A 57,671-nucleotide genomic window follows, 5' to 3' on the forward strand; every position below is an offset into this window, starting at 1 on the left:
CGAATTTTGGTTGCACTGATATTAACGAATTCACGATTAGCATCAATAACAACTACAGGGCAACCAAAATAGCGCTCATGCTCCGTTACATCTTGTGGTTCACTAGTAAACACAACAGATGGTTCAATTTTATTTTCTGATAATATATGTTTAATACTATCACTCCACTCTTTCCAACCATTAGGATAATAGTTAATTCCAGTTTCATCAGAAATATAAATATGAATATTATGTCTATCTTTGAAGGTATCTTTTAACCATGAAAAACGATCACTAACTTGTGGCTGTCTAGCTAAACGACTTTTCTCAAATAGTTGTTTATCGCGAGTTGCTTCACAACCAAGCATTACATGTAATTCATCAACTTGCGTTAACGCTTTTTCAATAAGATAAATGTGGCCACTGTGTAATGGATAGAACTTACCAAAAATTAAACCAACTCGATGTTTAGATGACATAATAATTACCAATACATTAAAAAACTCGATACCAATGTACAGAAAAAACAACCATTTTCTAACCAATTGATGCTATTTAATATAATGAGAAGATAAAAGTGTTAACTTCATCAAAATATTCAAAAATAACTAGAGCAATATCAATTAAGATTGATATTTAATAGTAGATAAAACAATCCCTGCTGCAACAGAAATATTTAATGCCGACATATTATCATTACCACTCAAATGCACAACATTATCAGCACAATTAATTAACTTTGTGTTAATTTGTTGAAATATAATTAATACAACTTTCTTTTTAAATTGAAGTTGTGATAATTCGGTTGATTTAATGGATTTTGACTGACATGGTAATAAGGCAATTATTTGATAACCATTCTTTTTTAATATATCTATGGATACAATAAAATCATCACTTTTAATTGGTTCAATCGCTTCAATACCACCTTCAGCGACTCGCATTGCTGATCCACTATCAAGCAAATTAGTTTGACGCAAAATGATACCATTAACGCCAAAAAAAGCAGCGCTACGAATTAATCCACCTAAATTATGAGGGTTATTAACATCATCAATCGCAAGAATACAATCACGAACTTTATCATCATGTTCATGTAAATAATCAAGTAAAGAGAGTGGTATCCGTTTTTTAACAATTAAACAGACTCCACCATGATGTAGGTTTTGAGTTATTTTAGTAATTTGTTCTGTTGATACAACGTCATAACCTAGTCGTTGTTTGACTAACCAATTAATTAAATCTTTAAACTGGTAAGTCATTTCTTGAGTAATAAATAATTTCACTATAGCAGAGCGTCGATGCTTAAATACAGCTCTACAACTATTTTCACTATAAACTAAAGTCTCTTCTTTTTTTTGTCGATACTCATCGTAACCAAATGTTGGAGTTTGATCGTTATCTTTAACTTTTTTTTGCCAGGGAGAATCATGTTCATCTGATAAATATAAGTTTACTTTAGATGACTTTATAGTTTTATTTAATGATTTTACTTTAAATGTTTCAATTCGATCATGTTTTGCTTTTGAATTAGAGTGAAGACTATCATTTTTACGCTTACTTCGATGATCATTGCCTTTGTTTTTTACAGATTTCACACTTGATTGACTATTTTTGGCATAAAAAATTGAAGGCCTGCTTTTTTCGATCGTGTCGTTCATAAGATTCCCAATTTAAGACAGTTATCGTGTACGAATAGTTGGAGCAACTTTATCCAATACACCATTTATAAATTTGTGGCTTTCTTCTGCGCCAAAAGTTTTCGCCAGATCAATTGCTTCATTGATAACCACTTTATAAGGGACATCATGTCTCTTCATTAATTCATAATTTGCAATTCGTAGTACCGCTAATTCAATTTGTCCTAACTCATCAACAGTTCTTTCTGTTAGGTAAGGTGCCATTTTTTCATCTAATTCTGCTGTGTTTTTGGCAACACCATGAAGTAATTCTCTAAAATATTTACTATCAACACCTTTCATATCTTGTTCAGCTATAAAACTGCTCTCAACATCAGCAAGATCATTTTTAGAAATTTGCCAAGAGTAAATGGCTTGAACGGCACACTCTCTTGCTCGACGACGAGGATTAACTAACGCCACTAAATTACCCCTTAATTGTTCTGATAACATTTAACATTTCAAGTGCGGTTAATGCGGCTTCAGCACCTTTATTACCCGCTTTAGTTCCAGCTCGTTCGATCGCCTGCTCAATACTTTCAGTGGTTAAAATTCCAAAACCAACTGGTATTGAATACTCTAAACTAGCATTCAATAAACCTGAACTTGATTCTCCAGCAACGAAATCAAAATGAGCCGTACTGCCACGAATTACCGTACCTAATGCTACAATGGCATCATATTTTTTTGATTGTGCAGCAACTTTTGCTGCTAAAGGAATTTCGTAAGCGCCTGGTACCCAAATAACTGAAATGTTTTTATCTTCAACTTGACCAATACGAGTTAATGCATCTACTGCTCCATTAACTAAACTTTCGTTAATAAATTGGTTAAAACGTGCCACGATAATGGCTACTTTAGCTTTTGGTGCAGCAACTTTACCTTTAACTATTTGCATATTTATTCCTTATCGATAGATTCTAGATGCAATTTTATAATCACTTTTAGTGAAAAATTTATAAGCCAATTATAGCACAGATTAAAGGGTTATCCTATTAGCAAAAATGGGGAATTAACATGTTTATAACAAGCATAAGTAAGTATGATTATTTGAAAGTTATTGTTTGTAAATTTACTGTTTATAAAGTGTAATTTTTACATTTATAAATTATCATTCCTTCAACAAAGATTTATAAATTTTTAATAATTGCATCAAAGTTTCTTCTTACTATAAGAAATTTAATTTTTATTACTTGCAAGCTATTATTAACGAATTACAATAATAAGAAAAAATTTCTACAAAAAAGGGGAAAATTGATGTACATTAACACTATTCGAGATGAGCTAAATCAAGCAATTGAAGTTTTAGCCAATTTCATTTCAAATGATGAAAATCTTAAACAAATCCAGCAGGCGGCCATTTTAATCGCAAACACATTTAAACAAGGTGGTAAAGTACTTTCATGTGGTAATGGAGGTTCTCATTGTGACGCTATGCATTTTGCTGAAGAGTTAACTGGCCGTTTTCGCGATAATCGACCATCCTATCCTGCCATTGCAATTTCAGATGTAAGTCATATATCTTGCGTTGGTAATGATTATGGTTTCGATTCTATTTTTTCTCGCTATGTAGAAGGTGTTGGTCAAAAAGGTGATGTTCTACTAGGTATTTCAACTTCAGGAAACTCAACTAATGTCATTAAAGCGATTGAAGCAGCAAAACAAAAAGGTATGAAAATTATCACTCTTACAGGTAAAGATGGTGGAAAAATGAATGGTTTGGCTGATGTAGACATTCGTGTACCTCATTTTGGTTATGCTGATAGAGTGCAAGAAATCCATATAAAAGTGATTCATATTTTGATTTTACTCATTGAAAAAGAGATGGCTTAATATGTGCGAATTATTGGGTATGAGTGCCAATGTGCCGACTGATATCTGTTTTAGTTTTACCAGTTTAATCAAACGTGGCGGTGATAAAGGTCCACATAAAGATGGCTGGGGAATAACATTTTATGAAGGTAAAGGATGTCGTACATTCAAAGATCCTGAACCTTGTAGTTTTTCACCTATAGCTAAATTAGTTCAACAATACCCAATAAAATCAACGGCAGTAATTGCTCATATTCGTCAAGCTAATCGAGGAGGAGTAGCTCTAGAAAATACCCATCCTTTTACTCGCGAATTATGGGGAAAAAATTGGACTTTTGCTCACAATGGGCAATTGACTGATTATCAAACATTAGATATAGGAATTTTTGAGCCTGTTGGGTTAACTGATAGTGAATATGCTTTTTGTTATTTAATTAACGAATTACATAAAAAATATCCCAAAAAACCAGATAATTACATTGAACTTTTTAATTATATTCGACAACATGCGATTAAATTAACCGAATTCGGTATTTTTAATATGTTACTTTCAGATGGTGAATATGTATTTGCCTATTGCTCGACTAATCTTCATTGGATCACCCGAAAAGCGCCATTTGGTAAAGCAAAATTAATTGATGAAGATGTTGAAATCGATTTTCAAAAGCATACTACACCAAATGATATTGTCACTATTATTTCAACTATGCCGTTAACCTCAAATGAAACTTGGCATAAATTAAACACTGGTGAAGCAATTTTATTTAAATATGGTGAAATTAATCAATTTTTTTCATCTTGACTAAATTAAAAGGTGGTTCATCCTTAAATAAATATTGTAAATAACCTAACGTTAATAAACCAACTAAAGTTAAAATAATCCACGGTAAATGCGGAAAACCCATCTTGATTGCAATTTCATAAAGCCAACCGGCACCGGTATAACCAACAAACCCACCTAAAGCAAGCCCTAATCGACTAAATCCCATATAACTACCTTTGGCTTTTGGATTAGTTAACACGGTTGCTAAAGTTTCTCTAGCCGGCTCAGCAATAATTGCACCAAGGTAAAAAAGCGCAATCAAGGATAGCAAAATAGATAATTGGGATGTAAATCCGATTATTATAAAGGCAAACGACATCAAAAGTAATCCAAATTTAAGGCGTTGATCTAATCTAAAATATTTTTCACTAAACCGAGCAATAGGATAAAGCAGAGTTAGTGAGATAGTTGCTTCAATCACGTACATCCATTTCACATAGCTTGAACTTCCTGAAATATTGGTAATAGTTAGAGGTAGCATCAACATGACTTGCACCCCAAGCACATAATAACCAGTTAAAGTAAGCACATAATGAGTAAACTTTTTATCTTTCAAAACCATTTTCATACCATTAATAATTGAAGCTTTACCAATTGCAATATGATAAGAGGGTAAAAAAAACAGATTAAAAATACCACATAAGAAAAAGATAAAAGCACCACACCAACAAACTAATTGGAAATCATAATCTATTAAGATACCACCAATAAGAGCACCAATAACTGCACCGGCATTATCTTGTATCATTAATAATGATATAAATTTGCCTCGTTCGTGAGGTCTAGTAAATTTTATGGTTAATCCCATTCGAGGTGGATCAAATAACAGTCCACCCAATGCAGACAATAAGCAAGATACAAGTAATAACCAGTGTTCAGTTGCTAAAGCCATTGAAATAAAGCCAATCGACCGCAAAAACATACCTGTTATGATCATAGGTTTTGCACCAAATCGATCAGCTATAGCACCACCAATTAAGCCAAATCCTTGTTGAACAAATTGACGAAATCCTAAAGCAAAACCAACAAATAGTGCACTCCAACCTACTTGGCTAACAAAGTGCGTAGAAACGAGCGGAAATACGACATAAAATCCCAATACAATAAACAGATTATCAAATAATAATATGTATCTACCTGTTTTGCGAACTTGTGAAGGAATTGGCATCTATTTTACTCTTTCATTTAAATAGCCTTGATAATCAGGGATCTCTATCTCCACTTCTTGAGTAAATATTGAGGACTGTATTAATGCGTTAGCTGTTGCTTGATTAGTTGCAACAGGAATGTTCCAAACCGTTGATAAGCGTAATAGTGCTTTTACATCTGGATCATGAGGAACGGCATTTAGAGGATCCCAGAAAAATATAAGAATATCAATTTTACCTTCTGCGATTAAAGCGCCGATTTGCTGATCGCCCCCCATTGGACCACTAAGCATTGGCGTAATATTTAATCCGGTTTCTTTCTTAATTAATGTACCTGTTGTACCTGTCCCACATAAATTATGATGAGAGAGTTCTTCGCGATTTGTTTTGCACCAATTTAATAATGCTTCTTTCAAATGATCATGTGCAACCAATGCAATGCTTTTCTTTGCAGGTAGCTTTCGAGTAATATAAAGCATCAAATAATCCTAATTCCTTATTATTTTGTGTATTTTTTAGCAAACTCTCTATTAAAGTGCAAGCAGTATTTGATCCAGAAAGACAAGAAAAAAGGCACCGAAGTGCCTTTCATCAAATCAAAAGATAAAATAATTAGAATTGATAAATTAATCCTAATGCAACAGTATCCTTAGCTGTTGCTTTAATTTGAGATTTACTAAATGTACCGTCTTCATATAAAGCACGACGTGCGCCAATATCATTCTTATCTAATAAATTGATTTTATAATCCACAATGGCTGATAAATTTTTATTGAAATCGTAAGTTAAGCCAACATCAACATATTTAACTAAATCATTACCTTTAAGGCCTGCATCACCACTTCTTGAGAAGCTTGAAGCATCTTGTACTTTATGTTGAATATATGCAACAGAAGGTGTTAAACGGCCAACTTCAAAGTCAATACCATATTGTGCAACTAATTCAAAACCTTTGGTTTTCAAATCATCAGTATTACTTGTACTTGACGCTTTTTCCCAACCATATTTTTGTTTACCTTGAATATAAAGTGCAGCTAAATAAAGATTGTAGTTATTATATTTAGCACCTGCTGACCATGCTTTAGCATCTTTATGTCCACCAGTTTGCGCATAACCTGCACCAATAGATAAACCACTATCAAGCACATCCCAATCAATTACAGAACCCCATGCTTCTGCACTATCATGGTCAGTACGATCATGCTTATTTAGATATTGAGTTGAACTATTATCTCCGTTATCTGCATACTGTACAGCAAAACGTAAACCGTTAACTAATCCAAAAAAGTTTGAATTACGGTAAGTCGCTACAGCTTTTGTTCTAGCCGTTAATGCATAAATATCATTATTTGAAGCATCACCACCAAATTCAGGTAAAACATCAGTATAAGAAGTTAAAGTTTTTAATACGCCGTCGTTACGACCGTAGTCAAATGAACCAAAATCACCGAAATTTAAACCAGCATATGCATAACGAGTTTCGTTATCAGCATCTGATCCAGTTTTTGCTTCATATTCCCAACGACCATAGCCACTCAAACTATCTGAAATTTGCGTTTCACCTGACATACCTAAACGGGCTGTCGTTTTGTCACCTTCGCCAGTTTGATTATTTCGATCAGTTAGATAATTTAAAGCATAGACTCGACCATAAAAGTCAACTTTATTGCCATCTTTGTTCCACACTTCAATAGAAGCGCCAGCTGTTCCTGCAATTAATAGTGCAGGAATAGCAATTGCTAATAGATTACGTTTCATTTAATTACCCTCTTAGGTATTTTATTATTGAAAAAAGATACAAAAATATTTGTTCTTGGTTTAATAAATAGTTGCTTTCAAATAGCAACTAAATTATTACTGGGATATCTACTATTGAATACTAGGTTTTTATTGAAACACTGTAGATTAACAATGTTTATCACATGTAATTCTGCGAATTAGGAACATTTTATGACTTAAAATTAATTTTTTTTAAGCATAAAATGTTTTTTTGTATGGTTTGACATTTAATAGGCGAAAAAAAAGGCACCTAAGTGCCTTTTTAAGATATTTAAGGATATTAAGAGATTAGAATTGGTAAATTAAACCAACACCTAACACGTCTTTAGTACCTGGTTTGTCCGAATGTTTACCACGTTGAACTTTGGTATTTTCTGCTGCACCAATATCTTTACGATCTAGCAAGTTAAATTTGTATTCAACAATTGCACTGAAGTTTTTATTTAGATCATAAGTTGCACCTAAAGATACATATTTCACTAAAGGTGAACTTGATGAATGATTTGCATAATGTGCATGATCATAACTTTGTTTATGTTGTACATAAGCTAAAGATGGTGTCAAGCGACCAACTTCTAAATCAATACCATATTGAGCAACTAATTCAAAACCTTTGATTTTCTCATCAGCATTATAGCTTCTACCATTATGATTAGTTACAGGTTTATTTTCTTTAATTTTGCTTTGGAAATAGTTAGCAGCTAAATATAGATTATAATTATCATATTTAATACCAGTTGTCCAAGTGCTATGACGATGTTCACTTGAAGATGATTGAGCATAACCTGCACCAGCTGTTAAACCTGTATCAAAAATACGCCATTGAGCATTTGCACCATAAGCTTCTCTTGATACATCATCATCAAAGGCTTCTGATTTGAAACGATCTTTTGTATTAGAATTATCACCATTATCAGCATATTGTAATGCAAAACTGATATCGTCAGTTAAACCGAATAAATTGTTGTTACGGTAAGTTGCAACAGCTTTAGTACGAGCTGAAAGCACGTTCCATTCATTGTTTGCTGCGTCACCACCAAATTGTGGTAATACGTCAGTATATGCAGTGATTGCTTTTAACACACCGTCATTACGACCGTAATCGAATGAACCAAAATCACCAAAGTTTAAACCAGCGAATGCATAACGAACTTCGTTAGATGAATCTTTACCTGCTTTAGCTTCATATTCCCAACGACCATAACCAGTGATGCCGTCAGTGATTTGTGTTTGACCAGACATACCTAAACGAGCTGAAGTATCATCACCTTCACCTACTTGTCCACGGTCAGTGATGTTGTTAGCAGCTTTTACTCGTCCGTAAAAGTCTACTTTGTTACCATCTTTATTCCATACTTCGATAGAAGCATTTGCACCTGCTGCTACTAAAAGAGCAGGGATAGCGATTGCTAATAGATTACGTTTCATTTCTTACCCTCATGGTTATTTTTCTTAAAAGACACGTCTTTTGGGTTGTGTCAATTTTGTTACAATGATTATTCATCCAAAAATAATGTTTTTAACTAATGTTTATAACTATTATTTTTATCTCAATTTTCACAGTACTGTAAATTATGTATAAAAATTTATTAAAATCAAGTGAACTTTTCCTAAAACTTCGTGTCTAAGCTTAAAATTGCATCCGTTTGATTAATTTTTATACGATTTTTGTATTTTATTTATATTAATTTTTATATCAACTGACAAAAAGTCAGTTGAAAATTTGAGCAAATTTTAGAAATTTGCATTACGCGGTGTTCTTGGAAATGGGATCACATCACGAACATTTTGTACACCAGTGACATACACAATCAATCGTTCAAAACCAAGTCCAAAACCTGAATGTGGAACAGTTCCATAACGACGCAAATCACGATACCACCAGTAGTCTTCTTTTTTAAGACCTAACTCATCCATACGTTTATCTAACATATCTAAGCGTTCTTCACGTTGCGAACCACCAATGATCTCGCCGATTCCTGGCGCTAATACATCCATTGCTGCAACAGTTTTACCATCATCATTCATACGCATATAGAATGCTTTGATATCCTTAGGATAATTTTTAACAACAACTGGCGCTTTAAAATGTTGTTCAGCCAAATACCGTTCATGTTCAGAGGCTAAATCAATTCCCCAACTGACAGGATTTTCAAATTTTGCATCACAGTTTTGTAAAATAGAAATGGCATCGGTGTAATCAACTTGAGCAAAATCAGCATTAATAAAGTTTTCTAAGCGATTGATTGCTTCTTTATCAATATGCTGAGCAAAAAACTGCATATCATCAGCGCGTTTCTCTAGTACCGTCTTGAAAACATATTTCAACATATCTTCGGCGAGTTTTGCATTATCGTTAAGATCGGCAAAAGCAACTTCCGGCTCCATCATCCAAAATTCGGCTAAATGGCGAGTAGTATTTGAATTTTCAGCCCTAAATGTTGGACCAAAAGTATAAACTTTAGAAAGTGCACAAGCATAAGTTTCTGCATTGAGTTGACCCGAAACAGTCAAAAAGGCTTCTTTACCAAAAAAATCTTTATCAAAGTCAATTTTACCATTATCTGTTTTAGGTAGATTTAACATATCAAGAGTTGAAACTCGAAACATTTCTCCCGCACCTTCTGTATCTGATGCGGTAATAATTGGTGTTGATAACCAGAAGAATCCACGTTCATCAAAAAATTGGTGAATAGCTTGGGCTAATGTATGTCGCACACGAGTGATTGCTCCAACAATATTGGTTCTAGCTCGTAAATGGGCAACCTCACGAAGATATTCAATTGAGTGACGTTTAGCGGCCATAGGATAAGTTTCAGGATCATCAACAAAACCATAAACTTCAACATTCGTTGCTTGCAACTCATATTTTTGACCTTGACCAGGCGATTCAACTACTTTTCCTGTTACTTTTACTGAACAGCCAGCAGTTAAACGTAAAATATCCTGTTCATAATTTGGTAGATCTTTTTCTATAACAGCTTGAATAGGATCAAAGCATGAGCCATCATAAACAGCCAGAAATGAAATACCGGCTTTCGAATCACGGCGCGTTCGTACCCAGCCTTGAACAGAAATAGTGCTACCAACAGCAATTTTGCCTTGTAACACGTCAACAATAGGAGCAACTGAATTCATTTTAATTATCCATCTCTATTTTATTATCTATATAGTTAATGTTATTAAAAGCAATATAAATTTAAAATGACTAACCATAGAAAATTTTCTTTATGATTAATAATACCGGTTAATAATATATTACTTATTAAATTTTTAGCATTAATAATCTACTTTTATTATTAATGATTGACTTTGAACGTTCTTTTCAATTCGTCAATAAAGGCCAAATCTTTCGAAATCGTTTTTCCAGGACTATCTGATAATTTAGCCACAGGTTGATTATTACATTCAGTGAGTTTTAACACAATATTCAAGGACTTGGTATTAAACTCTGTAGACGGAATGTCACAAGCTAAAAAACCGCCTATACCAAAAGATAATTTTACTCGGTTATTGAAGTATTGATAGATTTTAAGCGCTTTATCAAAGTTTAGGCTATCAGAAAAAACCAGTAATTTTGTTTTAGGATCAATTCCTAATTGCTGATAATGACGAATCGCTTTTTCGCCCCACTCTATCGGATCGCCTGAATCATGGCGTAATCCTTGATAATGAGAGGCTAAATAATAATCAAAATCCCGTAAAAATGCATCCATCGTAATACAATCAGTTAATGCAACACCCAAATCATGTGGATACTCATCTAACCAAACTTGTAGTGCCGTCTTCTGGCAGTCTTGTAAATTGGTACTTAAACGCTGATGAGCTTGAAACCATTCATGTGCTTGAGTACCAACTGGTGTCAATCCTAAACGATATGCCAATAAATAATTACTAGTACTATTAAAATTGGTAAAATGGTTTTGCAAATAACTAACAACGGCTTCTTGTACAGCAAAAGAGTAACGTCTTCGTGTGCCAAAATCCATCAAATTAAAACCAGATATATCAATATCATTAGTATCAAATATTGCTAATTTATCTTTAAGTCTTACCAGAGCTTGATCAACACCAATATTAGGAGAACGATCTTTATGAACAATCTCACTAATTACTGCAAGCAATGGTACTTCCCACAAAATCACATCGACCCATTTACCTTCAATTTGAATAACTAGCTGACCATCTTCATTTTTAATCGTTAACAATTGACTATTAAAATGCCAATTTTTTAGCCAATTTAAATAATCTGGTTTAAAAAAAGAAATATGCGACAAATAAGCGAACTCATCTTCAGTAAGAGCTAGAGACTCCATTAATTTAACTTGATGAGCAATTTGATCAGCATACTGACCAAGTAAATCATCACTACGACACCGGAACTGTGCATTCACAGTCACATCAGGATAATGATGAAAAACAGCTTGCTGCATATGCAATTTATAAGCATCAGTATCTAATATTGATGTAATTATTGCGGGTAACATGTCTATCTATTATCAGTTCTTTCAAGAAAATTCTGGAGATTATAGCAGAATAATAATTAAGATATAGATTAATTATCTAATAAGATTATTTTTAATACGCTATAATAGCCAATAAAGATATTTTGATAAATTAATCCATATCTATTCCAAAATGATTAATATTGATAATTCATTTACTTTTATCTGATTAATAAATGAAAGTGAAAGTAATTAAGACCTATTTTGATGAATTCAAATACATGATCAGCGCATCACTTTAGAAGGCAAAGAAAAATGAGTACAACTGATATCCAACCAATTGCTAAATTTCGTCATGACTATAAAACACCCGACTTCACGATTACTGATATTGACCTCGATTTTGATTTAGCTGCAGAAACAACTACAGTTATCGCTCGTAGTCATGTTATTAATAAAAATCCTCAAGCTGACGATTTAATTTTAGACGGTGAAGAACTTAAATTAGTTTCAATAAATATTGATGAGCAACCTTGGAGTGATTATCAAATCACAAAAACCGGATTAATCATTAAAAATGTCCCATCTGAATTTACTTTAACCATCGTCAACGAAATCAAACCAATTGATAATACCGCACTTGAAGGACTATATGTTTCAGGTGATGCACTTTGTACACAATGTGAAGCGGAAGGTTTTCGTCATATCACTTACTACCTTGATAGACCAGATGTATTAGCTCGTTTTTCAACTCGAATTACTGCCAATAAAAAACAATATCCTTTTCTATTATCTAATGGAAACCGCATTTCACAAGGCGAACTAGCCGACGGTAGACATTGGGTTCAATGGCAAGATCCATTTCCTAAACCAGCCTATTTATTCGCATTAGTAGCTGGTGACTTTGATATATTAAAAGATCACTTTATTACCCGCTATAATCGAAAAATTGATTTAGAAATTTATGTAGATAAAGGTAATTTAGAGCGTTCACAATGGGCAATGACCAGTTTAAAAAATGCCATGCGCTGGGATGAAAATCGTTTCGATTTAGAATATGACTTAGATATTTTCATGATTGTGGCTGTTGATTTCTTCAATATGGGCGCAATGGAAAATAAAGGACTAAATATTTTCAATTCTAAATATGTCTTAGCTAAACCTGAAACCGCGACAGATGACGATTATATTGGAATTGAATCCGTAATTGGTCACGAATATTTTCATAACTGGACAGGTAATCGCGTTACTTGTCGAGACTGGTTCCAACTCAGTTTAAAAGAAGGGCTAACTGTTTTTAGAGATCAAGAATTTACTTCTGACCAAGGACTTAGATCGGTAAAACGTATCAGTGATGTCAAACTACTACGAACCGTACAATTTGCTGAAGATGCCAGTCCTATGTCTCATCCTATTCGCCCTGAACAAGTAATTGAAATGAATAATTTCTATACTGTTACCGTATATGAAAAAGGTGCAGAAGTTATACGTATGATGCATACATTATTAGGTGAAAAAAACTTTCAAGCAGGGATGAAACTCTATTTCAAACGACATGATGGAAGTGCTGCTACCTGTGATGATTTTGTTGCTGCTATGCAAGATGCATCAGGCATTGACTTAACACAATTCAAATTATGGTACAGCCAATCGGGCACCCCAATTTTAACAGTAACTGACAGTTACGATCCTCAAAATCATCAATATACCCTAACTGTTGAGCAACATACGCCAGCAACGCAAGATCAAAGCCAAAAACAAGCACTACATATTCCATTAGATATTGAACTTTATCAACATGATGGCGAAGTGATTAGATTGCAATATCAAAACAAATCTATACATCATGTATTAAATGTAACACAAGCAAAACAACAATTTGTATTTGATAATATTAATGAAAGACCAATTATATCTTTATTGCGTGATTTTTCAGCACCGGTAAAACTCAATTACGATTACCAAGATGGTGATCTTATATTCTTGATGCAACATGCTAGTAATGCTTTTAGTCGTTACGATGCTGCGCAAATGTTATTAGCAAAATACGTGCGCTTGAATGTTAGTCATTATCAACACAATCTACCAATGACTTTCTCAGAGCGAGTATTAGACGCTTTTAGAGGTATTTTATTATCTGACTTTGCTGAACCTGCACTTATCGCACAAATATTGACATTACCTTCAGAAAATGAATTAGCAAATCTGTTTGATATTATTGATCCGATTGCGATTTATCAAGCACGCCAATTCTTATTAGGAGTGTTTGCTAATGAACTTTATGATGAGTTAACAGCGGTCTATCATCATAATCAAACAGCTCAATATCATATTGAACATTCAGATATCGGCAAACGTATGCTGAAAAATTGTTGTTTATCATTATTGGCTTATGCTAACGATAAACAGCAAGTAGATGTCTTAGTCAAAAGACAATATGAACAAGCGAATAATATGACAGATTCATTAGCTGCACTTACCACAGCGGTGAAAGCACAGCTTGATTGCCGTCATACTTTACTTGTCGATTTTGATAATAGATGGCATCAAGATGGTTTGGTTATGGATAAATGGTTAGCCTTGAATGCAACAAGCCCTGAGCAAAATGTATTATCAACAGTAAAAAAACTACTCAATCACCGCTCATTTTCACTGAATAATCCAAATCGGATTAGAAGCCTAATTGGTGCTTTTGTAAATAATAATCCTGTCGCTTTCCATGCAGAAGACGGTAGTGGTTATCATTTCTTAGTAGAAATATTAACAGAGTTAAACCAAAAAAATCCACAGGTGGCATCACGACTCATTGATCCTCTTATCCGTCTAAAACATTATGATAAAGATCGTCAGAAAAAAATGAGAGCCGCTTTAGAAAGTTTATTGAAGTTGAATAATTTATCTAAAGATCTTTACGAAAAAATTAGTAAGGCTTTAGCTGCATAATAAAATCCCATCTTGTTACTCGTTAGCAAGATGGGATTTTTAATAAAAAACACATAAAATTGCGTTCAAAAACCCCGTTCCTCAACTTTTTTTAGATAGAATGAGTTTGAATAATGTCAATAATAAAAGAAATAACACCTTTACAACTAAAACAACAGATCGATAATAACGTACCGCTTTTTTTACTTGATGTACGCGAACCTAATGAAGTAGAAATATGTGCAATAGCGGGAGCAATACATATTCCTATGAATCTCATACCACTTTATTTAGATAAAATCCCAGATGAAATTGATATTATTATTTATTGCCATCATGGTGTAAGGAGTCTTAACGTTGCAAGTTACTTGGTTGAAAATGGATTTGATTGTGATTTTCTCTACAATCTAACTGGTGGCATTGACGCTTGGGCTAGAACTGTTGATACCAGTATGCCTAAATATTAAAAAGCCCGCATTTAAACGGGCTAAATGATCACTATTCTTGTGGCATAACCCAATAACCATTTTGATTATGTGTTTGCATGTAATCTTTAAATTGTTGTGATTGGTAAATACGCTTTATATCTTTTGCCCATTGACTATTTTCATTACCTTCATTAACTACAACCATAATTTCTAAATCAGGAATAATTGTTTCAGACAAAAGTGCTTTTTTCGAGTCAATATTAGCGGAATAAACGATACTGCCTGGAATAACGGCGAAATCTAACTCATTTAAAACTCTTGGAATATTGGCTGAATCCATTTCAACAATATCAACACCCGCAATATTTTCGGCAATATCATTTTTGCCGACAATAATTGGATTACTATTTGGTTTTAACTTAATCCATCCAGCTTTTTCCAACAAGTTGTAAGAACGTGCTGCATTTGATGCATCTTGAGGAATTCCAATTTTAGCACCCGGAAAAACATTTTTTATCGACGTATACTTATTCGAAAATATTGCAGCGGGAACCGAAGGTACATGCACCACTGGTTTTAAATGAGCTTTGCGTTGACTATTAAACACATCCATATATGCAGTATGTTGAGCTACCGTTAAATCAATACTGCCTTCACTTAATGCCACATCTGATTCTAATAAATGTGGAAAATTAACTAACTTAACTTTATAGCCTTCTGATTCTAGTATTGGTTTAACCGCATCATTAAACAGATCATTGTACGGTCCTGGTGAAACGCCCATACTGATCTCTTTTTTAGTTTGATTATCGGTTTTCGATGATGAGTTATCACATGCTGTAATAAAAAAAAGAGAACTAAATAAAGCTAACACCACAACATTATTAACTAATTTTTGCTTGATGAACCTCATTTTCATTTGAACTATCCTCAGTGAAGTGTAAATTTTAAAACTACTCTAACACATAAAAAATAATTCATTTATTCCATGTAATTCTATCTTATAACTTTTTGGAATAAGTTATAAAAAACGATTATTAGAGCCAAAATATCAGCTGTGCTACTGTAAAAATATCAATATTTTTATCAATTGGACTTACCATGACAAAAGCTATTGCACCTATTATCGAGCAGCTTTTTCTCGACTTACATCAAAATCCAGAGCTTTCAAATCAGGAGTTTGAAACAACCAAAAAATTAAGGTATTACTTAGAAAAAGCGAATATTCGCATATTAGAGCTAGGCGCAAAAACTGGTGTTATTGCTGAAATTGGTTCAGGCTCACCAGTCTTAGCCTTAAGAGCCGATATTGACGCCCTACCCATTTTTGAACAATCAGATTGCCAATACCGTTCAACCCAAAAAGGAGTAATGCATGCTTGCGGTCATGATCTGCATACTTCTGTTTTAATGGGAGCAGCTTACTTATTGAAAGCCAATGAAGAGCATTTGAAAGGAACGGTTCGATTACTTTTTCAACCGGCTGAAGAAAATTTTAGTGGTGCATTACATTTCATAGAAATTGGTGCGCTTAATGGCGTTGATGTTATTTTAGGAATGCACAATAATCCTAATTTAACCATTAACCAAATGGCTTCACGAGCTGGCCCCTTTTCAGCAAACGTTGACCGAATTGAAATCACAATAAAAGGTGTTGGAGCCCATGCGGCAAGGCCTGAGTCAGGTATTGATCCAATTGTTATTGGTTCACAAATTATTAGTGCTATCCAAACAATATCAAGTCGTACAATAAGTGGGCTTGATGCTGTGGTTGTCAGCATTACAAAATTCTTAGGAGGGAACACATGGAATGTCATTCCTGAAATTGTTGAGATGGAAGGCACTGTAAGAACGCTAACTCCTGATATAAGGTTAAAAGTCAAACAACAATTAAAAAGCATTGTTGAAAATATTGCACTTAGCATGGGAGCCAAAGCAGAGTTGAGATGGTTTGATGGCCCGCCATCAATCATAAATGTTGCTAAGTGGGTCGATTTTTGTCAAAAGATTGCCAAACAACAAGGTTATGACGTTGTTGATTTTCAACCGCAACTTGGTGGTGAAGATTTTGCCCACTATTTGCATCATGTACCTGGCGCATTTATCAATCTTGGTTCACAAAGCCCTTATGCTTTACATCATCCAAAATTTTTAGTTAATACTGACATGATTATGCCAGCAGCCAACTATTTAGCCAATCTCGCTAAGCAAGGATTAATTGAAGTAGCACAACATTGATAGGTATCACATAATGATAAAATTTGAAAATGTATCGAAACAATACGAACGAAATGGAGTTACCACCCAAGCATTACAAAACATCAACTTAACTATCCAAAAAGGCGATATCTACGGCATTATTGGTTATAGTGGTGCAGGAAAAAGTACGCTAGTTCGTCTGATAAACTTTCTTGAAAAACCAACTCAAGGCAATGTTGTTATTCAAAACCAACCATTGAATCAGTTATCAAACTCTCAATTACGCCAAGTTCGCCGTAAAATAGGCATGATTTTTCAACATTTCAATTTACTTGAATCCAAAACCGTATATGAAAATGTTGCGATCCCTCTAGTTCTCATCAAAAAAGATAAACAAACGATTAAAAAGAAAGTTCATGAACTGCTCGAATTTGTTGGATTAAGCGATAAAGCTAATAGCTATCCTAAAGAGCTATCAGGTGGGCAAAAGCAACGTATTGGAATTGCTCGGGCCTTGGCGAACGATCCCGATATTTTGCTTTGTGATGAAGCCACATCGGCACTCGATCCACAAACTACTCAAGCTATTTTGGAATTAATAAAAAAAATTAATGATAAATATAAAATAACTGTCGTTCTAATTACCCATGAAATGCATGTAATACAGCAAATATGTCACAAAGTAGCAGTTATGGAAAAAGGTAAAATTATCGAACATGGCAATGTACTTGATGTTTTTGGTCATCCAACGCATAAAACCACACAAAAATTTGTTAGTTCAGTTATTAATGACCAAATCCCTGAAGGTGTTGTTGAAAATCTGTTAAAAATTGAGGGTGATAAACATAATATTAAGTTGTTTAAGCTTGAATTTTTAGGTCGTTCGGCCTCAGAGCCAGTTATGAATGCATTGATCTTACAGCAGAAAGTAGTAGTGAATATTTTATTTGCCCATATGTCTGAAATCGAAAAAACGGTATTAGGCAGTATGTTTGTTCAATTAAAAGGAAGTGATAATAATATCGAACAATCGGTGCAATTTCTTCGCGAAAATGGTGTTAACGTTACAGAAATCAAACATTTGGAGAACAACTAATGGAAATAGTCAACGATTTTATCAATTATATAAATACTAATTTTCTAACCAGAGTAACCGTTGAGCAATATGCACAAGCATCATTAGACACATTATATATGGTTGTTTTTTCATTAATATTAGGCGCATTAATCGGCGTTCCATTAGCGATCTGCTTAGTCACCACCCGACCATCTGGTTTACTCGAAAATAAACGGGTTTATCAGATTATTAACCCAATTATTAATTTTGTTCGCTCATTACCTTTTATTATTTTACTCTTTTCACTTCATTCATTTACTTACTTTATAGTTCGCACATCAATCGGTACGACAGCTGCAATTGTGCCCTTAACTTTTTATGTTGCGCCTTATATTGCTCGGCTTGTTGAAAACTCATTATTAGAGGTAAAAAGTGGTATTATTGAAGCAGCTGAATCGATGGGCGCAACGCCAGTACAAATTATTTGGCACTTTATGCTACCAGAAGCATTTAGTTCATTGATTTTAACTTTCACAACCGCCACAATTGGTTTGATTGGGGCAACAGCAATGGCAGGGGCTATTGGCGCAGGTGGTATTGGAGATGTCGCCTATTCGCAAGGTTATCAACGTTTTGATGATACCGTCATTTATATCTGTGTTATGATCTTAGTTATTGCAATACAAATTGTACAAAGCATTGGCAATTATTTGGCACGCAAGGCAAGACACGAATGATCCCAAATAATAAAACCCTATTGCAACACTTTATACTGGCGTTTATTTCAAAACGCCACTATTTACTACAAAAAATCTATAAATATAATTCAATATTCTCATATAGTTAAAATATTAAAAAAGTTTTAGCATAAAATGACGAACAAATAAATTCAGCATATTTTATGATTACCATCACTAAATCAGCTACTTGGTTAATACATTTGTTTATTTGTAATAATCAAGTAAAATAACCGACATTTAATTATGGTAGTGTAGGAACTCATTGTGACCAACACATTACAACAAAATCTGGTCGAAATACACGATATGTCTTTTTATCGTGGGACTCGTCCAATTTATAAAAATATGAACTTGACGGTTCCCAAAGGCAAAGTTACCGCAATTATGGGGCCATCGGGAATAGGTAAAACTACACTATTAAGACTGATTGGCGGGCAACTTAAGCCACAATCAGGTCAAATTCTATTTGATGGTGAAGATATACCTAGTATGACTCGTTCAAGGTTATATGAAGTCCGTAAAAGAATGAGTATGTTATTCCAATCTGGGGCTCTATTTACTGATTTATCAGTATTTGATAATGTTGCTTATCCATTAAGAGAACATTTTAATTTACCAAAACCTATTTTACATAATTTGGTATTAATGAAATTACAATCAGTAGGACTTCGTGGTGCAGCTAACATGATGCCTTCAGAACTATCTGGTGGAATGGCACGGCGGGCAGCATTAGCCAGAGCAATAGCACTCGATCCTGATCTAATCATGTTTGATGAACCTTTTGCTGGGCAAGATCCTATATCCATGGGCGTAATTGTCAAACTTATATCTGAAATTAACCAATCACTTGGATTAACCTGTATTGTTGTTAGCCATGATGTTAGTGAAGTATTAAGTATTGCCGATTATGCCTATATTGTTGCTGAACAACATATTATTGCTGGCGGTACATCTGAAGAATTACGCAATAATGATGATTTACGAGTAAAACAATTCCTTGAAGGATTAGCCGATGGCCCAGTACCATTTCATTATCCTGCGGATGATTACAAATTAGACCTAAGTAGAGGTGCAAACTAATGTTAAACTTAATTGCAAAACTTGGGCGATCAATAATCAATATTATCGCGATGCTAGGTCGCTCAGGCGTAATGCTATTTGGTGCACTTATCGGTAAACCTCAATTTGGCAAACAATTCCCATTACTTGTTAAACAATTTTACTTTGTCGGTGTACAATCGCTATCAATTATTATCGTATCCGGTCTTTTCATAGGAATGGTACTAGCACTACAAGGTTACTTCATTTTAACCACCTTTGGTGCTGAAGCCAGTTTAGGGATGCTAGTCGCACTTGCGCTGTTGAGAGAACTTGGGCCTGTAGTAGCAGGATTACTATTTGCAGGTCGTGCCGGCTCAGCGTTAACTGCTGAAATTGGTCTAATGAAGGCCACCGAGCAATTATCAAGTATGGAAATGATGGCAATCGACCCATTAAGACGAATTATTGCACCACGATTTTGGGCTGGATTTTTCTGTATGCCGTTTTTAACAGCAATTTTTGTCGCTGTTGGCATTTTAGGTGGTGTATTAGTAGGTGTTGATTGGAAAGGTATTGATGCAGGATTTTTTTGGTCATCCATTCAAAGTAATGTCGATTGGTGGCACGATTTAGGCAATTGTTTTGTTAAAAGCTTTGCATTTGCAATCGCTAGTACTTGGATTGCTCTATTTAATGGCTATGATTGTGTGCCAACATCAGAAGGAATCAGTCGGGCAACAACGAACACCGTTGTCTATTCATCATTAGTTATTTTGGGGTTAGATTTTATTTTAACCGCATTAATGTTTAGTAATTGAGGTCATTAAACATGAGTCGTAAAGTTGAAATTACAGTAGGGTTATTTATGGTGCTGGTTATCTGCTCAGTGCTATTTTTATGTTTTAGGGTTACCGATCCAACGTCTTTCGCTCGTCATAACTCCTACCGTGTTTATGCTGTATTTGATAACATTGGTGGATTAAAAGTAAGATCACCAATTAAAATTGGCGGTGTAGTGATTGGTCGTGTAAGTAATATTAGTCTTAAATCAGAAAAAGGTGCAACGTATAAACCTTATGTCACTATGGATTTAGATGCTCAATACAATAGAATTCCAAGTTCTAGCTCACTTTCAATCAAAACTTCTGGCCTATTAGGTGAACAATTTATTGATATCAATTTTGGATTAGATCAAAGCATTGAACATGAACTTGATTCATTAGATTCTGATACCACTACAACAACGAGTAATAGTAATAATAAACCAGCTTATCTTATAGATGGTTATGTCATTAACAATACAAAACCAGCCATGGTGATCGAAGACTTGATTGGACAATTTTTATATAGCACTGGCGGATCATCAGATAAAAAACAAGATACCAATGATAGTAAGGAGTAACTATGTTAACCAAATTTAAACAAGCCCTTTTTTTAGTACTTGCATTAGTAATAAGTTCTTCAGCATTTGCAAACGATCCTTATAACGATATGCAAGTTGCTGCTGACAAAATATTTAGTACGATGAAAGCTCAATCAGCATCAATTAAGTCAAATCCAAATAAACTTAAAGATATTGTAAGAGCGGATTTATTGCCTTATGTCCAAGTTAAATATGCAGGCGCATTAATTTTAGGTGATGCTTATAAATCAGCAACTGACGCACAACGAACAGCTTATTTCAAAGCTTTTGAAAACTATTTAGTTCAAGCTTTTGCTCAAGCACTTTCTATGTACAACGGTCAAACTTACCAAGTTGAAGCACCAAAAGATTTAACTAACAAATCACTTATTTCAATTCGCGTGCTTTTAAATCAGCCAGATAAAAATCAACAACCTATTCGTATCGATTTCCAATGGCGAAAAAATACAGTAACAGGTGAATGGAAAGCTTATGACTTAACAGCTGAAGGAGTAAGCATGGTTACTACTAAACAAAACGAATGGGCAGCTATTCTTCGCCAAAATGGAATAGATGCATTAACCAAACAATTAAATGATCTATCCAATCGCAAAATTGATCCAAACGCTAAACAAAAAGGTTAGTTCATTATGTCGCGAATCCAAGCAGAAAAACAACAAAATGCACTTAATTTAATCGGTGAACTTGATTTTCACTCTTTAAATGATTTATGGATTGCTCAAGATACACTATTAAGCAATGTAAGCCATATTGATGTATCTAAAGTAACACGGGTTGACTCTTCTGGACTCGCGACGCTTGTCTATTTTTGTAATCAATATAATGTAAAATTGACTGGGATCAGCCCACAATTACAAACACTAATTGAGCTTTATGATTTGCAAACAGTGATTAATCATTAAAAATGATGCAATTTGAGAGCTCAAAAACCCCGTTCCTCAACTTTTTTTATAAAATAGTTAATACTGAGTTTAAATAATGGATAAACAAGAAATTATAGCTAAATTAAAAAATTCACTTAACCTCGACGATGTGCATGTAATGACAAACGACGGCAGCCATTTTCAAGTTATTGCCGTTGGTGAAATGTTTGCTGAATTAAGCCGTGTAAAAAAACAACAAGCTATTTATGCACCATTAGCGGAATTTATTAATGATAATCGAATCCATGCATTATCAATCAAAACCTATACACCGACTGAATGGCAACGTGAGCGAAAATTAATGGGTTTATAATTACCCTCCATGAACATAAAAACTTGAATAAAGTTTTTTTAGCCACATGTTTTATAAATAAACATAATCATTGCATAAGGTATTCCAGAATGACTAACCCACTATTAAGTAATTCATCATTACCCCTATTTTCACAAATCAAACCTGAGCATGTTTTACCAGCGATTAAAGAGACATTAAACAATTGTCGTAAAACGATTGAATCTGTGCTTGAACAAAATAGTGAATACACTTGGGATAATCTAATTCAACCCATTGATGAAATGGATGAAAAATTTAGCCGAGCATGGTCACCGGTTAGTCATCTTAATTCAGTGAAAAACAGCCCAGAACTACGTGAAGCATATGAAGCTTGCTTACCTTTGCTATCTCAATACAGTACTTGGGTAGGACAACATAAACCACTATATAATGCCTATAAACAACTTAAAGATAGCAAACACTTCGAAAATTTAAGCAAAGCACAAAAAAAAGTAATCAACAATGCATTGCGGGATTTTGAATTATCGGGTATTGGATTGGCAGATGATAAGCAAAAACGTTATGGTGAAATTGTTGCCAAACTTTCAGAATTATCATCTCAATATAGTAATAATGTATTAGATGCCACTATGGGCTGGTCAAAATTAATCACGAATATTGAAGATTTATCCGGAATGCCTGAAAGTGCCTTAGCCGCAGCTAAAGAACAAGCTAAGGCAAAAGAGCAAGATGGTTGGTTATTAACGCTCGATATTCCAAGTTATTTACCGGTAATGACTTATTGCGATAATCGAGATTTACGATTTGAACTCTATCAAGCATACAATACTCGAGCGTCTGACCAAGGACCTAATGCCGGTAAGTGGGATAATACAGAAATCATTAAACAAATTATATCGCTTCGAGCTGAACTTGCTCAGTTACTTGGTTTTGACACATATGCCGATAAGTCATTAGCAACTAAAATGGCTGAAACTGTAACGCAAGTTACCGCATTTTTAACCGATTTAGCAACCAAAGCTAAACCACAAGGTGAAAAAGAATTAACCGAACTTAAAAGATATGCTTATGAGTATTTTGGTGCAAGTGATATCAAACCATGGGATATCGCTTATTACAGCGAAAAACAAAAACAACATCTTTATACCATCAATGATGAAGAACTTCGTCCATATTTTCCAGAGGATCGAGTTATTAGTGGATTATTTGAAGTCGTTCGTCGTATTTTTGGCATTACTGCAAAACAGCGTCATGATGTTGAAGTTTGGGCACCTGAGGTAAAATTTTACGATTTATATAATGCCAATGGTGAATTAAAAGGTAGCTTTTATCTTGATTTATATGCTCGTGAACATAAACGCGGTGGTGCTTGGATGGATGATTGTATTGGTAAAATGCGTTTTGCTGATGGCCATATCCAAAAACCTGTTGCCTATTTAACATGTAATTTCAATCGACCAATCGGTGATAAACCAGCATTATTTACTCATAATGAGGTAACCACATTATTCCATGAATTTGGTCATGGACTACATCATATGTTAACTGAAATTGATGTGTCATCAGTGGCTGGTATTAATGGTGTTCCATGGGATGCCGTTGAATTACCGAGTCAATTCTTAGAAAATTGGTGCTGGCAGCCTGAAGCTTTAGAATTTATTTCAGGTCATTATCAAACTGGCGAACCATTACCACAAGAAATGCTAGAAAAAATGCTTGATAGCAAAAACTTCCAAGCTGCATTATTTATTCTGCGTCAGTTAGAATTCGGTTTATTTGATTTTAAATTACATAGCGAAAAAACACCTGATATTTTAGAAACTTTAAAACAAGTCAGAGAACAAGTTGCAGTAGTACCAACCGTAGATTGGGGACGATTCCCTCACGCATTTAGTCATATTTTTGCAGGAGGTTATGCCGCGGGTTATTACAGTTACCTATGGGCTGAAGTTTTATCTGCTGATGCGTTTTCTCGCTTTGAAGAAGAAGGTATCTTCAATGCAAATACAGGTAATGCTTTCCTAGATAATATATTATCTCAAGGTGGCAGTGATGAACCAATGACATTATTCAAAAATTTCCGTGGTCGTGAACCGCAACTTGAGGCATTACTTCGTCACTATGGTATCCACTAAAGTTAACACTGCTCAGCTCAAAAAGTTAGCTGAGCAGTGGCTATTCGAGCATCCTGATCTTCCATTTACTCTCGTTAATCAAAACAATCAACTTGAGTTACAAAAAACTGATGAACCTAAATTAGGCGCAATCGCAGTTAATTTTGTGTCTGGAGCGATGGCACATCGTCGTCAATTTGGTGGTGGTCGTGGTGAAGCGATAGCTAAAGCTGTTGGCGTTAAAGGTAATTATTTACCCACTATTATTGATGCAACAGCTGGATTAGGAAGAGATGCATTCGTATTAGCTTCTATTGGTTGCCATGTTACTATGTTTGAGCGACATCCTGTTGTTGCTGCCTTGTTAGAAGATGGGCTTAATCGTGCTTATCAAGATCCAATCATTGGTCAGCAATTACAAAAACTGTTACATTTAATTTATAATTCAAGTTTACTTGGGCTCAATTCACATCAAGAAAAACCTGACGTTGTTTATCTTGATCCGATGTTTCCGCATCGACAAAAAAGTGCATTAGTGAAAAAAGAGATGCGCATTTTTCAACAATTAGTTGGTAACGATCTCGATGCAGAAAGCCTACTTGAACCCGCAAGACGATTAGCTAAAAAACGCGTTGTGGTTAAACGACCTGATTATGCACCATTTTTAGCCAATCAAAAACCAACGGCAGAAATTAAAACTAAAAATCATCGTTTTGATATTTACACACCATGTTTATAGGAATAGTATTTGAATATGCGACTGGATAAATTTCTAGCTCACCATCTAGGGGTAAGCCGAACAATAATCAATAAAGAACTGAAAGCCCAAAAGGTAACTGTTAATGGAACTGTTGTAAAATCTGGTGCTTACCATATCTCAGATGATCAAATTGTAGAATATGATGGTTTCGAAATTATACCTATTACCGAAAATCGTTATTTCATGCTCAATAAACCACAAGGTTATGTTTGTTCTACTGATGATCCTGATCATCCAACTATCCTCTATTTTATTGATGAACCTATGTCTGAAAAGCTGCATTCAGCAGGTCGACTGGATTTAGACACCACTGGGCTAGTTTTATTAACCGATGATGGTAAGTGGTCACATCGCATTACTTCTCCTAAACATCATTGTGAAAAAGTTTATCAAGTAACCGTTGAGCAACCTCTTAATAATGATCTTATTGAGATATTTAAACAAGGTATTCAGCTAAAAAGTGAAAAAACACTTACTCAACCAGCTAAATTAGTTATCCTTGATGATTACCATGCAGAACTTACAATAAGTGAAGGCCGATATCACCAAGTGAAACGAATGTTTGCAGCTGTAAATAACCATGTCACCCAGTTGCATCGTAAACAGATTGGCAATATTATTCTTGATATACCTGAGGGCGAATACCGCCCTCTTACTCAAGATGAGATCAATTCGTTTAATTAGCCGTTTGATTCTTAACTAATGTTTTCTTTTACTAGGTTTTATTGTTAAAACTTAGTAACTTTGTATCCAAAGGAATGACAACGTGCAAACACAAGAACCACAAGTAGAAATTAAAGTTTCTAAACAAGCACTTATCTTTATTCTTGGTTTCATTTCAATGTTAATGCCATTATCTATTGATATGTATTTACCAAGTATGCCAACTATTGCGAACAAATTTAATGTCGCCGATTCAACTGTGCAGTTGACAATCAGTTTCTATTTATTAGGATTTTCATTAGGTCAGCTTTTGTTTGGTCCACTCACCGATAGTTACGGACGAAGAAAAGTTTTAACTGCTGGACTAATTATTTTCATAATTGCAGCATTATGTTGTGGTCTTGCTGCTAATATAAATCAGTTAATCACAGCCCGATTTTTTCATGGAATAGCAGCATCAGCAACCACTATTGTTATTAATGCACTAATGAAAGATATCTATCGCGATCGTGATGATTTTTCTAAAATGATGTCTTTTGTAACATTGATATCGAATGTTGCCCCATTACTCGCACCGATTATTGGTGGTTTTATTCTTTATTGGTTCGATTGGCAAGCTAACTTCTATGCGCTCTGCTTAATGGCGATTATTTGTTTTGCATTAGTAACAATCAATATCCCTGAGACATTAGCCAAATCCAAACGTGATAAATTCAGTATAATTCGAATTTTAAGCAACTTCATTGCCCTATTTAGACATAGACAAGTGTTTACTTACATGATGATTGGTGCATTTTCCGGAGCCGGATTATTTTCATTTCTAAGTTTAGGACCATTTGTCTATATGAACTTACATGGTGTTGCATCAACCAATTTCGGCTATTACTTTGCTATTAATGTTATGGTCATGGTTTCAATGAATACACTCAATAGCCGTATTGTAAAACGGGTTGGTTCTATTAAGATGATACAGTTAGGCTTACTCCTCCAATTTATTACAGCTATAGGTATGGCTACAGTGAGTATATTTGACTTAGGTTTTGTCTTTTTAGTGGCATGTATTGCTGGTTATATCGGTTGTATTTCAACCATAGGTGGTAATTGCATGGCTGTAATACTCGATTATTATTCTCATATAGCAGGCACAGCCTCCTCGCTTGCAGGCACAATCCGCTTTGCCGTCGCTGGTGCTATCGGAGTCTTACTTTCAACACTCGTTTCAACTCATAATACAGCAACTGTTACGAATAATTTAACAGAATGGCTAATGGTTGGCTCAATGGTTATCTGTAACTTTTTTGCGGCCGGATTGTTTTTGAGTGTCAAAAATATAAAAAGGAATTAACCATGATTTATCAATTAGAAAATCTAAAACCACAAATTAATTCTAAGTGTTTTATTGCTAAATCAGCAGACATCATTGGTGATGTTATTTTAGAAGAAGGCGTATCTATATGGTTTAACGCAGTTTTGCGAGGTGATATCGCAACGATTCATATTGGTAAAAATAGTAATGTTCAAGATAACAGTACTATTCATACAGAAACTGACATTCCCTGTATTGTTGGTGAGAATGTCACCGTTGGCCATAATGTTATTTTGCATAGTTGTAATATTGAGGATAATAGTTTAATTGGTATGGGAAGTACTATTTTAAACAATGCTAGAATTGCCAAAAACTGCCTAGTAGGTGCTAACTCACTAGTTACACATAGTCTGCCTTATGAGGAAGGTTGTTTGATTATGGGATCTCCAGCTAAAATTATTCGTAAACTCACAGATGAAGAAATTCAAGCAAATATTAAAAATGCTCAACATTACGTGTTGAATGCAAAAAGATTTAATCAAACCTTAACGCTATCGAATTAATAGTTGCTAATAAATTAGTTTTTATACACCTTTCACGCTATGAGTAGGTTCAATTTATGATAAAATACTCAAAATTTTTAATTAAGATAGTTTTTAGGTACGTGTTTGAAAAAATCTAAAATTACAAGAAGACAGATTGTTGCACAATTAATTCTATTATCATTAATAGGCTTATCTGTTTACTTATTTTTATCACTGTTTACTTATAACCCATCAGATCCTGGCTGGTCACGTACAGCTTGGCACTATCCTATTAGCAATTTAGGCGGTTATATTGGTGCATATATTTCTGATATCTTATTTCAGTTTTTTGGATTAATCGCCTATAGTTTACCGGTTATTATTATCTTTTTTTGTTTACAATTAATGGGTTACTTTTACCGTCATGCCAGTGATCCTATTAACTATTTTAGTGTTTCATTCCGAATTATCGGCATTTTAGCTTTTGTACTTAGTTGTTGTGGTTTTTTTGCTCTTAATATTCGCGATCCAGAACAATTCCAAGCAGGTGGTTATTTAGGTTCGATAGTAATTGAAAGCCTTCTACCTGTTATGAGTAGCTTAGCTACCTCTCTAGCTTTGCTTGCAACAACACTAGCATGTATTACGCTTTTAACTGGTTTCTCTTGGCTTTATCTGTTTGAAAAAATTGGTGCTTTAGTTATGTTCATCTTGTCACCAATAAAATGGTTATTTACTCCGGATAAAGTTTCACAACCAGCTGATTCGAATCAAGAAGACAAATTAACAACAGAAAAACAGCCACAGTTTGATCTACCTATTGATGTTGATACTAGCGATAATATTGACTCAACCAAATTGGCGACAGAATCAGATATTAGTACAACTAAAGCTATTTCATTAAAAGATGATGAAGTATTTATAAAAACTGCTGCTCAATTATTGCAATCTATTGAGGCAAATACATCTCCTAACGAAACCAACCAACCGACTAACGATATATCTAAAAAAGAAATGGATCCTGACGCGATTTTAGCGCGAATGGAAACTATTTTGAAAAATATGAATGAAAGCACCACGAGTGATATGAGTTCAACAGAATCTGATGGAGAAATTAATAGTCGTGAGGTCTTAGAACCTTTTGAAGAAGATAAATACGCTATTGCCGATGCACCAAGTAAACCTTTATTCACTATGGAGCATAATGAGCCAAAAATTAATCTAAATCATATTGCATCTCAAGATTCAGTTGATCCAATTGTAATCGAACCTTTAGCGGAAACATCACCAAGTATTACACCTGAATATCATAATACTAATGATATTCCAGCCGAATTTGAGATACCCGAAGATGTTGATATATCACTTCTTAAAGAAGAAAATCCTCTCATTGATGACATATATCAAAATGAGGTAGTAAACGAATCAAATGAACAACAAACTAATAATGAAATAAAAGAAGTTATGGATGAGGATGAGGAAGAAAGCCTTATTCATCCTTTGCTAAAACGCAATGATAAGCCTTTACCAAAACCAACAACGCCGTTACCTTCGTTAAATTTATTAACGCCACCACCAACAACTCGAATTGAAGTTGATCACGCGGCATTAAATGCAATGTCAGAGCAAATCGAAAAAAGCCTCTCTGATTATCGAGTAAAAGCTAGAGTTGTCGATTATTTACCTGGCCCCGTTATTACTCGCTTCGAAATTGAACTTGCACCAGGCATTAAGGCAGCAAGAATTTCGACACTTGACCGAGATTTAGCTCGCTCATTATCAATGCCTTCAGTACGGGTGGTCGAGGTTATTCCAGGTAAACCGTATGTCGGAATTGAATTACCAAATAAAAATCGACAAACTGTTTATTTCAGAGAAGTATTAGATAGTCCACAATTTAAAAATGCACAATCTCCTTTAACAATTGTATTAGGAAAAGATATCGCAGGACAATCAGTGGTTGCAGATTTAGCTAAAATGCCACATTTATTGGTTGCAGGAACGACCGGTTCAGGTAAATCAGTAGGTGTTAATGCCATGATATTAAGCATTTTATACAAATCACAACCTGAAGATGTTAGGTTTATAATGATTGATCCTAAAATGTTAGAACTATCTATCTATGAAGGGATTCCTCATCTATTGACCCAAGTAGTAACTGATATGAAAGATGCGGCTAATGCACTTAACTGGTGTGTTAATGAAATGGAGCGTCGCTATCGATTGATGTCAGCATTGGGCGTTCGTAACATTGCTGGTTTTAACGAAAAAATCAAACTTGCCGAAGAAATGGGACGACCAATTCCAGATCCTCTTTGGAAACCCACTGATAGTATGGATCTTGAAATGCCAACGCTTGAAAAACTTCCATATATTGTGGTTATGGTGGATGAATTCGCCGACTTAATTATGGCCGTTGGAAAAAAAGTCGAAGAGCTCATTGCACGGCTTGCGCAAAAAGCTCGAGCGGCTGGCATCCACTTAGTGCTTGCAACCCAACGCCCATCAGTTGATGTGATTACTGGTTTAATCAAAGCCAACATACCAACTCGAATAGCATTTACTGTTTCAAGCAAGATTGATTCACGTACAATCTTAGATCAAATGGGGGCTGAATCACTTCTAGGTATGGGTGACATGCTCTATTTAGCACCCAATAGCTCAATTCCTATTCGTGTTCATGGCGCATTTGTACGTGATGAAGAGGTTCATGCAGTTGTACAAGATTGGAAAGCGCGTGGCACACCTAAATATATCGAGAATGTAACAGTTTCAACTGATGATAATGAAGGTAATAGCTTTGATATGACCGACGAAGAACTCGATCCACTTTTCGATCAAGTAGTAGCATTTGTGGTTGAAACCCGTCGAGCATCAATATCAAGCGTCCAACGCAAATTTAGAATTGGTTACAATCGCGCTGCACGAATAGTAGAACAAATGGAAGTTGAAGGCATTATAAGTGCGCCAAGTCATAATGGTAATCGCGAAGTACTTGCACAAGCATCACCTAATGATTATTAGGCTAAATTTCAATAGTAAACCATTTAACTAATAAGATAGTGTGTCACTATATAAAATTTTAAGTGGTCTGCTTTCTAAATTTTAACCAGTAAATCATTGATAAAATTGCGCCTATTATTGCTATACCGGCTAAGGCAAAATAGGCGATTATCATCGACCATTTCAAACTAATTATTCCAACAATAATTGGAAATAGAGTCATACCTAGTGCATAAATAGCTTGAAATAATCCCATGGCAGCAGAACGAGCATACGATGGCACATCTATCATCGCTTCAAAATTTAAAAACGAAAATAGTATACCAGTCCCTATACCAGGGATAATTTGCAATAGAAGAATAATATAAACAGAAGAGACCTGAGGTACTAAAATACAATAAAGTGCTAGTAATAGAAAAGATAAAATTACCCAGCTTGAAATTCTCATCAGATTAATCCACTTAGTCGCCCCCAATTTAGCAAATAGAACTGAAGATAACATATAGACAATTGAAGAAATGCCAATTAAAAAGGCATTCCCCCCTAAATCACTCAATATCTGATTAGTAAAAGACATTGTGGTAGACATTTGAATGCCTTGCTGAATTAAAGCAAGAAATGAGAAAAACAATAATTTTCGATTACATAATGCGCTAAACAAAAGATGATAGTTAAAATCATGATGGATCTTTTCCGGATATTTTAGCTTTATTGCTAAAATAAAAGCCAATAACCCACTAAAGCAACTAAGTACACAAATTCCTACCATATGAATATAATCATACAATAATGTACTTGTTAAAAAGGCTAAAAACACACCTAGATTATTAACCATTATAATTAAACTAGTTGCATACCCTTTTTTAGATTTAGGATAAAAACCTAAAAAAAGCACCATAAAAGAGATCCACATTGCACTGGCGAAACCTGAAATTATATTACCAACGAGAAAACCAGTTCCATTCGGTTCAATAATACGAATCACCGATGCAATTCCAGCAAAAAAGGTGCCTAATACAATAAAAATTTTATGTTTCTCTTTTACATTGGCTAATAAACCAACCGGCAATCTTAAGAATAATTGCGAAAATCCATAAGCACTGACCACCATTCCGATCATAGTAGTCGATATATTTATCGCCGCAAGATAAGGGGTTTGATAAGGAATATAGATATATTGCGCATACCAGAAAAAAAACACAATACACAACAATAAATAAGACTTCTTCTTGGCTGACTTCATTTATCCACAATTTTAATACTGATAATTTTTTGTTCTAAAAATATATCTAAATAAATTATTTAGCAATAATTATGACAAACTTGTCTAAGTTTTTAAACTATGCTAGCTTGAAGTGAATTAAAAAGTGATAAAAATTGATCTTACTAAATTCATAATACAAACATCTTAACTTTATGATTTATATAATAATGATTTTTTTTAGTGTATTAAGCTTTTTTATCAATGAATAACCATTCTTTAAGTAATGGAGAAAATAATGGACTATCAAAAAATTGCACAGCAAATACTTGAATTAGTAGGCGGTAAAGAGAATATTATCAACTTAACACACTGCTTTACTCGCTTACGGTTTCAATTAAATGACAGTAAAAAAGCTAATCGCGAAAAATTATTACAGACAGAAGGTGTGATTTCCGTTGTTGAAAGTAGTGGACAATACCAAGTAGTATTAGGCAATAAAGTCACCAAAATTTATGAGCAACTCCTCCCTCTAATTGGCGAGTTAGAACAAAGTAATCAAACGGAACCTAAAGTTTCATTAGGGGTAAAAATACTTAATGCTTTTGCAGCTATTTTTACACCAATCATCCCAGCTATTGCAGCATCAGGTATGTTAAAGGGAATTTTAGCTATAGCGGTTATGATAGGTAATTATTACTATCAAACTGATATCAAAACTTATAACACCTACACGATTTTACATGCTGCATCAGATGCAGTTTTCTACTTCATGCCAATAATACTTGGCTATACCGCTGCTAAAGTATTTAAAGCTCATGAATTTATATCGATGATAATTGGTGCAACATTATGTTATCCATCAATTGTCAATTTAATGGCTAGTAAAACTGAAGTCACTCTATTTACCATTGAATTAACCAAAGCAAGTTACACGTCTAGCGTTATCCCAATTATATTAGCGGTATTTATTTTAAGTTATGTACAAAGATTTTTGGAATATATTATCCCTGAAGTATTAAAAATTATCATGGTGCCAACTTTTTCATTACTTATCATGATACCAGCTACTTTACTTATTTTCGGTCCTATTGGCATCTATATTGGCGAATTTATAAACTGGATCTATTACTACATTATGGGCGTTAGCCCTATATTATTAGGAGCATTTATTGGTGGTGTATGGTGTATTTTAGTCATCTTTGGCGCACATCGTGCTATTGTACCAATCGGCATTAATGACGTAGCTCAAACTGGACGCCAGAACTTACTTGCTTTCGCTGGAGCGGCGAACTTTTCACAAGCTGGAGCCGCATTAGGTGTATTTTTCAAAACCAAAAATAAAAATTTAAAAACCGTTGCCGCATCGGCAACAATCACAGCCTTGTTCGGCATTACTGAACCAGCGATTTATGGTGCTAACTTAAGATTGAAAAAACCAATGATTTGTGCGGTTGTGTGTGGTGCACTTGCTGGAGGATTAATGGGTTGGGGAGGATCTTATGGTACAGCCTTTGCCAACCAAGGGGTATTAACAATACCTGTTTATGCGGAAGCAGGTACAAAAGCGTTCTTATGCTATTTAATTGGTATAGGCTTTGCATTTTTTGGTTCATGCATTATGACGATGATTGTTGGATTCAATGACATACCAAACGAAGAAGAATCAAAGACAATTCGAACTCCATTAACCACTGATACAACTATTCTATCACCTGTTGAAGGCGAGGTAATCCCTTTAAATCAAGTCAAAGATGAAGTATTTGCTTCAGGAGCGATGGGCAAAGGGATAGCGGTTTATCCTAAGGTAGGAGAAATAGTTGCTCCAGCAGATTGTACAGTATCAGTACTCTACCCTACTTTACATGCTATTGGTCTAACATTAGATAATGGTATTGAACTGTTGATTCACATTGGAATTGATACCGTTAAATTACAAGGTAAATATTTTCAATCCTATGTACAAGCAGGTCAACACATTACAAAAGGAACCAAAATAGTTTCATTTGATATTGATAAAATAAAAGAATTCGATTTAACGACTTCGGTTATTGTCGCTAATTCGGATCAATATAAAAATATAGAATATTGTCAAGAAGATCACGTCAGTAAAAAAGACAATTTATTATTTATTCAAGTTTAGAGGTTAATATATGAAAGCTTTTGCTAAGGATTTTTGGTGGGGAGCATCATCTTCTGCCTTTCAAATTGAAGGTGGATGGGATGCTGATGGAAAAGGGATGACCGTTGCTGATTATAACTCATTTCAACGCTCTGCAGTGCAAGCCGATAGCAAAGTTGCCAGTGATTTCTATCATCATGTAGAGAGTGATATTGCTTTGTTTAAAGAATTGGGATTAAAGACTTATCGTTTTTCAATATCATGGGCACGTATTATTCCTGATGGGGACGGTGAAATAAATCAAGCTGGGATTGATTTTTATAATCGAGTAATTAACGAATTAATCAAAAATGATATCATTCCATTTATTACCCTTTATCACTTTGATTTACCATTTGCCTTAGTTGATAAATATAATGGTTGGCAAGACCGCTGTTGTGTCGATGCGTTTAGGCGCTATGCTCAGGTCTGCTATAAAGCATTTGGTGATCGGGTAAAAAACTGGCAAATCAATAATGAACAAAATTTGATGATTCGTGTTAATGAACGAATGAACATGTACAAAGTCGCACCAGCCGACACAGAAAAAGTGAGAGCTCAAATGGATTATCACATGTTTGTTGCTCATGCGATGGCAACAAATGATTGTCATGAACTAATTACTGGAAGCAAAGTAGGACCAGCGGTATCATCCACCATGACCTATCCTGCAAGTAATAAACCAATGGATGTTTGGGCAGCTAAAATGAATGATAATTTTAAAACTAATTATGCCCTAGATATGTACTGTTTTGGTGATTATCCGGGATACTACAAACATTATTTGCAACGTTGTGGTATCTACCCTATTACACAACCAGAAGATGCCGGAATATTAAAAAAAGCTAAACCTGATTTTATTGCCGTAAATTACTATCGAACATTAGTCGCAAGCTATTTATCGGAAGATGATGCTCATCCATTTGGCACTAAAGAAAAAGATATTGATTTCGATCTATATGGCTATTTCAAGATCGAGAAAAACCCAAATTTAACCGCTTCTACTTATGGTGCACAAATTGACCCGATGGGGTTGAGACTAGTATTAAATGAATATTATCGCCAATATCGTTTACCATTAATTATTACTGAAAATGGATTAGGTACTCCAGATACATTAACTGCTGACAATAAAGTACATGATGATTATCGAATTGATTATATCAAATCGCACATATTAGCTTGTCATGATGCAATTGAAGATGGGGTTGAACTATTTGGATATTGTCCATGGTCAGTAATTGATTTACTAAGTTCTCATCAAGGTTTCAAAAAACGTTATGGCTTTATTTATGTTGATCGAGATGATCATGACTTAAAAACACTTAATCGAATTAAAAAAGATAGTTTTTATTGGTATCAGCAAGTCATCAAAGACAATGGTATTAAAGATTAAAAACAGGGATGGGCTTTAAAAAAGCCCATCATGATAGTTGTTGAAACAAACAGCTATACTGGAAATCATTGTTTGCCTAATCTTGTCATAACTTCAAATATGAACTACATCATTGTATTAGCCTGATAATAATTCAGTTTTATTCTAAATTAGATGATTTATAGATATGGAGTGATATTGAATTTTTGAGTTGAGGAACGGGGTTTTTGAGGCAAATATAAACACTAATTTAACCACTTTAGTTAATCAAAAAGTAAAATAGTGCATTATTATGAAAGTAAAGGAAAATAGGATTGATAAAATCAATTATTTCTCAATCCTATTGATCAGCAGATAAAATTTAGATTTGAGCTAGTGCTTGTTCTAAATCATTAAGAAGATCACTGATATCTTCAAGACCAACCGAAATACGTAATAATTGATCGGATATACCTGCGGTTTTACGTGCTTCAGCACTAATTCCTGAATGAGTCATAGTTGCAGGATGACAGATTAAACTTTCCACGCCACCAAGTGATTGGGCTAATGTAAATATATTGAGTGCATTTAAAAATTTCGGCATAACATTAGCATCACCTACTAATTCAAAACTTAGCAGTGAACCAAAACCTTTTTGTTGTCTTTTCGCAATATCATGTCCAAGATTTGAAGGTAATGATGGATGAAAAACTTTTGCAATTTTAGGGTGATTTGCTAAAAATTCTACCACTTTTTGCGCATTTTCTTGCTGTAATTTAACTCTTGCTGCTAGCGTTCTTAAACCACGTAATAACAAATAACTATCAAATGACGAGGTAGATGTTCCGATATTATTGGCCCACCATAGTACATCCGTTGCCAATTGTTGATCTTTAAACACCAATATTCCAGCGAGTAAATCTGAATGGCCATTTAAAAACTTAGTACAAGAATGGCTAACAATATCAGCACCAAGCTCTAATGGTTTTTGTAAAATTGGCGTCATAAAGGTGTTATCGACTAAAACCAAAGCACCAACCGCATGAGCTTGTCGAGTGATCGCTTCTATATCGACAACTCGTAACAAAGGGTTACTTGGTGATTCAATTAAGACTAATTTAGGTTTTAAGCTAAGTGCTTCTTTCAAAGCAACAGAATCTGATTGGTCAACAAATTTTGTTTTAAAATAGCCTTTTTGACTCAAACTATTAAATAATCGATAACTACCGCCATAACAGTCATGAGGCGCAACAACAACATCATTTGGACTAAGTAAGGCAACGCTAATTAGATGTATTGCTGACATACCGCAATTAGTTAAAATAGCATCCGCCCCACCTTCTAATTTAGCAACGGTTTCTTCGACTAATCGTCTACTTGGATTGGATTTGCGACCATAATCAAACTTCCTCGGTGTTGCAAACTCTTCATAACGATAACATGTTGAAGGCGTAATAACAGGAACTACGCTACCAAATTGATCATCTGTATTAATTCCACCACGAACAGCTATCGTGCCTTGGCTAAAATTAGCACCTTGTCTTAGATTTTTAGAATCACTAGCCATAACAACCTTCCTACCAAGCATTTTATATATCTAATAATTGTATAAGAATAGCACAATAAAAAAAGACGTCAACATGTCTAGACGTCTAACTATCTTGGTGTATAGATTGCAGCTAAATAAAAAAAACGCTAAAATTACCCACATTATTTGTGATGTGATTTGGTGAAAAATATGATGGAATGGAACGGCGATTATATCAGCCCTTATGCTGAACATGGTAAAAAAAGTGAACAAGTAAAAAAAATTACAGTCTCAATTCCGTTGAAAGTACTTAAAATATTAACTGATGAGCGAACAAGGCGACAAGTCAATAACTTACGTCATGCAACGAATAGTGAATTATTATGTGAAGCCTTTTTACACGCTTATACTGGTCAACCACTCCCTTGTGATGAAGATCTTCAGAAAGATCGTGATGATGGAATTCCACAACAAGCACAAAAAATGATGAGAGATTTAGGCATCGATCCGGATTTAATCGACGAATGATTGAATTAAAAATAAAATAGTAGATACAAAAAAGGCGCTTAAAGCGCCTTTTTGACAACGTTAGTTTAGTAAAACTATTTTTTACCACCAACCATTGCAAAACGTTGTTTGAATTTATCAACACGTCCGCCAGTTGCAACATCACGTTGTTTACCAGTATAAAACGGGTGACATTCACCACATACGTCAAGATGAATATCATGACCAATAGTTGAATGAGTTTTAATTGTGTTACCACAAGAACAAGTTGCTGTAATTGCAGTGTATTCTGGATGGATACCTTCTTTCATAATAAACCTCTAAAGTTTGTTCGTATCGCTATATAAACGGCTTAATCGCAAAATCTATACACCATACGAGTGTTAAATAACATGATAAGGGTGCGAATTATACGTCCTATATGAAAGATAATCAAGTAATAATCGACCAATCTAAACCGGTAATTGCCCGATAGTTACTTGAAGTTCAATCTTTTCTCCATTTCGCAAAACTAATATGGGGACGATTGTTCCTGGTTTCAACTCTGCAATTTGATCCATAGTTTCTACTATGGATTTTACTGGTTTATTATCAACCATAATTAATATATCATTTGCTTCAACGCCGGCCTGTAATGAAGGTCCTTCAGCATTGGTAACTAATATACCTAATACCTTCGGTAAATCACTAGGATTTTGCGTTGGGGCGAATTCTAACCCATCAATGCCAATATAACCTCGAATTACTTTCCCATCTTGAATTAATTTATCCATTATTTTAACGGCTAATGCTGTTGGGATGGCAAAACCAATTCCTTCAGGAACATCATTACCTAGATTTTTAGCAAATGTTAATGTATTAATGCCTACCAACTCACCTTTAGTATTTACTAAAGCTCCACCTGAATTACCATGATTAATTGATGCATCAGTTTGAATAAAGTTTTGTCGACGATATGGGCTTAATCCGTCACGCCCTGTCGCACTAATAATACCTTGGGTAATCGTTTGACCGATGTTATATGGATTACCAATAGCTAAAACAACATCACCAATTTTGGGGTCTCGTTTAGAATTAATAGGTATGACCGGGATATTAGTTGCCTCTATTTTAAGCACAGCAATATCAACCAACTTATCGGAACCTACAGGTAATGCTTCAAAAATTCGACCATCTTGCAAGGCAACAATAATTTGTTCAGCTCCATCAACAACATGATAATTGGTAATGATATAGCCATACTCACTCATAATTACACCAGAACCTAGCGGTGTAATTGGGCCATCTTGTGATTGTTTTGGAACAGAATTAATCGATCGACTGTAGATATTTACTACTGCTGGAGCAGCAATCTTAACCGCGTCAGAATAACTCATAGGTTCTTCATTAAAAATAGATCTGGAAAAATCTGATTGTGTTCCATTTCTTAAAGAAGGGAAAATAATGAGTAATACTATCGCTAACACACCACCAATTAATATTGGCCAAAGAAACTTTTTAAGCATAATTATTATTATAAAGATGAGAATAGTTGATAGGATTCTATCATATCTAACTGATGGTTAAAATGAAGTTTTCGTCGATGCAAAGCATCGACGATTTTTAGCTATATAATTACTTAGCGTAAGATAAGATATAGACGGCTATCTCCTCGGACAATATTTAAAGCGATTGCAGAAGGATTGCTATCAATCACTTTACGTAGTTCAGAAATACTATTAACTCTAGACTTATTGACCCCTGTGATAAGATCACCTTCTTGTAAACTTAAACGTGAAGCAGGAGAGTTTTTAACAATACTCTCAATTAATACACCTTTTTGTCCTTTTATATCACCATTAACAAGTGTTGCACCTTCAAGTGCCGGATGTAAAGATTTTGCTTCGGTACTGGATGCATCACCGTTTTTCAATTTAACCTCAACAGAAATCTCTTTGCCATCTCGAATCAAACCTAATTTAACTGTACGACCAGCTCCAGTTGTCGCGATTTTTGCGCGTAACTCTGCAAAACTATCAACCGGTTTACCGTCCATAGAAATGATGACATCACCAGATTTAATTCCTGCCTCTTTTGCAGCAGAATCATCTATAACTTCACTAACAAAAGCACCTTTTTGTACTTCAAGGTCAAAAGCTTTAGCAATATCTGATGTTAATTCATTACCTTTTATACCTAAAACACCTCGTTTAACTTCACCATACTCAATAAGTTGAGAAGTCAAACTTCTAACCATATTACTAGGTATAGCGAAACCAATTCCTACATTACCCCCACTTGGCGCAATAATAGCAGTGTTTATCCCAACTAGTTCACCATTTAAGTTAACTAAAGCACCACCGGAATTACCTTGGTTAATTGACGCGTCAGTTTGAATGAAATTTTCAAAGCCATCCATACTTAACCCACTACGAGCTAACGCAGAAATGATACCTGAAGTAACAGTTTGACCGATACCGAATGGATTACCAATCGCAACAACGTAATCACCAACTCGCGTTTTATCTGAGTCAGCAAGTTTAATTGAGGTTAATTTTTTTGCATTATCCACTTTTAATAAAGCAATATCACTTTGTGGATCTTTACCAATTAGTTTTGCTTGATATTCATGACCATCATTTATTACTACCGTAATTTTATCGGCGCTATCAATTACATGATTATTGGTAACAATATAACCTTTTTCAGCATCAATAATGACACCAGAACCTAATCCCGAGAAAGGCCTAGATTGACTATCCGGATAGCCGAAAAATCGTCTAAATTCTTCCGGCATATTATTTTGCATTTGAGCAGTGCCTTCAACTTTAATACTTACTACCGAAGGTAAAACGGTTTCCAACATTGGTGCCAACGATGGTTGTTGTTGGTTATTATCCGTTGGTAAAAATGGGAATGCCGCATTGGCATTAGATAATGTAGCTAAACTTAAACCTAAACTTAATGCAATTATACTTAATAATTTTTTTGGTTTTCGTAAAGAATGACTCATCATAAAACTCTCTTATTTAAGAAATTTGATATTTAAAACATAAATAGCCTAATAAAACTAAGAAATGTTGAAAATTAATTAAGATTTCACTTCATCATTTTTGAATAATCCTGAAGGATTATCTGAATAGTCTTTAGGCTGCTTTTCAAGTGTTAATTCATTTTTGACACTGATATCATTATTGACAGCTTCTAAATCAATCATAGGCATATCATCAGAAGTTACAAATTGCCCAGAAGTTTCAGCAATATGTTGATATAAGCGACGAAAATCTTTGGCCATATTATCCAATATTTCAGCACTATGAGAAAAATGTTTAACCATCATCTGTTTTTGAGATGCTAATTCTTCTTGGGCTTGTTCCAATTCGCGTTTAACTTTGGCATATTTACGTCCTTTTTGAGAAACAAAATTGATGAAAATTATACCCACAATAAAACCAATTATTAGGCCGATGATAATATAGGTCATCATACTTTTATCCATATTTCACTCCTGTATCTTCTCATTTATTATTTCTAAATATTGTTTAGCTTATTTTGCATGGTTAGCAAGTTTTATCAATTGTTTTTTTAGTTTTTCAGGTGCTTGCTCAGCCAAAGCATTTAAATATATTGCTGTTTGAATCGTAATCACATTATTAATTTTAGCATTCTTATTTGAAAAATTAACTAATTGTGAGTTATTTGTCGCAATAGTGGGATTAATCTTATATTGAATAGAGGATAACGAAGGTAAGATTTTTTGACGTATACCTGAAATCAAATTACTTTGTTCGTATTTTATTCTTGTTAACCAGTTAGCTGAACTAACCTCAAGAATAAGAATACCTTGACGATAATTTGCGACTCTATATTGCTGTTGTAATGGAGAAGGCAATAACTCATTAATTACATCCGCTAATTTAGCCAATGCAAATGTTCTTTCTTTTATCTCAGATAACCAAGATTGTTGTGACAAAATCGACGGTAATATTTGTGGCTGGTTATAACGCATCTATTATGTTTATCCTTACATTCTTAAAGTCACGTTAACTTTGTATATAAAATACAACTGTAAATAATTTACCTTATTTCATAAAAAATGTCCTGCTATAAAAATAAATTTACAGTTTTTTAAATCTTCATTAAGGCATAATAGAAAATAAATTTCAAAATAAGGTGGCTTTAATTAAGATTAAAATTTGTGTTCGGAATTTTTCTCATTCCTGAATCATAATACTCTTGGATCAGTTACATTAAATAGTTGATACAATAAAGTAAATCAAATGTTATTAATCCTAATAAAAGCACCAATAAATTAAAATTTATCTTTTAATTCACATTTAAATACTAATTACTTATACACTTTAAAAAGTTTTGAAAGCATAGTGTAAGTAAGTGCATTAGCTTATTGCACTTAAATTAACCTTATTTACTAGCTCATCGTTAATATAAAGTGTACGCAATTCTCCTTTTGGTAAGGTAATGACCAGCTCTTGCCAAGCTGGAATATAACTTCCATTGGCTTTCAAACGAAGATCAATTCGATCATTAGTCGAAACTAACTGCCAATTGATCCATAACCCAACACCATTTTGATAAGCATAACTTTCACCATCATCTTCAAAGAAACAACCTTGAGATGTATGAACACCTTTTGCTGGGAAAACTTTAAACTGTCGATAATCATCGAGTTTATGATTCACATAACCTAGGCGTTTTGAAACAGGAATAATCGAGCCAGCTTTAACTAATAATGGAAATGATTCTAATGGTGCGGGTAAAATTATTGACTGTTTACCACTAAACCACTGATGAGAATGATAACAATACCAACCAACCTGATTGTCTGGTAAATAAACGACTCGCTGACGTTGACCAGGTTCAACAATACTTGCCACTAATAAATCCTTACCTATCATAAAATCATCAGTTTCAATAAATGTCTGTAAATCATGTTCATGATCTAAAAATGTTGGTCTCAACATTGGTTCATCATGTTGGTGAGCTTGCCACAGTAAATTGTAAAAATAAGGCAATAATTGATATCGAAGGCAAATTGTATCGCGAATAATTGGTGTGACTTCAGGATACATCCACGGTTCATTGACGGTATGATCATCATTCCAAGAATGAATGGTAAAACGCGGATTCATAATGCCATTTTGAACCCAACGTACAAATAATTCTGCATCTGGTTTATCACCCGAAAAACCACCTACATCATGCCCGACATTATAAAGACCGGACAAACTCATACCTAATCCCATTCGTATATTGTATTTAAGCGTTTGCCAACTGGTACGATTATCTCCCGACCATGTTTGCACATAGCGTTGAATACCCGCACAACCTGAACGAGAAATTAAATAAGGACGAATAGTTGGGCTATAGCCTTGTTGTGCTTCCATTGAAGCTCTAGACATAAGTAAAGGCATAACTGGACGAATATGTTTGATCGCAATTTCCTGACCAAAGCCATGACAACGAGCTTCACCATCCCACACTTCAAATTCATTATTATCATTCCATGTCGCGTCAATTCCCATCTGCAAAAGCTGCTCAGTAACATTTTGTTTCCACCAATTATAGGCTTGTGGATTGGTAAAATCTAAGTGAGAGCCTTCATCATCCCAAAACATTGAGCGTTCTGGAGCATCAATTTCCGAATCTTTAATAAATAGTCCTTTATCAGCCACTTCTTTATATTTGGGATGATCCTGTAACAAACAAGGCTTAATATTGGCTGCAATTCTCAAACCCGCAGCATGGTAAGATTGGGTGAACACTTTCGGATTAGGGAATTTATCATAATTCCAATTGAACACATAGCGTTTACCATTAATTGATGTATATCCCGAAGAGAGTTGAAATGAATCACAAGCAATGCCATGTTCTTTACACAAATCAATGAAATTTTGCATTTGTTCTTGAGCATTCGGGGCATCGGTATAAAACATTGTTGAACCACTATACCCTAAACTCCATTTAGGACCAAAAAAGGTTTTACCCGTCAGTTTAATGAAAGACTTAGTCACATCGATAATTTTTGGACCCAAAAAGATATAAAAATCGATGTCACCCGCTTCAGCCTGATAACGACGATATGGCAAGTGATAATTATCGTGTTCTGTTCCTAAATCGATCCAACAACTACTTAAATTATCATAAAATAGTCCAAAACTGACTTGATTACGATGCGTAATGGTAAACGGAATATGCTTATAAAGCGGATCGGTATCTTTAGCATTATACCCCATGGCATCAAGATTACGCATTTCAAAACGACGACCAGCACGATTAAGATCCCCGGCTTTATCACCCAAACCATAGTATTGTTCATCTTGATACCTTCGTTGGTAATGTGCAATACCATCACCATGCGGGTTTATTAGATATGCACTGGTACTTCTATCTTCAACCAGAAGTTCCCATTGTTGATTTTTGTTCTTATACTCCCACATTAACGACAGTGGTTGCTTAATTGTCACACGTAATTGTTGTGTGCTTACTGTAATTTGATTATCTGAATGTGACAATTGATATGTTGGTAGCGAAAAACCCTCGGTGCTTAATCTATCTCGTCCTTCTAATGGAACATCGCCATTTGGCGCGATACTCCAAGTTCTGTCCAATGATAAACTTTCCGGTCGCTTAATTAGGACTCGGAACATTCTTTCTTCTAGTACGTATAAGCAAAAACAGTATTTTTCATCCACTAAAAGTTCAATACAGTTATTTTGCTCTTTTTTAAATATCCATTTTTTTAACGTTTTCATTAGACAACCTCTTAATTGGTATCAATTTATTTAAAACATTCAACAACACAGTTAGTCAAACAAGTAAAGCTTTGAGTATATATAGTTACACTGGCATATTATTTATAGATTTTAGTTTGAAAAAAACGATAAGCATTATCAAAACAGATATCCCTAACCATATTCCCAACCAAATCAAAATCAGCAGGGATTTCACCATTTTCCATCCAACTACCGATCATATTGCACAAAATTCGCCTAAAGTATTCATGCCTTGTAAAGGATAAAAAACTACGAGAATCAGTTAGCATTCCTACAAATTGACTTAATAATCCCATTTGTGAAAGCTGTATCAATTGACGCTGCATACCATCTTTTTGATCGTTAAACCACCAGCCCGAACCAAATTGAATTTTTCCTGCAATATTTGAACCTTGAAAGTTACCAGCCATAGTCGCTAAGACCTCATTATCACGAGGGTTTAGACAATACAAAATAGTTTTAGGCAGCTCATCAGTTAAGTCCAAAATACCTAATAATGAAGAAAGTGGTTCAGCGATGGGTCTATCGCCAATCGAGTCAAACCCAGCATCAGGACCAAGCATTTTAAACATTCGTTGATTATTATTACGCAAAGCTCCTAAATGTAATTGCATAACCCAATTACGTTTATGATATTGCTTACCTAACCAAACAAGTACTGCCGTACTAAATTGTGCAATTTCCAGTTCAGAAAGGGACTGATTAGCAAGACGTTTTGCTATTATTTGATCAAGCTGTTTTTCCGAAGGAATATCAGCATAACGGAGAATTTCGATGCCATGATCTGCAGCTTCACAACCATGTTGTTCAAAATGATCTAATCGTTTGGTTAACGCACAAAGTAATTTTTCAAAACTATTAATTTCAATATCAGTTACTTTTCCTAATTCAACAATATAATCAACAAAGCCTGTTAGTTCTATTTTAAAAACTCTGTCTGGTCGCCAACTTGGTCTTACTTTAGTTTTAAATGAAGCATCTAAAGCGATTTGTTTGTGATATTCAAGTGAATCAATAGGGTCATCAGTTGTTCCTACTGCTTTGACATTCATTTGTGTCAAAATACCTCTGGTTGAGAATTCAGCAGTCGCTAATTTATCATTAGCCTCAGACCAAATTTTATCAGCTGTTTTTTCGTTAAGAAGAATATTTTTTATACCAAATGGTCTTTTTAACTCTAGATGAGTCCAATGGTAAATCGGGTTTCCAAGCGTTAAAGGAACAACTTTTGCCCAAGTAAGATATTTTTCATAGTCAGATGCATCACCTGTGATATATTTTTCATCAATTCCAGCTGTCCGTAACACTCGCCATTTGTAATGATCACCAGCTAACCAAATTTCAGCTAAATTACGGAAATTTTTATTTTCAGCGATATCTTTTGGTGGTAAATGGCAATGATAATCGTATATAGGTTGATCTTCAGCGTAATCAAAATAAAGCTTTTGTGCCGCATCAGTTTGTAACAAAAAGTTATCATCTAAGAATTTTTTCATTGTTTTTCTTTCCAATTTATAAAGCTAAATCCTTAATAGTCTGTTTGGCACCTTTTTTCATTAAAGAAAGATAATGTTCTGTTATTTTTTCTCTGAATAATGAATTGGCTGGTAAATCTGATCCAAAAACAGCTTCTAAACTTAATAACGAGTTAACTCTTTCTACCCCTTCATCACTCTCAGCAACAAGTTTTTTCAACTCATCAACCATTGGATCACGAATATCGATTACTTGTTTATGGTCATCAATACCACCAACATATCGCATCCAACCAGCTACCCCTAAAGCTAGTAATGAAAAATCAGAATTATGTTTAATATGCCAACGGATAGAATCAAGTATGCGTTGCGGTAGTTTTTGTGTACCATCCATAGCGATTTGCCATGTTCTATGTTTTAGTGATGGGTTACTAAATCTTTCAATAAGTTTTTCAGCATATTGTTGTAAATTAACGTGCGGTGGAACATTTAAGGTTGGTGCTTGCTGTTGCATCATTAACGATAAAGTCGCTTTTTTATAATTTGCATCATTCATACAATCATTGATATGCTCATAACCAGCTAAATAACCTAAATAAGCTAAGAATGAATGACTACCATTTAGCATTCGAAGTTTCATTTCTTCATATGGCACAACATTATCAACAAATTCAGCACCAGCTTCGTTCCAATTAGGTCGTGAAGTGACAAAATTATCTTCAATAACCCATTGAATAAATGGCTCACAAGCAATACCACACGGATCATACATGCCACCTAATACATCTTGAATTTCTTCTAAGGTTTCAGATGTTGCAGCAGGAACAATACGGTCAACCATCGTACAAGGGAAAGTTGTATTATTTTCAATCCATTTAGCCAGCTCAAGATCGCGAGCATTTGCTAAATCTAAAATAGCTTTCCTCAAAACTAAACCATTTTCTGGCATGTTGTCACATGATAAAGCCGTAAACGATTTCAATCCTCTTTGCATTCTTCTATATAAAGCTTCAACAATAACACCTGGCGCTGACATAGGTTTACTTGGAGAAGCTAAATCTGCTTTGATTAATTCATTATTCAAATCCAAACCAGTCCCACCAGGCAACATACAGTAACCTTTTTCAGTTACCGTTAATGAAACAATTTCGACAATAGGATCAGCCATTTTTTCTAAAATTGTTTCAATACCGTCTGTTGGTGCTAATAATGATTCTTTTACACTTCCAATAATATAGGCTTGTTTAGATGTCGCGCCTTTTTCAAGCACTGTATATAGATGATCTTGTTTTCTAATATCATTGATTAACTCTTCACCACCAACAATATTTACCTCGCAGATAGCCCAATCACTATTACCTTTATTCAATAAACGATCAGTAAATAGTGCCTGATGTGCTCTGTGAAATGCACCAAAACCTATATGTACAATACGAGCGGTCATTTTCTCCCTATTGTATAAAGGTTTATTTTTGATTGATTGTGGTATTTCTAATAAATTCAACATTTTATACACCGTAATTAACTAACTGCAATATTTATTGGTTAGACATATTTTCATTTGTTGACAAAATTTTCATCTTTATTTTTCAATTTTTGTGATTCGCGTCACATTTTTTGGTTTATTTTATAGGGATGTTTGCTAAAATCTTTATAATGGCCGACAATATTGGTAAACCAATTTAAAGATGTAATGGATTTCTTTTATTATTAACTTAGAGGAGTTTAATAATTAGCGTATAATTATCTTCAATAAACTTAATAGTATTCTGAGGATTAAAGATTATGCCAAGAGGCAATCGACTCTATCAAGAAATTGGTAATGAGTTAAAATTGTTATTAAAAAGTGGAACTTTTAAAATTGGTGACCGTCTACCACCAGAAAGAGATATTGCTGAGACCTTTGATGTTAGCAGAACGGTAGTTCGAGAAGCATTAATTATGTTAGAGCTTGAAAAATTAGTTGAAGTAAAAAAAGGCTCTGGTGTTTATGTAATTGGTTTACCAAGCGAGTTCTTGTCTGAAAAAGACAGGGAAATAGAAGAAGAGGATTTTGGCCCTTTTGAATTATTACAAGCGAGACAATTAATTGAAAGTAATATTGCCGCTTTTGCTGCCTCACAAATTGTAAAAGCAGATATTGTAGAGTTAAGAGCTATATTAGAACAAGAACGTCAAATTTTAGAACAAGATGTACTTGATGACTATAGTGCTGATGAAATGTTTCATATTGCAATAGCTCGAGCCACAAAGAACTCAATACTTGAGAGGTTATTAGAAGATCTATGGACAAAACGTTCATCAAGTAAAATGTGGGACCAACTACAAAGTAGAATAACCGATCATAGTTATCGAAAAAAATGGTTATATGATCATGAAAAAATTCTACAGGCATTACAGTTAAAAGATGCAATGGCTGCACGCCATGCTATGTGGCAGCACTTAGAAAATGTTAAACAAACATTAATGACTGTTTCTGACAGTGAAGATCCAAATTTTGATGGTTATTTATTTGACTCTATACCGGTCACTATCGTTAACCAATAGAAACAAATATGCATTGTTTATGGATCTTCATTTTAGAATAATTTTGTAAATGAAGTATCTTTGAGGAGAATTTAAATGGAACAAACAATGCGTTGGTTTGGACCTAACGACCCTGTATCATTGGACGATATTAGACAATCAGGGGCAACAGGAATTGTTACAGCTTTACATCATATTCCCAATGGTGAAATCTGGACAATCGACGAAATTAAAAAACGAAAAAAAATGATTGAAGACAAAGGTCTAACTTGGTCAGTTGTTGAAAGTATTCCTGTTCACGAAGAAATTAAAACCCATTCTGGCAACGTTGAACAACATATTGCCAATTATCAACAATCAATTCGTAATTTAGCCGCTTGTGGTATTGATACTGTTTGTTACAATTTTATGCCAGTATTAGACTGGACTCGCACCGATCTAGGTTATGAATTATCAGACGGTTCAAGAGCTCTACGTTTCGATCAAATTGCTTTTGCTGCATTTGATATTCATATTTTAAAACGACCTAATGCCGAAAAAGATTATTCACAAGAAGATCAGATTTCAGCAAAAAAATATTTTGAAAATATGACGCAAGCCGATAAAGATAAACTTGTTGGAAATATTATCGCTGGGTTACCAGGTGCCGAAGAAGGTTACTCACTAGATCAATTTCGAGCACATCTTGCAACATATGACGGTATTGATAAAGCTAAATTACGTGAGAATTATGCTTATTTCTTGAAAGCTATCGTTCCAGTCGCCGAAGAAGTTGGCGTTGTTCTGACAGTTCATCCTGATGATCCTCCTAGACCTATTTTAGGTTTACCACGCATTGTTTCAACTATTGAAGATATGCAGTGGATAAAAGAAACAGTTGATAGCATTCATAATGGATTCTGCTTCTGTACTGGTTCTTATGGCGTTCGTAGCGATAATGATTTAGTTACAATGGCTGAAAAATTTGCTGATAGAGTTCACTTTATTCATTTGCGCGCAACAGTTCGTGAAGATAATCCATTATCTTTCCACGAAGGTGATCACTTAGCAGGTGATGTTGATATGTATGGCGTAATTAAAGTGCTTATTGCTGAAGAAGAACGACGTAAAAAAGCGGGAATCAAACGTTTAATACCAGTTCGTCCTGATCATGGTCACCAAATGTTAGATGATCTGAAAAAGAAAACGAATCCGGGTTATTCTGCCATTGGTCGTTTAAGAGGATTAGCCGAAATTCGCGGCGTAGAATACGCAATTAAACGTGCATTTTTTGAATAAAACTCCGTTGTTAACACAATCAAAATAAAGCCCAGATAATGGGCTTTTTTACTATTATTGATATCCAAAAATAAAAAAGAGCGTCAACCGCCCTTTTGCATTTATGTTAGGATGTACTTCTTTATTGCATAACTAATATAATAATTTTGGTATTAATCCTTTTGCTTACGCTGATACAACAGTGAACACATAATAATTGCCCCAATAATATCTAAAAAGCCCATAGTAATAAAAAAAGGTTTAAAGCCAATTGTTGCAACAAACTGACCAACAATAATCGTAAATAAGAAACTAGCAATCCAAGCCGAGCTACCACGCAAACCATTTACTGTTGATACTTCTTTGCCATCAAAGTTTTCAATCACTTGAATAGTTAGCATGGCAGATAACATCTGATGCCCCCATGCACCTATAGCAATTAAAGCAATTGCCGCATAAGGACTTTGTGTTAAACTTGCAAACGCCATGGATAACATGAAAAAAGCAGCACCAAGATAAGTTATACAAGCCGAATTCAAACGAGATAAATTAAAACGCTTATTGAGCATACGGGAAAAATAACCGGAGGATAAACCACCAAAATCGGCAGCAAGGAAAGGAATCCAAACAAACATTGCCATCTCTTTTAATTGCATACCGCGTTCAGTTAATAAATAGTAAGGAACCCAAAAATTCACTGCAGCCCAAGCTGGTTCAGCTAGAAAAGCTGGAATAGCAATACCATAGAATTTTTTTTGCAAAATCACTTTTTTAATCGCTTGCCAGATGTTTTTGTTTTGTTGACTCTCTGTGTCATCTTGATCGGATAAAATATATTTTCTTTCTGCCTCACTAATAGACCGGCTTTTCGACGGTTCACTGAAAAAGTAAAGCCATATTCCTGCCCAAATTAACCCTACAGAACCTGGAATTAAGAACGCTAGCTGCCAACCACCAAATTGATGTATCGCATAAATAAGAGGAGGTGCAATCATGGCACCCAATGAAAACCCAACCATACTCCAACCATTAGCAATAGAGCGTTCTTTTTTAGGAAACCATAAACTGACGACTTTAGCATTTGCTGGAGCAACAACAGATTCAGCACCGCCCATAAAAAAACGTAAAATAGCTAATTGAAACCATGTGCCTGCACCCGCATGAAGTATGCACATTATAGACCAAATGATGACCATTATCGCAAAGCCGACTCGTAAACCGATTACATCAATAAACCAGCCTACAACAGGCTGAAAAATGGTATAAGCTAATTGAAAAGCACCAGTAATATACGAGTATTCTTTAGGTGTTATATTTAAATCACGTATAATCTCTTGAGCCATAATACCTAGTGCATTACGATCAATATAATTAAGGATAACACCCGTTGCAAATAAAATGATCATCACCCAACGGACATATCCCCCTGATTTAAAGATGGAACTCATAATATACCTCTAGTTGTAATTTAAACTTCTAACATAAAAAATTTATGTCACACCACATATTGGTAAACCAAATATTACAACTTATTTGTTATATCGTATGCCAAATTTGTTTAAATTTGAGACATTGATCACATTTTATATATAATTGGTATAACAAATAATCCTAAAAATATCATTGTATCATTTGCTTTAAAATAAATTTATACAACTTATTCAATAGATTAACCTACAAAAGTTCGAATAAAGATCGCAAAAAAAAATAGATGTAGAGACCAAAATTGGTAGCCTAATTTTGAAAGATAAAAGCAGCAAATATCTTTTTGACAGTGTTACTTCCAAACAGGTATACTGAAAAGGATATTTTCTACATCTATATCGTTAAGCAGTTTTTTAATAAGCAGTTTAAACATAAGGGGTGTAAAATGGGTATCTTAAATAATATTTTTTCTAAAATATTTCCAAGCGCACAAGCCGCTGTAGGTCATGCAAAAGATGCAGTGAAAGAGCAAGTTGATAAAATCACTGACACCGTTAAAGGCAACACATCAAGTAACAACACAAATAGTAATACTGAACAAAATCAACAAAATACATCAGAAAATAAAAAACCAATTTCTGAAATCGATGTGATGTCAATTTTAGATAATTTAGCTAAAAAATTTCCTGAAAAACTTAACTGGAAGACATCAATTGTTGATTTATTGAAATTATTAGGTATTGATAACAGTTTAGATGCACGTAAAAAATTAGCAACTGAACTTAATTATACCGGTAGTACAGACGATACAGCAGCAATGAATACATGGTTGATTAAAGAAGTTATGAAGAAAATTGCTGAAAAAGGTGGTAACGTTACTCACTTATTTTCTTAGTCTGGAATGAATACGTGATTTGTCATCCACCTGTTAATCAGGTGGATTTTTTTTAATTTAGTTGAATACAGAAAATATTAATCTTAGCAAATTTAAGCTTTGAATGAATGCAAACGATTCATTGCACTTTCTACTCCATCTTTCAGTAAGATATCTGTGCAATATACTGATTCATCGATTGCTTTATCAATTAAATCTTGTTCTGGTTTAGATGGTTTATTTAATACATAACCAACTACTTTATTCTTATCACCAGGGTGTCCAATACCAATTCTTAACCGATAAAAATTCAAATTATTGCCAAGTTTATTTGCAATATCTTTCAATCCATTATGACCGCCATGACTACCACCAAATTTCAATTTAGCAATACCTGGATTAAGATCTAACTCATCATGAGCAACTAATATCTCATCGGGCTGAATTTGATAAAAAGAAGCCATTGCTTGAACAGCTTTACCACTTAAATTCATAAAGGTAGTTGGTACTAACAAACGGACATCATGACCATGAATATTAATCCGTGAGCTATATCCAAAAAATTTAGGATCAATTTTTAGCGGTTGGTTATAACGTTCAGCAAGAAGATCTACATACCAAGCTCCTGCATTATGGCGAGTTGCAGCATATTCGTTACCTGGATTAGCTAAACCTACAATAAGTTTAATAGTTGTCATAATAGTCTGTCGTCAATTATTAGCAAAAAAGCCCCTAGAAGGGGCATTTATCTAATTCAGAAAAAAAGATTATTGATGGAACATTGCTGAAATTGATTCTTCGTTACTAATACGTCGAATTGCTTCAGCAAGCATACCTGATAATGTAAGTTGGCGTACATTTTTCAATGCTTTCACTTCTGCTGTTAATGGAATTGTGTCACAAACTACAATTTCATCAATGGCAGAATCTTTAATGTTACTTACCGCTTTTCCTGAGAAAATAGGGTGAGTTGCATAAGCGAAAACACGTTTTGCACCACGAGCTTTCAATGCATCAGCCGCTTTACAAAGTGTTCCGGCAGTATCAATCATATCATCAACTAAAATACAATCTCTGTCGGCTACATCACCAATAATATTCATCACTTCTGCTTCATTTGCACGTTGACGACGTTTATCAATAATGGCCATGTCAGTATCATTTAAAAGTTTTGCAATTGCACGTGCACGAACAACACCACCAATATCTGGTGATACCACGATTGGGCGTTCAAAATCACGTTGTAACATATCTTCTAAAATTACAGGGCTACCAAATACGTTATCAACAGGTACATCAAAAAAGCCTTGAATTTGTTCAGCATGAAGATCAACCGTTAAAACCCTATCTACACCAACAGTTGATAAAAAGTCTGCAACAACTTTAGCTGTAATAGGCACACGGGCTGAACGCACTCGACGATCTTGTCTTGCATAACCAAAATAAGGAATAACAGCAGTAATACGACCGGCAGATGCTCGACGCATCGCATCAATCATTACTAGTAATTCCATTAAATTGTCATTTGTAGGCGCACAAGTTGATTGGATAATAAAAACATCTTCACCACGGACATTTTCATTAATTTGGACATTGACTTCACCATCACTAAAACGGCTAACAATAATATCACCAAGAGAAGTATAAAGACGATTAGCTATACGTTTTGCTAGTTCGGGTGTGGCGTTACCAGCAAAAAGCTTCATATCAGGCACGAGAAATCCTCAAGCATGTAATCATGATTACATAAAACGTAATCGGTTAAATCGGAGTGATAATTATATAATCATTTACAGATCATCCTCAACTACATTATAAAAAATTATTACAAATATTTTATATCTATCACAATAATATATAGAAATATAAGTTAAAATGATGTTTTTTGAAGTAGATTAAAAATCGGTTAAAATACTGTACCACAAAGGTGAATAATTACCTTGATAAATCATTTAATACTAACAGCAGACACACAATGAGTGAACAATTAAAAACGAATAATCAAGAGACAGAATCTAAACGAACAATACGTAGTTTTGTATTGAGACAAGGCCGCTTAACTAAAGGGCAGCAACAAGCTTTAACTCATTTATGGCCTATATATGGCATTGAATATAATGCACACTCACAAATCACTTTCGAAAATGACAAACCGCTGGTTCTAGAAATCGGTTTCGGTATGGGTGCATCATTGATTGAGATGGCAAAATTCTCGCCAGACAAAAATTTTATAGGGATTGAAGTCCATCGACCAGGCGTAGGCGCTTGCTTAATGGCAATCGAAGAAAATAAATTAACCAATTTAAAAGTAATGTGTCATGATGCAGTTGAAGTATTAGAAAATATGATAACTAATGAATCATTAGATAAAGTTCAAATTTTCTTCCCTGACCCTTGGCATAAAGCAAGGCACAATAAACGCAGAATTATTCAACCTGAATTTGTTAAATTAATTCATGAAAAATTAAAAGTTAATGGTGTATTACATTTAGCTACTGACTGGCAACATTATGCTGAGCATATGCTTGAAGTATTAAGTCAAGCTGATGGGTTTAAAAATTTATCTACAACAAATGACTATATCCCGAGACCTGATGACAGACCTATTACCAAGTTTGAAAAACGTGGGCAAAATCTAGGGCATGGTGTTTGGGATTTGCAATTTATAAAAAAATAATGGTGCCTAGGAGCCAATATGCAAAATGAAACAATCGATTTAATTTGTCAGCGCCGCTCAATTCGGTCTTACAAATCAACACCACTGACTAATGAACAGTTGGAATCAATTTTTCAAGCGGCACAATCGGCTCCGAGTTCTAATTTTCTACAATGCACCACAATTATCCGAATTACAGACAGCGATAATCGTTCAAAGCTAGCACATTATTCAGGAGAGCAAAGTTATATTAATCAAGCTCCTGAATTTTGGGTATTCTGTGCAGATTTTAATCGCCACTTTCAAATTGATTCAACTATTCCACTTGAAAAAGCTGAGCAGCTTTTAGTTGGCTGTATCGATACGGCACTTATGGCGCAAAACGCCGTTATTGCAGCACAGTCATTAGGTTTAGGGACAGTTTTCATTGGTGGATTACGCAATAATATTTCGAAAGTTACCGAATTACTAGCATTACCTAAATATGTCCTTCCTTTATTTGGGCTTTGTATCGGTCATCCTGATCAAAATCCAGAAATAAAACCAAGATTACCGAAAGAATTAGTGTTTTTTGAAAATTACTATCAACCAATAGATGATCAACTATTAGCAAAATACGATACTCAAATGAGTGAATACTATAGTCATCGACAGACAAATCAAAAAGCAAGTGGTTGGAGTGATAAAATTGCTGAAACAATTATCAAAGGGCAAAGAGATTTCATTTTAACTTATTTGCATGAACAAGGATGGATAACTAAATGAACAACACTCAATATCAGTTAGACAAAGTCGTTATACTAAGTCGCCATGGCATACGTACTCCATTAGAAAACACGATAGCGTTCTTAGAAAAATCAAGCCCTTTTAAATGGCCAATTTGGGATCATGCTTATGGTTATCTAACAACACGAGGGGCCGTTTTAGAAACGTTTTTTGGACATTATCTATCACAATGGCTAGAGCAACGAAATATTAAGCTCTCACCAGAGAATCCTGATATATATGTTTATGCAAATAGCCTTCAAAGAACAGTAGCTACGGCTCAATTCTTAGTTGGCGGTGCTTATGCTGGTTATGACATACCTGTTCATCACAAATATACCATCGAAAAAATGGATCCTATTTTTGATCCAAGTGTACAAGATGACTCCCCAGAAATTAAACAAAAAGTCTTAAAAGATATTAATGATGCAGACAAAGCAGCATCAATTTTCAAAAATTTAGCGCCGGCTTATCAAATCGTGTCGGATATATTAGATTATAAAAATTCGCAATTATATTCTGAACTTAAATGTGATTTTGCTGATATTCCTTATGAGCTTCATTTTGTGAAAAATGAAGAACCCGAATTACATGGACCATTAGCAATTGGAATCTGTGCCGTTGATGCTTTTTTATTACAGTATTACTCTGCATTTCCTAAAGAACAAATTGCTTGGGGAAGAATAACCAGCCAAGAACAATGGCAACAAATAATACAAATTCGTAACCACTATATTAACTTAGTTTTTCACTCTAAAACGATTGCACGAAGTATTAGTAAATTATTAATCAATAAGATAGATGATTTAATACACAGTCAATCTCATAAAGTCAATTTATTGGTTGGTCATGATAGTACTATTGCTGCACTGCTCGGTGCTTTGGATTTTGCTGAATATCAACTGCCTAATCAATTTGAAAATACACCAATTGGCGGAATGGTTATATTTCAACGTTACCGCCATCTACCATCAGGTGAATACTTCTTCAAAGCTGAATATGTCTACCAAAGTTTTGATCAGCTATTTACTGGTGAAGCTGTTGATATTAATAATCCACCACAACATTATCAACTTAAGTTGCTTAATGCAGAACAAAACAGTGATGGATTCTACCCATGGCAACATTTTGAAAATAGGCTAAAAGAGTTTCAATAAAATTCAGATTAGATTGCCGATATGACTTTAAGTTTCAAATCATTAGGCAATCTATAAATATCAGACACATTTAAAATTGTTATTTTAATTTCGCCTCAAAATGTAATCGATACCACAAAATAGATAATAATTTTCATAAGTATCTATTCATTGTATAAAATTTGTTACTTAAAACTTAATTAAAATACTATTAATTACTATTTCAATTAGGCACATATTGAATTTTGATATAACTTATTTGAATGTTATTTAACTAATCCAAAATAATTCAATAAAAATGTAATCGATTTCACAAAATGTTAACTAGATCACTTTTTTTGCATTTTTTTAATGTTATTATCCTGAGCAATTTATAGCTTTTAGTTTATTTCTTACATAAACGATTTCTGAATGATTAGGTAATCATTTAAAGCTTAGCAAAGGAAATTCACTATGAATCAGAAAATTAAATCTGCAATGCATAACAAAAATTATTGGGTATTTAGCCTCTACTTTTTTCTTTATTTTTTCATTATGGGAGCTTACTTTCCATTTTTCCCAGTTTGGTTAAAAATGATAGGTTTAGATCAAGCGGATACTGGATATGTTTTCTCATTTATCTCATTATTTGCACTATTCTTTCAGCCGTTATTTGGGTTGATATCCGATAAGTTAGGTTTAAGAAAACACCTTCTTTGGATTATCACCTTTCTTTTAGTTTTATTTGGACCATTCTTTATATTTATATTAGGTCCTTTACTTAAACTAAATGTTACTCTAGGGGCTACTGCAGGCGGCTTATATCTTGGTATGGTCTTTAGTGGTGGTGCTCCTGCAATTGAAGCATTGGTTGAAAAAATCAGTAGACGCAGTGGATTTGAATTTGGTCGTTGCCGTATGTTTGGTTGCTTCGGCTGGGCGATTTGTGCTTCATTTGTTGGAATCATGATTTCTAAGGATATTAATGCTG

53 protein-coding genes (2 of these 53 cut by a window edge) are annotated in these 57,671 nt (G+C 34.3%); 29 read left to right on the forward strand and 24 right to left on the reverse strand.

All coding sequences use genetic code 11. The features are described from left to right. The 4 genes from nadR to ribE form a co-directional block, all read right to left on the reverse strand. Positions 1-458, reverse strand: partial view of a multifunctional transcriptional regulator/nicotinamide-nucleotide adenylyltransferase/ribosylnicotinamide kinase NadR gene (nadR, locus tag J3U24_RS04540; protein WP_267337050.1) — the 5' end (the start) only. 478 nt of this gene lie to the left of the window's left edge; the window shows 458 of its 936 coding nt (coding positions 1-458); the start codon lies at positions 456-458; the stop codon falls past the left edge of the window. A gap of 144 nt (positions 459-602) precedes the next feature. Beyond that, positions 603-1,640: a TrmH family RNA methyltransferase gene (locus J3U24_RS04545; RefSeq protein ID WP_267337051.1), complete on the reverse strand. Its 1,038-nt coding sequence runs from the start codon at positions 1,638-1,640 to the stop codon at positions 603-605. Positions 1,641-1,661: 21 nt separating this feature from the next. Continuing rightward, positions 1,662-2,081 carry a transcription antitermination factor NusB gene (nusB, locus tag J3U24_RS04550; protein WP_267337052.1) on the reverse strand — a complete coding sequence of 140 codons (420 nt, stop codon included), beginning with the start codon at positions 2,079-2,081 and terminating at the stop codon, positions 1,662-1,664. A 4-nt stretch (positions 2,082-2,085) separates the two neighbouring features. After that, the gene (gene ribE, locus J3U24_RS04555; RefSeq protein WP_065734663.1) at positions 2,086-2,556 is read right to left on the reverse strand and encodes a 6,7-dimethyl-8-ribityllumazine synthase; all 471 of its coding nucleotides are present in this window, start codon (positions 2,554-2,556) and stop codon (positions 2,086-2,088) included. 359 nt (positions 2,557-2,915) lie between these two features. On the opposite strand from ribE, the gene lpcA reads away from it, so the two are divergent. Together lpcA and J3U24_RS04565 are read left to right on the forward strand one after the other, a co-directional pair. Continuing rightward, the gene (lpcA, locus tag J3U24_RS04560; RefSeq protein WP_267330468.1) at positions 2,916-3,491 is read left to right on the forward strand and encodes a D-sedoheptulose 7-phosphate isomerase; all 576 of its coding nucleotides are present in this window, start codon (positions 2,916-2,918) and stop codon (positions 3,489-3,491) included. 1 nt (position 3,492) lies between these two features. Then, positions 3,493-4,272: a class II glutamine amidotransferase gene (locus J3U24_RS04565; RefSeq protein WP_267337053.1), complete on the forward strand. Its 780-nt coding sequence runs from the start codon at positions 3,493-3,495 to the stop codon at positions 4,270-4,272. Here J3U24_RS04565 and mdtH read toward each other — a convergent pair. The 6 genes from mdtH to pncB all read right to left on the reverse strand — a co-directional run bounded on the left by mdtH (position 4,250) and on the right by pncB (position 11,707). Continuing rightward, a complete protein-coding gene (gene mdtH, locus J3U24_RS04570; RefSeq protein ID WP_065734665.1) occupies positions 4,250-5,461 on the reverse strand; it encodes a multidrug efflux MFS transporter MdtH in 1,212 nt (403 codons plus the stop codon). The two genes, J3U24_RS04565 and mdtH, sit on opposite strands and share 23 nt — an antisense overlap. Continuing rightward, the gene (locus J3U24_RS04575) at positions 5,462-5,920 is read right to left on the reverse strand and encodes a methylglyoxal synthase (protein ID WP_065734666.1); all 459 of its coding nucleotides are present in this window, start codon (positions 5,918-5,920) and stop codon (positions 5,462-5,464) included. A gap of 133 nt (positions 5,921-6,053) precedes the next feature. After that, on the reverse strand, positions 6,054-7,199 hold the full coding sequence (locus J3U24_RS04580; protein WP_267337054.1) for a porin: 1,146 nt from the start codon (positions 7,197-7,199) through the stop codon (positions 6,054-6,056). Between the two features lie 309 nt (positions 7,200-7,508). After that, complete coding sequence (locus J3U24_RS04585) at positions 7,509-8,648, reverse strand: porin (protein WP_267337055.1); 1,140 nt, start codon at positions 8,646-8,648, stop codon at positions 7,509-7,511. A gap of 306 nt (positions 8,649-8,954) precedes the next feature. After that, the gene (gene asnS / locus J3U24_RS04590; RefSeq protein ID WP_267337056.1) at positions 8,955-10,358 is read right to left on the reverse strand and encodes an asparagine--tRNA ligase; all 1,404 of its coding nucleotides are present in this window, start codon (positions 10,356-10,358) and stop codon (positions 8,955-8,957) included. Positions 10,359-10,519: 161 nt separating this feature from the next. Further along, on the reverse strand, positions 10,520-11,707 hold the full coding sequence (pncB, locus tag J3U24_RS04595) for a nicotinate phosphoribosyltransferase (RefSeq protein WP_065734669.1): 1,188 nt from the start codon (positions 11,705-11,707) through the stop codon (positions 10,520-10,522). A 273-nt stretch (positions 11,708-11,980) separates the two neighbouring features. Here pncB and pepN point away from each other — a divergent pair, with 273 nt between their 5' ends. Together pepN and J3U24_RS04605 are read left to right on the forward strand one after the other, a co-directional pair. After that, positions 11,981-14,608 carry an aminopeptidase N gene (pepN, locus tag J3U24_RS04600; protein ID WP_267337057.1) on the forward strand — a complete coding sequence of 876 codons (2,628 nt, stop codon included), beginning with the start codon at positions 11,981-11,983 and terminating at the stop codon, positions 14,606-14,608. A gap of 113 nt (positions 14,609-14,721) precedes the next feature. Further along, positions 14,722-15,054: a rhodanese-like domain-containing protein gene (locus tag J3U24_RS04605; RefSeq protein WP_065563609.1), complete on the forward strand. Its 333-nt coding sequence runs from the start codon at positions 14,722-14,724 to the stop codon at positions 15,052-15,054. 31 nt (positions 15,055-15,085) lie between these two features. On the opposite strand, the gene J3U24_RS04610 is transcribed toward J3U24_RS04605, so the two are convergent. Then, positions 15,086-15,934, reverse strand: a complete 849-nt coding sequence (locus J3U24_RS04610) for a MetQ/NlpA family ABC transporter substrate-binding protein (RefSeq protein ID WP_220225705.1) — start codon at positions 15,932-15,934, stop codon at positions 15,086-15,088. Positions 15,935-16,116: 182 nt separating this feature from the next. Here J3U24_RS04610 and J3U24_RS04615 point away from each other — a divergent pair, with 182 nt between their 5' ends. The 15 genes from J3U24_RS04615 (at position 16,117) to J3U24_RS11560 (ending at position 31,084) form a co-directional block, all read left to right on the forward strand. Continuing rightward, positions 16,117-17,253: an amidohydrolase gene (locus J3U24_RS04615; RefSeq protein ID WP_267337058.1), complete on the forward strand. Its 1,137-nt coding sequence runs from the start codon at positions 16,117-16,119 to the stop codon at positions 17,251-17,253. A gap of 13 nt (positions 17,254-17,266) precedes the next feature. Beyond that, on the forward strand, positions 17,267-18,310 hold the full coding sequence (locus J3U24_RS04620; RefSeq protein WP_267337059.1) for a methionine ABC transporter ATP-binding protein: 1,044 nt from the start codon (positions 17,267-17,269) through the stop codon (positions 18,308-18,310). Beyond that, complete coding sequence (locus tag J3U24_RS04625) at positions 18,310-19,008, forward strand: methionine ABC transporter permease (RefSeq protein WP_267337060.1); 699 nt, start codon at positions 18,310-18,312, stop codon at positions 19,006-19,008. The genes J3U24_RS04620 and J3U24_RS04625 overlap by 1 nt, the downstream gene beginning before the upstream one ends. A gap of 264 nt (positions 19,009-19,272) precedes the next feature. Next, positions 19,273-20,091 (forward strand): phospholipid ABC transporter ATP-binding protein MlaF, encoded by an 819-nt coding sequence (gene mlaF, locus J3U24_RS04630; RefSeq protein ID WP_081299570.1) that lies wholly within the window; start codon positions 19,273-19,275, stop codon positions 20,089-20,091. Continuing rightward, positions 20,091-20,870: a lipid asymmetry maintenance ABC transporter permease subunit MlaE gene (gene mlaE, locus J3U24_RS04635; protein ID WP_267337061.1), complete on the forward strand. Its 780-nt coding sequence runs from the start codon at positions 20,091-20,093 to the stop codon at positions 20,868-20,870. The genes mlaF and mlaE overlap by 1 nt, the downstream gene beginning before the upstream one ends. Positions 20,871-20,881: 11 nt before the next feature. Then, positions 20,882-21,454, forward strand: coding sequence for an outer membrane lipid asymmetry maintenance protein MlaD (gene mlaD / locus J3U24_RS04640; protein ID WP_065563613.1), 573 nt, complete (start codon positions 20,882-20,884; stop codon positions 21,452-21,454). A 2-nt stretch (positions 21,455-21,456) separates the two neighbouring features. Next, a complete protein-coding gene (gene mlaC / locus J3U24_RS04645; RefSeq protein WP_065563614.1) occupies positions 21,457-22,098 on the forward strand; it encodes a phospholipid-binding protein MlaC in 642 nt (213 codons plus the stop codon). A 6-nt stretch (positions 22,099-22,104) separates the two neighbouring features. After that, the gene (locus tag J3U24_RS04650) at positions 22,105-22,377 is read left to right on the forward strand and encodes an STAS domain-containing protein (RefSeq protein ID WP_065563615.1); all 273 of its coding nucleotides are present in this window, start codon (positions 22,105-22,107) and stop codon (positions 22,375-22,377) included. A 76-nt stretch (positions 22,378-22,453) separates the two neighbouring features. Continuing rightward, positions 22,454-22,711, forward strand: a complete 258-nt coding sequence (locus J3U24_RS04655) for a BolA family protein (RefSeq protein WP_065734681.1) — start codon at positions 22,454-22,456, stop codon at positions 22,709-22,711. A gap of 89 nt (positions 22,712-22,800) precedes the next feature. Beyond that, entirely contained in the window at positions 22,801-24,828 is a 2,028-nt protein-coding gene (gene prlC / locus J3U24_RS04660) for an oligopeptidase A (RefSeq protein WP_267337062.1), read from the forward strand. After that, on the forward strand, positions 24,815-25,546 hold the full coding sequence (locus tag J3U24_RS04665) for a class I SAM-dependent methyltransferase (protein ID WP_267331803.1): 732 nt from the start codon (positions 24,815-24,817) through the stop codon (positions 25,544-25,546). The genes prlC and J3U24_RS04665 overlap by 14 nt, the downstream gene beginning before the upstream one ends. 15 nt (positions 25,547-25,561) lie before the next feature. Then, on the forward strand, positions 25,562-26,251 hold the full coding sequence (gene rsuA, locus J3U24_RS04670; RefSeq protein WP_267337063.1) for a 16S rRNA pseudouridine(516) synthase RsuA: 690 nt from the start codon (positions 25,562-25,564) through the stop codon (positions 26,249-26,251). An 82-nt stretch (positions 26,252-26,333) separates the two neighbouring features. Then, on the forward strand, positions 26,334-27,575 hold the full coding sequence (locus tag J3U24_RS04675; protein ID WP_220225695.1) for a Bcr/CflA family multidrug efflux MFS transporter: 1,242 nt from the start codon (positions 26,334-26,336) through the stop codon (positions 27,573-27,575). A 2-nt stretch (positions 27,576-27,577) separates the two neighbouring features. Next, positions 27,578-28,099, forward strand: a complete 522-nt coding sequence (locus J3U24_RS04680) for a gamma carbonic anhydrase family protein (RefSeq protein ID WP_065734685.1) — start codon at positions 27,578-27,580, stop codon at positions 28,097-28,099. A gap of 105 nt (positions 28,100-28,204) precedes the next feature. After that, a complete protein-coding gene (locus tag J3U24_RS11560; RefSeq protein WP_416380474.1) occupies positions 28,205-31,084 on the forward strand; it encodes a DNA translocase FtsK 4TM domain-containing protein in 2,880 nt (959 codons plus the stop codon). Positions 31,085-31,142: 58 nt separating this feature from the next. Here J3U24_RS11560 and J3U24_RS04695 read toward each other — a convergent pair whose 3' ends face one another. After that, entirely contained in the window at positions 31,143-32,306 is a 1,164-nt protein-coding gene (locus J3U24_RS04695; RefSeq protein ID WP_267331804.1) for an MFS transporter, read from the reverse strand. Between the two features lie 256 nt (positions 32,307-32,562). On the opposite strand from J3U24_RS04695, the gene J3U24_RS04700 reads away from it, so the two are divergent. Together J3U24_RS04700 and J3U24_RS04705 are read left to right on the forward strand one after the other, a co-directional pair. Next, positions 32,563-34,407 carry a beta-glucoside-specific PTS transporter subunit IIABC gene (locus tag J3U24_RS04700; RefSeq protein WP_267337064.1) on the forward strand — a complete coding sequence of 615 codons (1,845 nt, stop codon included), beginning with the start codon at positions 32,563-32,565 and terminating at the stop codon, positions 34,405-34,407. Between the two features lie 10 nt (positions 34,408-34,417). Continuing rightward, complete coding sequence (locus J3U24_RS04705) at positions 34,418-35,821, forward strand: glycoside hydrolase family 1 protein (RefSeq protein ID WP_267337065.1); 1,404 nt, start codon at positions 34,418-34,420, stop codon at positions 35,819-35,821. Between the two features lie 340 nt (positions 35,822-36,161). Here J3U24_RS04705 and metB read toward each other — a convergent pair whose 3' ends face one another. Then, positions 36,162-37,346: a cystathionine gamma-synthase gene (gene metB / locus J3U24_RS04710; protein ID WP_220225690.1), complete on the reverse strand. Its 1,185-nt coding sequence runs from the start codon at positions 37,344-37,346 to the stop codon at positions 36,162-36,164. Positions 37,347-37,517: 171 nt separating this feature from the next. Between metB and metJ the strand changes: the two genes are divergently transcribed. After that, on the forward strand, positions 37,518-37,835 hold the full coding sequence (metJ, locus tag J3U24_RS04715; protein ID WP_065563626.1) for a met regulon transcriptional regulator MetJ: 318 nt from the start codon (positions 37,518-37,520) through the stop codon (positions 37,833-37,835). Between the two features lie 74 nt (positions 37,836-37,909). On the opposite strand, the gene rpmE is transcribed toward metJ, so the two are convergent. The 8 genes from rpmE to J3U24_RS04755 form a co-directional block, all read right to left on the reverse strand. Further along, positions 37,910-38,125 (reverse strand): 50S ribosomal protein L31, encoded by a 216-nt coding sequence (gene rpmE, locus J3U24_RS04720; RefSeq protein ID WP_065563627.1) that lies wholly within the window; start codon positions 38,123-38,125, stop codon positions 37,910-37,912. A gap of 141 nt (positions 38,126-38,266) precedes the next feature. Continuing rightward, entirely contained in the window at positions 38,267-39,319 is a 1,053-nt protein-coding gene (gene degS / locus J3U24_RS04725; protein ID WP_065563628.1) for an outer membrane-stress sensor serine endopeptidase DegS, read from the reverse strand. Between the two features lie 113 nt (positions 39,320-39,432). Continuing rightward, positions 39,433-40,806: a Do family serine endopeptidase gene (locus J3U24_RS04730; protein ID WP_065563750.1), complete on the reverse strand. Its 1,374-nt coding sequence runs from the start codon at positions 40,804-40,806 to the stop codon at positions 39,433-39,435. A gap of 78 nt (positions 40,807-40,884) precedes the next feature. Continuing rightward, positions 40,885-41,292: a YhcB family protein gene (locus J3U24_RS04735; protein WP_065563629.1), complete on the reverse strand. Its 408-nt coding sequence runs from the start codon at positions 41,290-41,292 to the stop codon at positions 40,885-40,887. Between the two features lie 48 nt (positions 41,293-41,340). After that, a complete protein-coding gene (locus tag J3U24_RS04740) occupies positions 41,341-41,802 on the reverse strand; it encodes a DUF721 domain-containing protein (protein ID WP_267337067.1) in 462 nt (153 codons plus the stop codon). Positions 41,803-42,190: 388 nt separating this feature from the next. Next, the gene (locus tag J3U24_RS04745) at positions 42,191-44,566 is read right to left on the reverse strand and encodes a glycoside hydrolase family 31 protein (protein ID WP_267337068.1); all 2,376 of its coding nucleotides are present in this window, start codon (positions 44,564-44,566) and stop codon (positions 42,191-42,193) included. 98 nt (positions 44,567-44,664) lie between these two features. Further along, positions 44,665-46,083 carry a glucuronate isomerase gene (gene uxaC / locus J3U24_RS04750; RefSeq protein ID WP_267337069.1) on the reverse strand — a complete coding sequence of 473 codons (1,419 nt, stop codon included), beginning with the start codon at positions 46,081-46,083 and terminating at the stop codon, positions 44,665-44,667. Positions 46,084-46,099: 16 nt separating this feature from the next. Continuing rightward, entirely contained in the window at positions 46,100-47,569 is a 1,470-nt protein-coding gene (locus J3U24_RS04755; protein ID WP_065734693.1) for a mannitol dehydrogenase family protein, read from the reverse strand. Between the two features lie 278 nt (positions 47,570-47,847). Here J3U24_RS04755 and J3U24_RS04760 point away from each other — a divergent pair, with 278 nt between their 5' ends. Both J3U24_RS04760 and uxuA read left to right on the forward strand, forming a co-directional pair. Beyond that, on the forward strand, positions 47,848-48,609 hold the full coding sequence (locus J3U24_RS04760; protein WP_267337070.1) for a GntR family transcriptional regulator: 762 nt from the start codon (positions 47,848-47,850) through the stop codon (positions 48,607-48,609). A gap of 75 nt (positions 48,610-48,684) precedes the next feature. Beyond that, positions 48,685-49,866 carry a mannonate dehydratase gene (gene uxuA, locus J3U24_RS04765; RefSeq protein ID WP_267331814.1) on the forward strand — a complete coding sequence of 394 codons (1,182 nt, stop codon included), beginning with the start codon at positions 48,685-48,687 and terminating at the stop codon, positions 49,864-49,866. Positions 49,867-50,018: 152 nt separating this feature from the next. Here the strand turns inward: uxuA and J3U24_RS04770 are convergent, their stop codons facing one another. Continuing rightward, complete coding sequence (locus tag J3U24_RS04770; protein ID WP_267337071.1) at positions 50,019-51,293, reverse strand: MFS transporter; 1,275 nt, start codon at positions 51,291-51,293, stop codon at positions 50,019-50,021. A gap of 422 nt (positions 51,294-51,715) precedes the next feature. On the opposite strand from J3U24_RS04770, the gene J3U24_RS04775 reads away from it, so the two are divergent. Continuing rightward, entirely contained in the window at positions 51,716-52,165 is a 450-nt protein-coding gene (locus J3U24_RS04775) for a DUF3597 domain-containing protein (RefSeq protein WP_267337072.1), read from the forward strand. A 92-nt stretch (positions 52,166-52,257) separates the two neighbouring features. Here J3U24_RS04775 and pth read toward each other — a convergent pair whose 3' ends face one another. Next, positions 52,258-52,842 (reverse strand): aminoacyl-tRNA hydrolase, encoded by a 585-nt coding sequence (gene pth / locus J3U24_RS04780; RefSeq protein WP_065563637.1) that lies wholly within the window; start codon positions 52,840-52,842, stop codon positions 52,258-52,260. A 69-nt stretch (positions 52,843-52,911) separates the two neighbouring features. Continuing rightward, entirely contained in the window at positions 52,912-53,859 is a 948-nt protein-coding gene (locus J3U24_RS04785) for a ribose-phosphate pyrophosphokinase (RefSeq protein WP_086319756.1), read from the reverse strand. Positions 53,860-54,119: 260 nt separating this feature from the next. Between J3U24_RS04785 and trmB the strand changes: the two genes are divergently transcribed. The 4 genes from trmB to J3U24_RS04805 all read left to right on the forward strand — a co-directional run. Then, positions 54,120-54,821: a tRNA (guanosine(46)-N7)-methyltransferase TrmB gene (trmB, locus tag J3U24_RS04790; RefSeq protein WP_267337073.1), complete on the forward strand. Its 702-nt coding sequence runs from the start codon at positions 54,120-54,122 to the stop codon at positions 54,819-54,821. An 18-nt stretch (positions 54,822-54,839) separates the two neighbouring features. Then, entirely contained in the window at positions 54,840-55,565 is a 726-nt protein-coding gene (gene nfsA, locus J3U24_RS04795) for an oxygen-insensitive NADPH nitroreductase (RefSeq protein ID WP_065734698.1), read from the forward strand. After that, positions 55,562-56,722 carry a histidine-type phosphatase gene (locus J3U24_RS04800; protein WP_267337074.1) on the forward strand — a complete coding sequence of 387 codons (1,161 nt, stop codon included), beginning with the start codon at positions 55,562-55,564 and terminating at the stop codon, positions 56,720-56,722. The genes nfsA and J3U24_RS04800 overlap by 4 nt, the downstream gene beginning before the upstream one ends. Positions 56,723-57,154: 432 nt before the next feature. Next, positions 57,155-57,671, forward strand: partial view of an MFS transporter gene (locus J3U24_RS04805; RefSeq protein ID WP_256122109.1) — the beginning only. Its footprint extends 758 nt past the window's final position; the window shows 517 of its 1,275 coding nt (coding positions 1-517); it begins with the start codon at positions 57,155-57,157; its stop codon lies beyond the right edge, outside the window.

The sequence above is a fragment of the Gilliamella sp. B2785 genome, assembly GCF_026537005.1.
Classification (GTDB): domain Bacteria; phylum Pseudomonadota; class Gammaproteobacteria; order Enterobacterales; family Orbaceae; genus Gilliamella; species Gilliamella apicola_E.

Excerpts from the sequence above, each read along its gene's own strand:
- J3U24_RS04760 (WP_267337070.1), top strand. The coding sequence starts at position 47,848 with ATGCCAAGAGGCAATCGACTCTATCAAGAAATTGGTAATGAGTTAAAA.
- mlaD (WP_065563613.1), top strand. The coding sequence starts at position 20,882 with ATGAGTCGTAAAGTTGAAATTACAGTAGGGTTATTTATGGTGCTGGTT.
- mlaE (WP_267337061.1), top strand. The coding sequence starts at position 20,091 with ATGTTAAACTTAATTGCAAAACTTGGGCGATCAATAATCAATATTATC.
- J3U24_RS04625 (WP_267337060.1), top strand. The coding sequence starts at position 18,310 with ATGGAAATAGTCAACGATTTTATCAATTATATAAATACTAATTTTCTA.
- rpmE (WP_065563627.1), bottom strand. The coding sequence starts at position 38,125 with ATGAAAGAAGGTATCCATCCAGAATACACTGCAATTACAGCAACTTGT.
- prlC (WP_267337062.1), top strand. The coding sequence starts at position 22,801 with ATGACTAACCCACTATTAAGTAATTCATCATTACCCCTATTTTCACAA.
- J3U24_RS04610 (WP_220225705.1), bottom strand. The coding sequence starts at position 15,934 with ATGAAAATGAGGTTCATCAAGCAAAAATTAGTTAATAATGTTGTGGTG.
- pepN (WP_267337057.1), top strand. The coding sequence starts at position 11,981 with ATGAGTACAACTGATATCCAACCAATTGCTAAATTTCGTCATGACTAT.
- J3U24_RS04680 (WP_065734685.1), top strand. The coding sequence starts at position 27,578 with ATGATTTATCAATTAGAAAATCTAAAACCACAAATTAATTCTAAGTGT.
- ribE (WP_065734663.1), bottom strand. The coding sequence starts at position 2,556 with ATGCAAATAGTTAAAGGTAAAGTTGCTGCACCAAAAGCTAAAGTAGCC.
- J3U24_RS04740 (WP_267337067.1), bottom strand. The coding sequence starts at position 41,802 with ATGCGTTATAACCAGCCACAAATATTACCGTCGATTTTGTCACAACAA.
- J3U24_RS04650 (WP_065563615.1), top strand. The coding sequence starts at position 22,105 with ATGTCGCGAATCCAAGCAGAAAAACAACAAAATGCACTTAATTTAATC.
- lpcA (WP_267330468.1), top strand. The coding sequence starts at position 2,916 with ATGTACATTAACACTATTCGAGATGAGCTAAATCAAGCAATTGAAGTT.
- uxaC (WP_267337069.1), bottom strand. The coding sequence starts at position 46,083 with ATGAAAAAATTCTTAGATGATAACTTTTTGTTACAAACTGATGCGGCA.
- mlaC (WP_065563614.1), top strand. The coding sequence starts at position 21,457 with ATGTTAACCAAATTTAAACAAGCCCTTTTTTTAGTACTTGCATTAGTA.
- J3U24_RS04565 (WP_267337053.1), top strand. The coding sequence starts at position 3,493 with ATGTGCGAATTATTGGGTATGAGTGCCAATGTGCCGACTGATATCTGT.
- nfsA (WP_065734698.1), top strand. The coding sequence starts at position 54,840 with ATGCAAAATGAAACAATCGATTTAATTTGTCAGCGCCGCTCAATTCGG.
- degS (WP_065563628.1), bottom strand. The coding sequence starts at position 39,319 with ATGCTTAAAAAGTTTCTTTGGCCAATATTAATTGGTGGTGTGTTAGCG.
- J3U24_RS04745 (WP_267337068.1), bottom strand. The coding sequence starts at position 44,566 with ATGAAAACGTTAAAAAAATGGATATTTAAAAAAGAGCAAAATAACTGT.
- J3U24_RS04580 (WP_267337054.1), bottom strand. The coding sequence starts at position 7,199 with ATGAAACGTAATCTATTAGCAATTGCTATTCCTGCACTATTAATTGCA.
- J3U24_RS04770 (WP_267337071.1), bottom strand. The coding sequence starts at position 51,293 with ATGAGTTCCATCTTTAAATCAGGGGGATATGTCCGTTGGGTGATGATC.
- J3U24_RS04655 (WP_065734681.1), top strand. The coding sequence starts at position 22,454 with ATGGATAAACAAGAAATTATAGCTAAATTAAAAAATTCACTTAACCTC.
- J3U24_RS04800 (WP_267337074.1), top strand. The coding sequence starts at position 55,562 with ATGAACAACACTCAATATCAGTTAGACAAAGTCGTTATACTAAGTCGC.
- J3U24_RS04695 (WP_267331804.1), bottom strand. The coding sequence starts at position 32,306 with ATGAAGTCAGCCAAGAAGAAGTCTTATTTATTGTTGTGTATTGTGTTT.
- J3U24_RS04775 (WP_267337072.1), top strand. The coding sequence starts at position 51,716 with ATGGGTATCTTAAATAATATTTTTTCTAAAATATTTCCAAGCGCACAA.
- metB (WP_220225690.1), bottom strand. The coding sequence starts at position 37,346 with ATGGCTAGTGATTCTAAAAATCTAAGACAAGGTGCTAATTTTAGCCAA.
- J3U24_RS04615 (WP_267337058.1), top strand. The coding sequence starts at position 16,117 with ATGACAAAAGCTATTGCACCTATTATCGAGCAGCTTTTTCTCGACTTA.
- J3U24_RS04620 (WP_267337059.1), top strand. The coding sequence starts at position 17,267 with ATGATAAAATTTGAAAATGTATCGAAACAATACGAACGAAATGGAGTT.
- trmB (WP_267337073.1), top strand. The coding sequence starts at position 54,120 with ATGAGTGAACAATTAAAAACGAATAATCAAGAGACAGAATCTAAACGA.
- J3U24_RS04585 (WP_267337055.1), bottom strand. The coding sequence starts at position 8,648 with ATGAAACGTAATCTATTAGCAATCGCTATCCCTGCTCTTTTAGTAGCA.
- pncB (WP_065734669.1), bottom strand. The coding sequence starts at position 11,707 with ATGTTACCCGCAATAATTACATCAATATTAGATACTGATGCTTATAAA.
- J3U24_RS04605 (WP_065563609.1), top strand. The coding sequence starts at position 14,722 with ATGTCAATAATAAAAGAAATAACACCTTTACAACTAAAACAACAGATC.
- J3U24_RS04545 (WP_267337051.1), bottom strand. The coding sequence starts at position 1,640 with ATGAACGACACGATCGAAAAAAGCAGGCCTTCAATTTTTTATGCCAAA.
- J3U24_RS04665 (WP_267331803.1), top strand. The coding sequence starts at position 24,815 with ATGGTATCCACTAAAGTTAACACTGCTCAGCTCAAAAAGTTAGCTGAG.
- J3U24_RS04735 (WP_065563629.1), bottom strand. The coding sequence starts at position 41,292 with ATGGATAAAAGTATGATGACCTATATTATCATCGGCCTAATAATTGGT.
- rsuA (WP_267337063.1), top strand. The coding sequence starts at position 25,562 with ATGCGACTGGATAAATTTCTAGCTCACCATCTAGGGGTAAGCCGAACA.
- metJ (WP_065563626.1), top strand. The coding sequence starts at position 37,518 with ATGATGGAATGGAACGGCGATTATATCAGCCCTTATGCTGAACATGGT.
- J3U24_RS04700 (WP_267337064.1), top strand. The coding sequence starts at position 32,563 with ATGGACTATCAAAAAATTGCACAGCAAATACTTGAATTAGTAGGCGGT.
- pth (WP_065563637.1), bottom strand. The coding sequence starts at position 52,842 with ATGACAACTATTAAACTTATTGTAGGTTTAGCTAATCCAGGTAACGAA.
- uxuA (WP_267331814.1), top strand. The coding sequence starts at position 48,685 with ATGGAACAAACAATGCGTTGGTTTGGACCTAACGACCCTGTATCATTG.
- J3U24_RS04730 (WP_065563750.1), bottom strand. The coding sequence starts at position 40,806 with ATGAGTCATTCTTTACGAAAACCAAAAAAATTATTAAGTATAATTGCA.
- J3U24_RS04575 (WP_065734666.1), bottom strand. The coding sequence starts at position 5,920 with ATGCTTTATATTACTCGAAAGCTACCTGCAAAGAAAAGCATTGCATTG.
- J3U24_RS04705 (WP_267337065.1), top strand. The coding sequence starts at position 34,418 with ATGAAAGCTTTTGCTAAGGATTTTTGGTGGGGAGCATCATCTTCTGCC.
- mdtH (WP_065734665.1), bottom strand. The coding sequence starts at position 5,461 with ATGCCAATTCCTTCACAAGTTCGCAAAACAGGTAGATACATATTATTA.
- asnS (WP_267337056.1), bottom strand. The coding sequence starts at position 10,358 with ATGAATTCAGTTGCTCCTATTGTTGACGTGTTACAAGGCAAAATTGCT.
- J3U24_RS04755 (WP_065734693.1), bottom strand. The coding sequence starts at position 47,569 with ATGTTGAATTTATTAGAAATACCACAATCAATCAAAAATAAACCTTTA.